This is a genomic window from Tepidiphilus sp. HLB4, assembly GCF_054823945.1.
Genome location: NZ_JSYB01000020.1, coordinates 1 through 56,817, shown reverse-complemented (window position 1 = coordinate 56,817; position 56,817 = coordinate 1). Strand labels below are relative to the sequence as shown.

52 protein-coding genes and 2 tRNA genes (1 of these 54 only partly in view) are annotated in these 56,817 nt (G+C 66.1%); 17 read left to right on the top strand and 37 right to left on the bottom strand.

Going from position 1 to position 56,817, the window contains the following annotated elements; translation table 11 throughout:
* From OA56_RS05675 to OA56_RS05625, 11 genes are all read right to left on the bottom strand, one after another.
* Nucleotides 1–420, bottom strand: the start of a protein-coding gene (locus OA56_RS05675) for an RNA-guided endonuclease InsQ/TnpB family protein (protein WP_461583979.1). Its footprint begins 804 nt before the window's first position; 420 of the gene's 1,224 nt are visible here — the first part of the coding sequence; the start codon lies at nt 418–420; the stop codon falls past the left edge of the window.
* Nucleotides 421–520: 100 nt separating this feature from the next.
* On the bottom strand, nt 521–1,405 hold the full coding sequence (gene ccmI, locus OA56_RS05670) for a c-type cytochrome biogenesis protein CcmI (RefSeq protein ID WP_461583969.1): 885 nt from the start codon (nt 1,403–1,405) through the stop codon (nt 521–523).
* Nucleotides 1,405–1,923, bottom strand: coding sequence for a cytochrome c-type biogenesis protein (locus tag OA56_RS05665; RefSeq protein WP_461583967.1), 519 nt, complete (start codon nt 1,921–1,923; stop codon nt 1,405–1,407). The genes ccmI and OA56_RS05665 overlap by 1 nt, the downstream gene beginning before the upstream one ends.
* Complete coding sequence (locus tag OA56_RS05660; protein WP_461583965.1) at nt 1,920–2,516, bottom strand: DsbE family thiol:disulfide interchange protein; 597 nt, start codon at nt 2,514–2,516, stop codon at nt 1,920–1,922. The genes OA56_RS05665 and OA56_RS05660 overlap by 4 nt, the downstream gene beginning before the upstream one ends.
* Entirely contained in the window at nt 2,513–4,510 is a 1,998-nt protein-coding gene (locus OA56_RS05655; protein WP_461583963.1) for a heme lyase CcmF/NrfE family subunit, read from the bottom strand. The genes OA56_RS05660 and OA56_RS05655 overlap by 4 nt, the downstream gene beginning before the upstream one ends.
* 10 nt (nt 4,511–4,520) lie before the next feature.
* Nucleotides 4,521–4,967, bottom strand: coding sequence for a cytochrome c maturation protein CcmE (gene ccmE, locus OA56_RS05650; RefSeq protein WP_141055220.1), 447 nt, complete (start codon nt 4,965–4,967; stop codon nt 4,521–4,523).
* Nucleotides 4,964–5,155, bottom strand: coding sequence for a heme exporter protein CcmD (gene ccmD / locus OA56_RS05645; RefSeq protein WP_461583960.1), 192 nt, complete (start codon nt 5,153–5,155; stop codon nt 4,964–4,966). The genes ccmE and ccmD overlap by 4 nt, the downstream gene beginning before the upstream one ends.
* A gap of 4 nt (nt 5,156–5,159) precedes the next feature.
* Complete coding sequence (gene ccmC, locus OA56_RS05640; protein ID WP_461583958.1) at nt 5,160–5,975, bottom strand: heme ABC transporter permease CcmC; 816 nt, start codon at nt 5,973–5,975, stop codon at nt 5,160–5,162.
* A gap of 16 nt (nt 5,976–5,991) precedes the next feature.
* On the bottom strand, nt 5,992–6,660 hold the full coding sequence (ccmB, locus tag OA56_RS05635; RefSeq protein ID WP_055424303.1) for a heme exporter protein CcmB: 669 nt from the start codon (nt 6,658–6,660) through the stop codon (nt 5,992–5,994).
* Entirely contained in the window at nt 6,660–7,301 is a 642-nt protein-coding gene (ccmA, locus tag OA56_RS05630) for a cytochrome c biogenesis heme-transporting ATPase CcmA (protein WP_055424302.1), read from the bottom strand. Before ccmA ends, ccmB begins: the two co-directional genes overlap by 1 nt.
* A gap of 62 nt (nt 7,302–7,363) precedes the next feature.
* Nucleotides 7,364–8,356 carry a ChbG/HpnK family deacetylase gene (locus OA56_RS05625; RefSeq protein WP_461583955.1) on the bottom strand — a complete coding sequence of 331 codons (993 nt, stop codon included), beginning with the start codon at nt 8,354–8,356 and terminating at the stop codon, nt 7,364–7,366.
* A 54-nt stretch (nt 8,357–8,410) separates the two neighbouring features.
* On the opposite strand from OA56_RS05625, the gene OA56_RS05620 reads away from it, so the two are divergent.
* From OA56_RS05620 to rpmG, 5 genes are all read left to right on the top strand, one after another.
* Nucleotides 8,411–9,406, top strand: coding sequence for a glycosyltransferase family 2 protein (locus OA56_RS05620; protein ID WP_198289085.1), 996 nt, complete (start codon nt 8,411–8,413; stop codon nt 9,404–9,406).
* A gap of 48 nt (nt 9,407–9,454) precedes the next feature.
* Nucleotides 9,455–11,038 (top strand): ArnT family glycosyltransferase, encoded by a 1,584-nt coding sequence (locus tag OA56_RS05615; protein WP_461583953.1) that lies wholly within the window; start codon nt 9,455–9,457, stop codon nt 11,036–11,038.
* Nucleotides 11,035–11,430 carry a GtrA family protein gene (locus OA56_RS05610; protein WP_461583951.1) on the top strand — a complete coding sequence of 132 codons (396 nt, stop codon included), beginning with the start codon at nt 11,035–11,037 and terminating at the stop codon, nt 11,428–11,430. The genes OA56_RS05615 and OA56_RS05610 overlap by 4 nt, the downstream gene beginning before the upstream one ends.
* Before the next feature lie 100 nt (nt 11,431–11,530).
* Nucleotides 11,531–11,767, top strand: coding sequence for a 50S ribosomal protein L28 (rpmB, locus tag OA56_RS05605; protein WP_055424300.1), 237 nt, complete (start codon nt 11,531–11,533; stop codon nt 11,765–11,767).
* Nucleotides 11,768–11,787: 20 nt separating this feature from the next.
* Nucleotides 11,788–11,955: a 50S ribosomal protein L33 gene (rpmG, locus tag OA56_RS05600; RefSeq protein WP_028874582.1), complete on the top strand. Its 168-nt coding sequence runs from the start codon at nt 11,788–11,790 to the stop codon at nt 11,953–11,955.
* Nucleotides 11,956–12,106: 151 nt separating this feature from the next.
* Here rpmG and acs read toward each other — a convergent pair whose 3' ends face one another.
* Entirely contained in the window at nt 12,107–14,059 is a 1,953-nt protein-coding gene (gene acs / locus OA56_RS05595; protein ID WP_461583948.1) for an acetate--CoA ligase, read from the bottom strand.
* Between the two features lie 174 nt (nt 14,060–14,233).
* Between acs and OA56_RS05590 the strand changes: the two genes are divergently transcribed.
* From OA56_RS05590 to OA56_RS05580, 3 genes are all read left to right on the top strand, one after another.
* Nucleotides 14,234–15,763, top strand: coding sequence for a fumarate hydratase (locus OA56_RS05590; RefSeq protein ID WP_141055200.1), 1,530 nt, complete (start codon nt 14,234–14,236; stop codon nt 15,761–15,763).
* Nucleotides 15,764–15,839: 76 nt separating this feature from the next.
* Nucleotides 15,840–15,912 (top strand) — tRNA-Thr (locus OA56_RS05585).
* Nucleotides 15,913–15,955: 43 nt separating this feature from the next.
* Nucleotides 15,956–19,207, top strand: a complete 3,252-nt coding sequence (locus OA56_RS05580; RefSeq protein WP_141055195.1) for a mechanosensitive ion channel domain-containing protein — start codon at nt 15,956–15,958, stop codon at nt 19,205–19,207.
* On the opposite strand, the gene rlmB is transcribed toward OA56_RS05580, so the two are convergent.
* Together rlmB and rnr are read right to left on the bottom strand one after the other, a co-directional pair.
* Nucleotides 19,189–19,959 (bottom strand): 23S rRNA (guanosine(2251)-2'-O)-methyltransferase RlmB, encoded by a 771-nt coding sequence (gene rlmB, locus OA56_RS05575; protein ID WP_055424296.1) that lies wholly within the window; start codon nt 19,957–19,959, stop codon nt 19,189–19,191. The two genes, OA56_RS05580 and rlmB, sit on opposite strands and share 19 nt — an antisense overlap.
* Nucleotides 19,956–22,337, bottom strand: a complete 2,382-nt coding sequence (rnr, locus tag OA56_RS05570; RefSeq protein WP_461583944.1) for a ribonuclease R — start codon at nt 22,335–22,337, stop codon at nt 19,956–19,958. Before rnr ends, rlmB begins: the two co-directional genes overlap by 4 nt.
* A gap of 93 nt (nt 22,338–22,430) precedes the next feature.
* Between rnr and OA56_RS05565 the strand changes: the two genes are divergently transcribed.
* Nucleotides 22,431–22,515 (top strand) — tRNA-Leu (locus tag OA56_RS05565).
* 80 nt (nt 22,516–22,595) lie between these two features.
* Here OA56_RS05565 and OA56_RS05560 read toward each other — a convergent pair.
* The 4 genes from OA56_RS05560 to OA56_RS05545 form a co-directional block, all read right to left on the bottom strand.
* On the bottom strand, nt 22,596–25,211 hold the full coding sequence (locus OA56_RS05560) for a TRAP transporter permease (RefSeq protein WP_461583942.1): 2,616 nt from the start codon (nt 25,209–25,211) through the stop codon (nt 22,596–22,598).
* Between the two features lie 16 nt (nt 25,212–25,227).
* A complete protein-coding gene (locus OA56_RS05555) occupies nt 25,228–26,184 on the bottom strand; it encodes a TAXI family TRAP transporter solute-binding subunit (RefSeq protein WP_461583977.1) in 957 nt (318 codons plus the stop codon).
* 129 nt (nt 26,185–26,313) lie between these two features.
* The gene (locus OA56_RS05550; RefSeq protein ID WP_461583940.1) at nt 26,314–28,521 is read right to left on the bottom strand and encodes an acetate--CoA ligase family protein; all 2,208 of its coding nucleotides are present in this window, start codon (nt 28,519–28,521) and stop codon (nt 26,314–26,316) included.
* A gap of 4 nt (nt 28,522–28,525) precedes the next feature.
* Nucleotides 28,526–29,335: an enoyl-CoA hydratase/isomerase family protein gene (locus OA56_RS05545; RefSeq protein ID WP_461583938.1), complete on the bottom strand. Its 810-nt coding sequence runs from the start codon at nt 29,333–29,335 to the stop codon at nt 28,526–28,528.
* A 183-nt stretch (nt 29,336–29,518) separates the two neighbouring features.
* Here OA56_RS05545 and OA56_RS05540 point away from each other — a divergent pair, with 183 nt between their 5' ends.
* The 6 genes from OA56_RS05540 (at nt 29,519) to OA56_RS05515 (ending at nt 35,600) form a co-directional block, all read left to right on the top strand.
* On the top strand, nt 29,519–30,892 hold the full coding sequence (locus OA56_RS05540; protein ID WP_461583935.1) for a chloride channel protein: 1,374 nt from the start codon (nt 29,519–29,521) through the stop codon (nt 30,890–30,892).
* 306 nt (nt 30,893–31,198) lie between these two features.
* Nucleotides 31,199–31,738 carry a diaminobutyrate acetyltransferase gene (gene ectA / locus OA56_RS05535; RefSeq protein ID WP_461583933.1) on the top strand — a complete coding sequence of 180 codons (540 nt, stop codon included), beginning with the start codon at nt 31,199–31,201 and terminating at the stop codon, nt 31,736–31,738.
* Nucleotides 31,725–33,035: a diaminobutyrate--2-oxoglutarate transaminase gene (gene ectB, locus OA56_RS05530; protein ID WP_461583929.1), complete on the top strand. Its 1,311-nt coding sequence runs from the start codon at nt 31,725–31,727 to the stop codon at nt 33,033–33,035. The genes ectA and ectB overlap by 14 nt, the downstream gene beginning before the upstream one ends.
* The gene (locus OA56_RS05525) at nt 33,032–33,433 is read left to right on the top strand and encodes an ectoine synthase (RefSeq protein ID WP_461583927.1); all 402 of its coding nucleotides are present in this window, start codon (nt 33,032–33,034) and stop codon (nt 33,431–33,433) included. Before ectB ends, OA56_RS05525 begins: the two co-directional genes overlap by 4 nt.
* 88 nt (nt 33,434–33,521) lie before the next feature.
* Nucleotides 33,522–34,439 carry an ectoine hydroxylase gene (gene thpD / locus OA56_RS05520; protein ID WP_461583925.1) on the top strand — a complete coding sequence of 306 codons (918 nt, stop codon included), beginning with the start codon at nt 33,522–33,524 and terminating at the stop codon, nt 34,437–34,439.
* Between the two features lie 75 nt (nt 34,440–34,514).
* Nucleotides 34,515–35,600, top strand: coding sequence for an alkene reductase (locus OA56_RS05515; RefSeq protein WP_461583923.1), 1,086 nt, complete (start codon nt 34,515–34,517; stop codon nt 35,598–35,600).
* Between the two features lie 82 nt (nt 35,601–35,682).
* Here the strand turns inward: OA56_RS05515 and OA56_RS05510 are convergent, their stop codons facing one another.
* The 19 genes from OA56_RS05510 to OA56_RS05420 form a co-directional block, all read right to left on the bottom strand.
* A complete protein-coding gene (locus OA56_RS05510) occupies nt 35,683–37,773 on the bottom strand; it encodes a c-type cytochrome (protein ID WP_461583975.1) in 2,091 nt (696 codons plus the stop codon).
* 426 nt (nt 37,774–38,199) lie between these two features.
* On the bottom strand, nt 38,200–38,805 hold the full coding sequence (gstA, locus tag OA56_RS05505) for a glutathione transferase GstA (protein ID WP_141055186.1): 606 nt from the start codon (nt 38,803–38,805) through the stop codon (nt 38,200–38,202).
* 92 nt (nt 38,806–38,897) lie between these two features.
* Nucleotides 38,898–40,208, bottom strand: coding sequence for an adenylosuccinate synthase (locus OA56_RS05500; RefSeq protein ID WP_461583921.1), 1,311 nt, complete (start codon nt 40,206–40,208; stop codon nt 38,898–38,900).
* An 18-nt stretch (nt 40,209–40,226) separates the two neighbouring features.
* Nucleotides 40,227–41,381 carry an ATP phosphoribosyltransferase regulatory subunit gene (locus OA56_RS05495; RefSeq protein WP_055424314.1) on the bottom strand — a complete coding sequence of 385 codons (1,155 nt, stop codon included), beginning with the start codon at nt 41,379–41,381 and terminating at the stop codon, nt 40,227–40,229.
* A gap of 8 nt (nt 41,382–41,389) precedes the next feature.
* On the bottom strand, nt 41,390–41,575 hold the full coding sequence (locus OA56_RS05490; RefSeq protein WP_055424315.1) for a DUF2065 domain-containing protein: 186 nt from the start codon (nt 41,573–41,575) through the stop codon (nt 41,390–41,392).
* Nucleotides 41,576–41,595: 20 nt separating this feature from the next.
* On the bottom strand, nt 41,596–42,477 hold the full coding sequence (gene hflC, locus OA56_RS05485) for a protease modulator HflC (protein ID WP_055424316.1): 882 nt from the start codon (nt 42,475–42,477) through the stop codon (nt 41,596–41,598).
* Entirely contained in the window at nt 42,477–43,745 is a 1,269-nt protein-coding gene (gene hflK, locus OA56_RS05480; protein ID WP_141055176.1) for an FtsH protease activity modulator HflK, read from the bottom strand. The genes hflC and hflK overlap by 1 nt, the downstream gene beginning before the upstream one ends.
* Complete coding sequence (hflX, locus tag OA56_RS05475; RefSeq protein WP_141055173.1) at nt 43,732–44,877, bottom strand: GTPase HflX; 1,146 nt, start codon at nt 44,875–44,877, stop codon at nt 43,732–43,734. The genes hflK and hflX overlap by 14 nt, the downstream gene beginning before the upstream one ends.
* A 68-nt stretch (nt 44,878–44,945) precedes the next feature.
* Nucleotides 44,946–45,194, bottom strand: coding sequence for an RNA chaperone Hfq (gene hfq / locus OA56_RS05470; protein ID WP_028874594.1), 249 nt, complete (start codon nt 45,192–45,194; stop codon nt 44,946–44,948).
* Between the two features lie 99 nt (nt 45,195–45,293).
* Complete coding sequence (gene der / locus OA56_RS05465; protein ID WP_461583916.1) at nt 45,294–46,634, bottom strand: ribosome biogenesis GTPase Der; 1,341 nt, start codon at nt 46,632–46,634, stop codon at nt 45,294–45,296.
* Nucleotides 46,634–47,788, bottom strand: a complete 1,155-nt coding sequence (gene bamB / locus OA56_RS05460; protein ID WP_461583914.1) for an outer membrane protein assembly factor BamB — start codon at nt 47,786–47,788, stop codon at nt 46,634–46,636. Before bamB ends, der begins: the two co-directional genes overlap by 1 nt.
* 2 nt (nt 47,789–47,790) lie before the next feature.
* Nucleotides 47,791–48,417 (bottom strand): YfgM family protein, encoded by a 627-nt coding sequence (locus tag OA56_RS05455; protein ID WP_141055163.1) that lies wholly within the window; start codon nt 48,415–48,417, stop codon nt 47,791–47,793.
* The gene (gene hisS / locus OA56_RS05450) at nt 48,407–49,702 is read right to left on the bottom strand and encodes a histidine--tRNA ligase (RefSeq protein ID WP_461583912.1); all 1,296 of its coding nucleotides are present in this window, start codon (nt 49,700–49,702) and stop codon (nt 48,407–48,409) included. The genes OA56_RS05455 and hisS overlap by 11 nt, the downstream gene beginning before the upstream one ends.
* A complete protein-coding gene (ispG, locus tag OA56_RS05445; RefSeq protein WP_461583910.1) occupies nt 49,699–50,988 on the bottom strand; it encodes a flavodoxin-dependent (E)-4-hydroxy-3-methylbut-2-enyl-diphosphate synthase in 1,290 nt (429 codons plus the stop codon). The genes hisS and ispG overlap by 4 nt, the downstream gene beginning before the upstream one ends.
* A 14-nt stretch (nt 50,989–51,002) precedes the next feature.
* A complete protein-coding gene (locus tag OA56_RS05440; protein ID WP_072248001.1) occupies nt 51,003–51,884 on the bottom strand; it encodes a helix-turn-helix domain-containing protein in 882 nt (293 codons plus the stop codon).
* Nucleotides 51,872–52,684, bottom strand: a complete 813-nt coding sequence (locus tag OA56_RS05435; protein WP_461583907.1) for a tetratricopeptide repeat protein — start codon at nt 52,682–52,684, stop codon at nt 51,872–51,874. The genes OA56_RS05440 and OA56_RS05435 overlap by 13 nt, the downstream gene beginning before the upstream one ends.
* The gene (gene rlmN, locus OA56_RS05430; RefSeq protein WP_055424326.1) at nt 52,681–53,814 is read right to left on the bottom strand and encodes a dual-specificity RNA methyltransferase RlmN; all 1,134 of its coding nucleotides are present in this window, start codon (nt 53,812–53,814) and stop codon (nt 52,681–52,683) included. Before rlmN ends, OA56_RS05435 begins: the two co-directional genes overlap by 4 nt.
* A 40-nt stretch (nt 53,815–53,854) precedes the next feature.
* A complete protein-coding gene (gene ndk / locus OA56_RS05425; RefSeq protein WP_055424327.1) occupies nt 53,855–54,280 on the bottom strand; it encodes a nucleoside-diphosphate kinase in 426 nt (141 codons plus the stop codon).
* Nucleotides 54,281–54,376: 96 nt separating this feature from the next.
* Nucleotides 54,377–54,787 carry an MliC family protein gene (locus OA56_RS05420; protein WP_170210775.1) on the bottom strand — a complete coding sequence of 137 codons (411 nt, stop codon included), beginning with the start codon at nt 54,785–54,787 and terminating at the stop codon, nt 54,377–54,379.
* A 188-nt stretch (nt 54,788–54,975) separates the two neighbouring features.
* Between OA56_RS05420 and earP the strand changes: the two genes are divergently transcribed.
* Together earP and efp are read left to right on the top strand one after the other, a co-directional pair.
* The gene (gene earP, locus OA56_RS05415) at nt 54,976–56,130 is read left to right on the top strand and encodes an elongation factor P maturation arginine rhamnosyltransferase EarP (RefSeq protein WP_461583904.1); all 1,155 of its coding nucleotides are present in this window, start codon (nt 54,976–54,978) and stop codon (nt 56,128–56,130) included.
* Nucleotides 56,131–56,170: 40 nt separating this feature from the next.
* A complete protein-coding gene (gene efp, locus OA56_RS05410) occupies nt 56,171–56,728 on the top strand; it encodes an elongation factor P (RefSeq protein WP_055424330.1) in 558 nt (185 codons plus the stop codon).
* The last annotated feature ends 89 nt before the right edge of the window (nt 56,729–56,817 follow it).

Below are 56,817 nucleotides of genomic sequence, written 5' to 3'. Positions count from 1 at the left end.
GCGGTAGCGCAGCCAGCCGAGCTTGGGCAAAAAGATGCGGCTGTTCTCCTGATCGAGCTTGATCTGTTTAGGGTCGGGGTAGCGGAAGCTGTCGTGCTGCCCTTTCTTCCTGAAGCGCGGGAAGCCTGCCCGCTTGGCGAAGAAGTGGGTGTAGGCTCGTTCCAAATCCTTGAGCGCCTGCTGTAGCGGGTGCACAGGCGCATCCTTGAGCCACGGCGTTTCAGACCCGTTGCGCCATGCAGTGAGTTCCTTGCACAGCCCGGTGTATCCAAGCTTCTTCTCGCCCTGCGCGTAGCGTTCCTTCTGTAACGCCAGCGCCTTGTTGAACACGAACCTGCACGCACCGGCGAAGCGGCGCATCTGCCGTTCCTGTTCGCCGGTTGGCATCAGAGCGAATTTGAAAGCCTGGAGACGTTGTATTCGAGAAATCCTACTCTTCATGAACAGCAAAGACAAGGACGCCAACGGCGTCCGCGCTATCCTTCCCCGGCCTGAAGGCCGAGGCTTGCCGCGCACCGGGTCAATTCCCCGAGGGTGGCAGCCCCGCCTTCTGCCGCTCCGCTTCGATCGCCGCGCGCAGCGTTTGGGCGAATTCCCCCTCGGCCGGCGCCTGGGCGAGCAGCCGCTCCCAGCGCTCCACCGCCTTGGCATGCTCGCCGGCGGCGGCCGCCGCCGCCCCGCCCATGGCGAGCGCCTTGGGTTCGTCGGGGGCAAGCGCCAAGGCCCGCTCCAGCAAGGCCGTCGACTCGGCATCGAACCCCCCGCGGGCGACGACCAAGAGTTCCGCCCACTCGACGAGCACCGCCGGTTCCTGGGGAATCTTCGCGCCCAGTCGCGCCCAGCCGGCAGCCACGAACGCCGGATCGCCCAGCACGCGATAGGAGCGCGCGAGCATCATCCAGGCTTGCGCGTCACCCTCCCCGCTTTCCAGCCGCGCTTCGAGCCGCGAGACCATCGCCCTGATCTGCTCGGGCGAGATGCCGGCGGCACTCGCCGCCTGCGCCACCTCGGCCTCGCGCGTGGCCGCGAGCACCGCCTCGTCGCTCGCCCAGCGCGGCGATCCCACCCACAGGTAACCCAAAGCGGCGAGCAAAGGCACCCCCAACGCGACGAGCGCAGCCGCCACGGGCGAGATCTCCCGACCCCGCACGCGCGCCTCGAGTGCCTGCGCCTCGGCCAAGGCCCGCGCCTCCAGCTCACGCCGGGCCTGCGCATGAGCCGCTTCGTCCAGCTCGCCGGCCGCCCGTGCCGCCTCGAGCGCGGCGAACTCCTCGCGCAGCACCGCGAGCGCCGCCCGTGCTTGGGTCGCCTCATCAGAAGCCCCCCCTTGGTGCCGCACGAGCGGCCAGACGACCCACCCCGTGGCCGCGAGCGCCAGGAGCGCCGCCACCGTCACGAATCCCATCACGACCGCTCCTCCTTGCCTTCCCCGCGCAACAGCGCCTGGGCGCGCGCCGCCTCCTCAGCCGAGAGCGCAGGCATTTCTTCCCGCGAACGGCGCCGCAACACCCGCCACAGGGCAAGCACCCCGGCGAGCGCCAGAACGAACGGCCCCGCCCACAGCGCCACCGTGCTCGCCTTCAAGGGCGGCTGATAGAGCACAAAGTCGCCGTAACGCGCCACCAGGTAGGCGCGGACCTCCTCCTCGCTCTTGCCGGCGGCGAGCTGCTCGCGTACCTGGTTCATCAGGTCGTGGGCGAGCTCGGCGTTGGATTCGGCGATCGACTGGTTCTGGCACACGAGGCAGCGCAGCTCGTGCCCGAGCTTCAGGGCGCGCGCCTCGATCGCCGGGTCGCCCACCGGCTGCGCCTTGGGCGGCTCCTCCGCCGCCCAAGCGAAACCGAAGCAGCACGCAGCCACGACGGCGGCGATGCCGCGCACGAGGCCGCCCAAGCCGCTTTCACGTTTCCCACCTCGCCTCATCGCTTTGCTCCCGCCAGCGCCGCCCACTTCGGCTGCAGCACTTCGCGCCAGGCCCGCTCGTCGATCGGGCCGACGTGCTTGTAACGGATGACGCCCTCGGCGTCGATGAGGAAAGTCTCCGGCACGCCATAGACGCCGTAGTCGATCGCCACGCGCCCATCCAGATCGAGCACGGAAAAGCGATAGGGATCGCCGTGTTGGGCAAGCCAGGTGCGCGCGCGCAGCAGCGCCGCCTCGCGCTCTTCCTGCGGCGAGAGACGGGAAGCGTCGAGCTCGGCGTCGCCGCGGATCTCCTTGTAATTGAGCCCCACGATGGGCACCCCCTCCTCGCGCGCGAGCCGCACCAGCATGGCGTGCTCCTCGCGGCAGGCCACGCACCACGTGGCCCAGACGTTGAGCAGCCACGGCTGCCCCCGCAGATCGGCCGGCCCGGCGAGCGTCCCGGGCGCGTCCACCCGCGGCAGGGCGAAGGCCGGCGCCGGCTTGCCGACGAGCGGCGAAGGCACCTCGCGCGGATCGAGGCGGAAGGCGTAGGCGAAGAGCGCGACCAACGTGACGAAAATGAGGAACGGAATCAGGTACTTCAGTTTCATCGCGCCGCCTCCGCCGCCGGTTCGGGCAACACCTCCGGCACAGGAACCGAATCCCGGCGCCGCGCCAGCCGCCGGTAGCGCCGGTCGAGCGCCGCGGCCACTCCGCCCAAGGCGATCAGGATCGCCCCGAACCAGATCCAGGAAATGAAGGGTTTGTAGAAGAGCAGCACCACCCAGCCGCCATCGCCGGTCGGGTCACCCAGCGACACATAGACGTCGCGGAACACCCCCCAGTCGATCGCCGATTCGGTCATCGGCATGGCCGAGCGGAAGTAGGCGCGCTTCTCCGGCACAAGCACGGTGCGCATTTGCCCTTCGCGCCACACTTCCACCTCGCCGCGCTGGGCCGTGTAGTTGGGCCCGGGTACCTCGCTCACGCCGCGCAGCACGAAGCGGTAACCGGCGAGTTCCGCCGCCTGTCCCGGCATCATCTTCACGTCGAGCCGCTGCTCCAGCGCCCCCACGAGCGTCACCCCGAGGATGAACACGCCCACCCCGAGATGCGACAGCCACATCCCCCACCACGACCCGGGAATGCCGCGCAGCCGTGCCGCCAATCCCGGCGCCGCGCCCTGGCGCAGACGCTCGACGAGCAGCCGCAGCGAGGCAAGCGCCACCCAGGCCGTCAGGGCAAGCCCAAGATAAGCCCCGGGCGTGGCATGTCCGGCGGCCCACACCCCCAGCGCCGCCAAGAGCAGCGCGCCGACGAGCTCCGGCCCCACCCGGCGCAGCACCCGCGCGAGCGCATCGCGCTTCCAGCGCAGGAACGGCGCCAGCGCCATCAGCACCACCGCCGGGGCCATGAGCGGCACGAACACGGTCTCGAAGTACGGCGGCCCCACCGAAATCTTGGCCCCTTGCAGCGCGTCGAGGATCAGCGGATAGACCGTGCCCAGCAGCACCGCCCCGGCGGCCGCAGCCATGAGCACGTTATTGACCAGCAGCGAGCCTTCGCGCGACACCGGCGCGAACACCCCCCCGCCGGAGAGCCGCGGCGCACGCCAGGCAAAGAGCAGCAGCGACACGCCCACGGTGAGCGCGAGCAAGCCCAGGATGAACACGCCGCGCGTCGGATCGGTGGCAAAGGCGTGCACCGAGGTGATCACACCCGAGCGCACGAGGAACGTCCCCAGGAGCGAGAGCGAGAACGCCCCGATCGCCAGCAGCACCGTCCAGCTGCGAAACGCCCCCCGCTTCTCGGTGACGATGAGCGAATGCAGCAAGGCGGTTCCCACGAGCCAAGGCATGAGCGAGGCGTTCTCCACCGGATCCCAGAACCACCAGCCGCCCCAGCCCAGCTCGTAATAGGCCCAGGCCGAACCGACGAGGATGCCCAGCGTGAGGAACACCCAGGCGGTGAGCGTCCACGGGCGCGACCAGCGCGCCCAGGCCGCGTCCATCCGCCCCGACAAGAGCGCCGCGATCGCGAAAGCAAAGGCCACCGCCATGCCCACGTAGCCCATGTACAGGAGCGGCGGATGGATGATCATGCCCGGATCCTGCAGCAAGGGATTGAGATCGCGCCCCTCGCCCGGCATCGGTACCAGGCGTTCGAACGGGTTGGAGGTGAGGATGAGGAAGGCGAGAAAGCCCACGCTCACCGTGCCCAGCACGCCGAGCACGCGCGCGCGAAAAGCCGCCGTGAGCGAACGCGAGAAACCGGCCACCGCCGCCTGCCAGAGGGAAAGCGACAGCGCCCACAGGAGCATCGAGCCCTCGTGGTTGCCCCATACGCCGGTGAGGCGATAGAACCACGGCGTACGCGTAGAGGAATTGGCCGCCACCAGGAGCACGGAAAAATCGATGCGCAGGAACGCCGCCGTCAGGCAAGCGTAGGCGAGCACGAGCGCGGCACATTGCGCGAGCGCCGCGCGCCGCGCCGCCGCCATCGCCCCAACCGAACCGCGCGCCGCCCCGGCAAGGCCCAGCACCGCCTGCACCAGCGCCAGCGCCCAGGCGAGCGCCAGCGCGAACTGTCCCATCTCGGGGATCATCACGCACTCCTCAGGGTTTCAAGGTGGCCGCCGCGCGCTGCGCCTGATCCACGGCGTGCTGCGCTTCCACCGGCATGTAGTTCTCGTCGTGCTTGGCGAGCACTTCGCTCGCGACGAACACCCCGTCCGACCCCAGCCTGCCCTGCACCACCGCCCCCTTGCCCTCGCTGAAGAGATCGGGCAACGCGCCGCGATAGACGACGGGGATGGTCTTGGCCGTATCGGTCACGGCGAAGCGCACCGTCACCCCGTCTGGCAGCCGCTCGAGCGAGCCGTCGACCACCATCCCGCCGATGCGAAAAGTCCGCCCGAACGGCGCCTTGCCTTCGGCCACTTCGGAGGGCGTATGAAAGAACACCAGGTTCTCGCGCATCGCCGAGAGCACCAGCGCCGTGGCGCCGCCGAGCAGGGCGAGCGCCGCCAGGATCAAAGTCAAACGCTTGCCGCGTGCCGTCATGCGTCTTCTCCCGTGTCTTCGAACCGTACCGCCCGCCAGCGCAGCAGACGGCGGATCACGGCCTTACGAGTGCGATGGAGGAAATAAAGTTCGAGGGCGATGAGGGCGAAGCTCACGCCGTAGCTCCCCCAGACGTAGAAGCCGCGCCCGCCCATGTCCCAGAATGCCGACCACGATTCCCACTGCATCCCTTCACTCCTTTTCCTTCGCCGCCAGGCGATCGAGCTCGGCGGCCACCCAGTCGGTGTGCCGTTCGCGTTCGAGGATGAGCGTGCGCACGCGCCACAGCGCCACGGCGATTGAATAGAACCAGGCGGCAAACGCCATGATCAGCATGGTCACCAGCATGACGGTGGCCATGGAAGGCGCACGCGTCAGGCTCACCGAAGCACCCTGGTGCAGCGTGTTCCACCATTTCACCGAGAAATAGATGATGGGTACGTTGATCGAACCGACGATGGCGAGCAAGGCCCCGGCGCGATCGGCACGACGCGGATCCTCGATGGCCCGTGTGAGCGCCAGATAACCCAGGTAGAGGAACATGAGGAGCAGCTGCGAGGTGAGCCGCGCATCCCACACCCAGTACGTCCCCCAGGTGGGCCTGCCCCACAGCGCCCCCGTCCACAGGGCGATGAAACACCAGATCGCCCCGGTGGGCGCGAGCGCGTGCGCCATCATGAAAGAGAGCCGCGTATTGAGCACCCAGCCGACGATGCCCCAGAACGCCATCACGAGATAGAGGAACATCGACATCCACGCCGCCGGCACATGGAGGAAGATGACGCGATAGACCTCACCCTGCTGCGCGTCGGTGGGCGCAACGAAAAACCCCAGATACAGCCCCGCCACGGCCAGCACGGCGGCCGCCGCGGCGAACCACGGCGCGAGCCGCCCGGCGAGCGGATAGAACTGCTGCGGCGCGGCAAACCGCCACAGGCTGCGCGGGGAACGCTGCCGCTCCTCGACCCCCTGCCGCCATCGTTGCCGTCTTTCCTGCGTCGCGTTCATCCCTTTCCTTTCTCCGTCATTGCACCGCCAGGCGCAGCGCCGCCACGCAGGCCCAAGGGGCGAGCGCCACCGCCGCGAGCATACCCGCCCCCAGCAGGGCCAGGTGCGCGGCGTAGGATACCCCACCCAGGGCCGCTTCCACCGCCCCTGCGCCGAAGATCAGCACCGGCACCGCCAGCGGCAGCACCAGCAGCGCAAGCAGCACCGCCCCGGAGCGCACCCCCAGCGTGAGCGCCGCCCCGATCGCCCCGATGAGCGTGAGCGTGGGCGTACCCAGAAGGAGCGTCCCGGCAAGCAGCGGCAGGACGTCCGGCTGCAGATCGTAGAGCCCGGCGAGCAGCGGCGCGAAGAGCGCCACCGGCACGCCGGTCACCAGCCAGTGCACGGCCACTTTGGCCAGCACCCACACCACCGCCGGCTCGGGCGAGAGCAGCAGCTGCTCCAGCGTGCCGTCGCGCAAGTCGTGCTCGAAGAGCCGCGGCAGCGCCAGAAGCGAAGCGAGCAGCGCCGTCACCCAGACCACGCCGGGGGCGATCGCGCGCAGCTGGTTCGCCTCCGGCCCGATGCCAAAGGGAAAGAGACACACCACCACGACGAAGAAGGAGAGCGCGAGCAGCACGTCGGTGCGGCCGCGCCAGGCAAGCGCCATCTCCCGCCGCAGCATGGCCAAAAATACCGCTCCCATCACGCCGCCTTGCGCCGCGGCGCAAACCGCCCCGGCTCCAGCGTGTCGCAGGGACAGGCAAATTCCACGTCCTGATGCGTCGTGAGCACCACGGTGGCCCCGTCGCGTACCCGCGCTTCGATGCGGCGCGCGAGCGCAGCCACCGCGGCGGCGTCGAGCGCCGTGAAAGGCTCGTCGAGGATCCACACCGGCCGCTCCTGCGCCAGAACGAGCCGCGCGAGCGCCACCCGCCGCCGCTGCCCCGCCGAGAGTACCCGCACGGGCAGATCGCGCTGCCGCGCAAGGCCAAGCTCCCCGAGCGCGGCGTCGATCGCCGCCCCGTCGTGCGGCAGCCCCTGCACCGCCGCCAGGCTGCGCAGATTCTCCCGCGGACTCAGGAGCTCATGCACCGCCGGCAGATGGCCGTGAAAGAACACCGCCCGATGCCAGGCATCCCTCTGCGCCGCCAGCGGCGTCCCTTGCCAGCGCACCTCCCCCTCGTCGGGCTGCGCCAGGCCGCACAGCAGCCGCAGCAGACTCGTCTTGCCCACCCCGTTGGGGCCGGCCACGCGCGTGAGCACGCCGGGGCGAAAGGCATGCGTCAGGTCGCGAAAGAGGATGCGATCGCCCTTGATGCAGGTGAGCGCCAAAGCTTCGAGCATGACTCGGACGGATTGAGAGGATCGAGGCCGTAAGTCTAGCAGAGCCGGCCGCGCCGCGCGCTTCAGGCCGTACAGAAGAGCGCGTATTCTTGGGCCTTGGACGGCGTGCCGTTCCACGCAGGCAAGCTCGGCCATACCCCCAGGCGCGCGCAGTCCTCGGCGAAAGCGTCACTTGCCAAATACCCGTATTCCCACTCACGAGGAGCCGTCAGCGTATCGACGGCCAAAAGCGCCGCGTCGACCCGGCCCGGGTGCACGTGCACCAAGGCCCTCGGCCCCAAGGCCGAGAGGAAACGGCCCATCTTCTCGCGAAAAGGCGGCGTTTCCTTGAAATCGTGCAGGCCGGAGAAGCCCTGGTTGTGGGCGATGCCGTGCGCGAGCAGCGCTGCCTTGAGCCCGCGCCCCAAGCGGCGCAGGAAGAGCGCCTTGCGCACCCCCACGCCGCGCGCCCGGATACGCTGTACCGTCTCACGGCAATCGCGCACCCACAGCGTTCCCGGCGCGTAACGGCGCAGGATCTCGGCGATGAGCGCCTCACGCACCGTCGGCAGGAGATGCACGTGCTGATGCCCGTCGACGAAGGCGGGCGGCGCCCCCCAGACGTCTTCGAAGGCATCGAACTGCGCCCGGATCTCCTCGGCCACTGCCGCCGCCGGCAGGCGTTTCGCCAATGCCCTCAAGAGCAAGGAACGCAGCGACGGCAGACGTCCGTCTTGCGCCAGACCACGCGCCGGGCTCGCCGAGCGCTGCTCGGTGAGCGTCAGGTGCAAGCCAACCTGGGCACCGGTTGCGCGCGCCAAGGCCGCCAAGCCTGGCGCATCGCGCTTCCAGCACGGCATGGTCACCATGGCGCTCGTGGCCGTCACGCGCCGCAGTTCGATCAGATGCTCGATGGCGCGATTCACGCCCGGTGCGATACCATAATCGTCGGCGCACAAAACGAAGGTTCGCCGTACCGACGCGGCCGTTTCCTGGGAGACATCGTCCGGTAATGACGCGAGTACGGGGGGCGGCGTCAGCGCCAAAACGCCGGATTTTTCGAAATGGACGTCCATGCGATCCTTGCCTTACATCCCGTTACGCTTCGCTGACGACAGGAGCCGACAGCCGTGATCCCCGCCTCCGCACCGACTGCGCCGACTTCCGTCGAATTGAGCGTGATTGTACCCGTCTATAACGAGGCGGCCTCGTTACCGGTTTTGTACGAACGGCTCAAGGCCGTGCTCGAATCGCTCGAGCTCTCCTGGGAGCTGATCCTCGTCGATGACGGCAGCCGCGACGAGAGTTTCGCCGTCATCGAGCGGCTCGGCAAGGCTGATGTCCGCGTCAAGGGCGTGCGCTTCGCACGCAACTTCGGCAAGGAAGCCGCCATGGCCGCGGGGCTGCACCGCGTCGCCGGGCGGGCCGCCGTCATCATGGATGCCGACCTGCAGCATCCGCCCGAACTCATCCCCCAGATGCTCGAGCGCTGGCGCGCCGGAGCGGCCATCGTCACGGCGGTGCGCACCGACCGCGACACCGACTCCCCCCTGCGCCGCTGGCTCTCGCTCGCCTTCTACCGCTTCTATCGCGGCATCTCCGAGATCGCGCTCACGCCGGGCGGAGGCGACTTCCGCCTCTTCGACCGGCGCGTGGTGGCGGCCCTCAACCTTCTGCCCGAACGCAAGCGGTTCCTCAAAGGGCTGGCGAACTGGGTGGGCTTCGATCAGGTCACCCTGCCCTACCGCCCGGCTGAGCGCCATGCCGGTACCTCGCGCTGGTCGCTGCGCAAGCTCTGGCGCTACGCCATCGACGGCATGGTCTCCTTCACCACGGTTCCGTTGCACGTCTGGTCCTCGATCGGAGCGCTCCTTGCGCTCGCCTCCGTCGTCTACGGTCTGTGGCTGGTGGTGCGCACGCTGCTTTTCGGGCGCGACGTGCCCGGCTACGCTTCGCTGATGGTCGCCACACTCTTTCTCTCGGGGGTGCAGCTCGTCAGCCTGGGCGTGCTCGGCGAATACCTCGGCCGCGTCTTCGAGGAAGTCAAGCGCCGGCCGCTCTACCTCATCGGGCGCACCGTGAACCTGCCCGACGAACTCGCCGACCCCCCTTCCCCTCTGCGCTGAACCTTTCGTCCGCGCGCCTTTCTGATTGCCGATTCCGTGCCGAGTTCCTTGCCGATGCGCCTCCTCTTCCAGCGCCTGCTCACTCCGCGCAGCCTCGCCATGCTGCTGTGGCTCGTCTTCGCCTGGTACGTGTTCGACGGCTACGACCGCCACGCCCCCAGCAACGACGAATGGGTACAGCACATCTATGGCGAACTGCTCGTGGCGTATTACACGAGCGGGCTTGCCGACAAGACCTTTCTCGATTTCAGCAACCTCTATCTCTACGGCGGCCTCTTCGACCTGCCCGCAGCCTGGATCACCATGGCTTTCGGCATCGACTGGTGGCCGCTGCGGCACCTCCTCACCGCCGCTTTCGGCGCCCTGGCCTTCTTGGGCGCGGCGCGTTTCGGGCGCTTCCTCGGCGGTGCCTGGCTCGGCACGGCGGCGCTCGCCGCCACGATGGGCAGCGGCGTCTTCTCCGGCGCCATCTTCACCCACACCAAGGACGTCCCTTTTGCCGCGGCCATGCTGTGGTCGCTCTACTACACGAGCCGCATCGCCGACGGGCTTCCTGCGCCGCGTTGGCGCCACGTCCTGTTGTGGGGGCTCGCCACCGGAGCGGCGCTGGGGCTGCGCGTAGGCGGCGTGCTCGCCTTCGGCTTCCTCGGCGCGGCCATTCTCCTCTCCTGGTGGCCCCGCCGCCGGGCCCTGCCCCCCTGGCCACGGCTCTTCACGGCGATCCTCCTGCGCCTCGCGCCGGGCATCGCCCTCGCGCTTGCCCTCATGGCCTTCTTCTGGCCGTGGTCGGTGATGGGCTGGGATCACGTCTGGCAGGCGCTCACCAAGTTCTCCCACTTCGCTTTCGATCTCTACACCTGGGAAGACGGGAAACGGGTGGAAAACGCCCAGGTCTCGCGCCTCTACCTTCCGAAATACCTCCTCGTACGCCTGCCCGAGTTCATCCTCCTCGGCACCGTGCTCGCGCTTGCCCACTGGCGGCGCATCAAGGAATCCCCCCGTCTGTGGCCGCTGCTGTTCGCGCTCACCTTCGTGCTCGCCTACGTCGTGATCGGCAAGCCCCCTCTCTACAACGGCCTGCGCCACTTCCTCTTCCTCGTGCCGTGGTTTGCGCTGCTCGCCTGCTGGGGCTGGCAAAGCACGCTCGCGGCACTCCACCGCCCCCTGACCGAAATCTCCCTTCGCCGCCGCCATGGAGCACTGCTGCTCAGCGCTTTGCTCGTACTCTCGGCCGCCGATGACTTCATCACCCTGGCGCGGCTGCATCCCTATCAACACCTCTACTACAACCATCTCGCCCGAGGACTTGCCGGCGCCAAGCATCATTGGGAACTGGACTACTGGAGCGACGCTACCCGGGCGCTGCTACCCGCGCTCGCCGACTGGGTCGCCAAACAACCCGCCGACAAGGAATGGGCGCTCGCCTACTGCGCGGAAGGATTCCAGATCGAACCTTGGCTCCCCCCCAACGTGTACATCACCGAGGCCTGGGACGATGCGGAACTGCTGCTCGCCACTACGCACGATGACTGCGACCAGGCGGTACCCGGCAAGGAAATCGCGCGCATCGAGCGGCTCGGCACGCCGCTCGCCGTCCTCAAGATCATCGACCACGAGGCCGCTGCTCCATGAGGCGTCCGCTGGCCGAACTCGTGCGCATGTCGCGCTTTGCCCTGGTGAGCGTTTCCGGCACCCTCGTGCATTACACCGTGCTGGTGGCCTTGGTCGAAACGGACACGCTCGGCCCGCTCCCCGCCTCGGCGCTGGGTTTTCTTGCCGGAGCCGTGACGAACTACCTCGGCTCGCGCCGCTGGGTCTTCGCCAGCGACGCGCGCCACATCGTCGCCTTACCCAAGTTTCTCGCCGTAGCCGCCACCGGGTTTGCCGGCAACGTCGCCGGCATGGCACTCGCACTCGATTGGCTACAGCTACCCTACCTGCTTGCCCAGATCCTCGTCACAGGGATCCTCTTCTTCTGGCACTACGGCGCAAACCGCCTGTGGACCTTCGCCCGCCGCGACTGAGGCCGGTGCGAGGCAGCCCCACGCTTGGCATCGACACCTTGCCGCCGCGGTGTTTTCATGCTATCGTTCCGCGCTTTGAAGAATTCCCAGGAGAGCCCTCATGGCCCGCGTCTGTCAAGTGACCGGCAAGCGTCCGATGACGGGAAACAACGTCTCGCACGCCAACAACAAAACCAAACGCCGCTTCCTCCCCAACCTGCACTATCGCCGTTTCTGGAGCGAGGCCGAAGAGCGTTGGGTGAAGCTGCGCATTTCCAACGCGGCGCTGCGCACGATCGACAAGAAAGGCATCGATGCCGTGCTCGCCGAGCTGCGCGCCCGCGGCGAGAAAATCTGAATCCCGGATAGGAGTGCATCATGGCCAAAGCCGCCCGCGAGAAGATCAAGCTCGAGTCCACCGCCGGAACCGGGCATTTCTACACCACCTCGAAGAACAAGCGCACCACCCCGGAAAAACTCGAGCTGATGAAGTACGACCCCAAAGCGCGCAAGCACGTGCTCTACAAGGAAACCAAGCTCAAGTAAGCTGCGCTGCAAAAAGATGAAAATAGGCCGCTCTATCTGGGTGGCCTTTTTCTTTTGCCTCAAGAAAAAGAAAAGCGCCTCTTACGGGCGCCGTAATTCGTCTCCTCCCACGAGGCGGGCGGTCTCGAGGCCGCCCGTCCTTCTTCTCCTCTTAGCCTTTCAACTGCTCCAGGATCGCCGGGTTCTCCAGCGTGGACGTATCCTGCGTGATCTCCTCGCCTTTGGCAAGCTGGCGCAGCAGCCGACGCATGATCTTGCCCGAGCGGGTCTTGGGCAGGTTTTCGCCGAAGCGGATCTCCTTGGGCTTGGCGATGGGGCCGATCTCCTTGGCCACCCAGTCCTGCAGTTCCTTGATGAGGCGCTTGGCCTCTTCGCCCTGAGGCCGCGAGCGTTTGAGCACCACGAAGGCCACGATCGCCTCGCCGGTAATATCATCGGGACGGCCGACCACGGCCGCTTCCGCCACCAGCTCGTGCGCCACGAGAGCCGATTCGATCTCCATCGTGCCCAGACGGTGGCCGGAGACGTTGAGCACGTCGTCGATGCGCCCGGTGATGGTGAAGTAGCCCGTCTCGGGATCGCGAATCGCCCCGTCGCCGGCCAGATAGAGTTTCCCTTTGAAATCTTCGGGGAAATAGGATTTCTTGAACCGCTCCGGATCGCCCCAGATCGTGCGAATCATCGACGGCCAGGGTTTTTTGATGACGAGGAACCCGCCATGCCCCCAGGGAAGCTCGGTACCGGTCTCATCGACCACCGCCGCCATGATGCCGGGGAAAGGCAGCGTACAGGAGCCGGGCACGAGCGGCGTGGCGCCGGGCAGCGGCGTGATCATGTGCGCCCCGGTCTCGGTCTGCCACCAGGTATCGACGATGGGGCAGCGTCCATGGCCCACTTCGTTGTAATACCACTCCCAGGCCGCCGGGTTGATCGGCTCGCCCACCGAGCCGAGGATACGCAGGCTGGAGAGGTCGAAATTGCGTGGATGCACTTCGGGCGTCGCCTCGCTCGCCTTGATGAGGGCGCGGATCGCCGTGGGCGCGGTATAGAAGATGCTGACCTTGTGCGCCTCGATCATGCGCCAGAAGCGGCTCGCGTCGGGATAAGTCGGTACGCCTTCGAACACCACCTGCGTCGCGCCCACCGCCAGCGGCCCATAGGCGACGTAGCTGTGCCCGGTGATCCAGCCGATGTCGGCCGTACACCAGAAGACGTCGGTCGGCTTGATGTCGAAGGTCCACTTCATGGTCAGCGCGACCTGGGTGAGATAGCCGCCGGTGGAGTGCTGCACGCCTTTGGGCTTGCCGGTGGAACCCGAGGTGTAGAGAAGGAAGAGCGGGTGCTCGGCTTCGACCCACTCCGGTTCGCACTCCTCGCTCTGGCTGGCGATCACCTCACTCCACCACAGGTCACGTTCCGGATGCCATTCGATGTCCATGCCGGTGCGCTTGTTGACGATCACGTGGCGCACCGATTCGCAACCGCCCATGGCAAACGCCTCTTCGACGATGGCCTTCAACGGCAAGGCCTTGCCACCGCGGAACTGACCGTCGGACGTGACCACCACCGTGGCGCCAGTGTCCTGGATGCGGTCGCGCAGCGCCAGAGCGGAAAAGCCGCCGAAGACCACCGAGTGCGTCGCCCCGATGCGCGCGCACGCCTGCATGGCCACCACGCCTTCGATGCCCATGGGCAGATAGATGAGGACCCGGTCGCCCTTCTTCACGCCGAGCGACTTGAGCGCATTGGCGAACTGGCCCACCCGCGCGAGCAGCTCGCGGTACGTGACTTTGGTGACCTTGCCGTCGTCGGCCTCGAAGATGATGGCCACCTTGTCGCCCAGCCCGGCGGCCACGTGCCGGTCGAGACAGTTGTAGGAGGCATTGAGCACCCCGTCGGCGAACCATTTGTAGAACGGAGCGTTGGACTCGTCGAGCACCTGGGTGAAGGGTTTCTTCCAGTCGAGGAGCGTGCGGGCGTGGTTCGCCCAGTAGCCTTCGTAATCTTTTTCCGCCTCGGCCACGAGCCGCTTATAGTGATCCATCCCCGAGACGGCGGCGTTCTTGACGAGTTCTTCTGGCGGATAGTACATTTTCTGAGCCATGGATGTTTCCTCCCTCTGCGTGATTTCGTCCGAACGGGCGGCGCAGCCGCCGACCTCTGACATTTTGAATTGAAACGCTTATATCTTACATCAGACTTACTACGGCACCGGTCTCGTACCCTCTGGCCGGCGATGCCCTCTGTTAGAATAGCGCCCTCTGCGAGGAATCCTGCGATGACTACCATCCGTGAAGAAGACCTGATCGAATCGATCGCCGACGCATTCCAGTACATCAGCTACTATCACCCGCTCGATTACATCAAGGCGCTCGCCAAGGCCTACGAGCGCGAGCAAAGCCCTGCGGCGAAAGACGCCATCGCCCAGATCCTCACCAACTCCCGCATGGCCGCCGAGGGGCACCGCCCGATCTGCCAGGACACGGGCATCGCCACGGTTTTCCTCGAGATCGGCCAGGACGTGCGTTTCGACACGCGCCGCAGCCTGCAGGAACTCATCGACGAGGGCGTGCGCCGCGCCTACACCAACCCGGACAACCCCCTGCGCGCTTCGGTCCTGCGCGACCCGGCCGGCAAGCGGCAGAATACCCGCGACAACACCCCGGCCGTGGTCCACGTCGAGCTCGTACCCGGCAACAAAGTGGAGGTGATCTGCGCGGCCAAGGGCGGCGGCTCGGAGAACAAGGCCAAGATGGCCATGCTCAACCCGTCGGACTCCCTCGTCGACTGGGTGCTCAAGACCGTGCCCACCATGGGAGCGGGCTGGTGTCCGCCCGGCATCCTCGGCATCGGCATCGGCGGCACCCCGGAAAAAGCCATGCTGCTCGCCAAGAAATCCCTCATGGCTCCCGTCGACATCCACGAGCTGCAGGCCCGCGCCGAGCGCGGCGAGGAGCTCAGTACCGCCGAACGGCTGCGGCTCGAACTCTACGACAAGGTCAACGCGCTCGGCATCGGCGCCCAGGGGCTGGGTGGCCTCACTACGGTGCTCGACGTGAAAGTGCTCGACTACCCCACCCACGCCGCGAGCCTGCCGGTGGCCATGATTCCCAACTGCGCCGCCACCCGCCACGTGCACTTCACCCTCGACGGCAGCGGCCCGGCCCGGCTCGAACCGCCGCGCCTCGAAGACTGGCCGCAGGTCACCTGGACGCCCGACACCGAGAAAGCCAAGCGGGTAAATCTCGACACCCTCACGCGCGAGGAAGTCGCCTCCTGGAAGGCCGGCGACATCCTGCTGCTGAACGGCAAGCTCCTCACCGGGCGGGATGCCGCGCACAAGCGCATCGCCGACATGATCGCCCGCGGCGAGCCGCTCCCCGTCGATTTCACCAACCGGGTCATCTACTACGTCGGCCCGGTCGATCCGGTGCGCGACGAAGTCGTCGGCCCCGCCGGCCCCACCACCGCCACGCGCATGGACAAATTCACCCGCCTCATGCTGGAAAAGACCGGACTCATCGCCATGGTCGGCAAGGCCGAGCGCGGCCCCGAAGCCGTGGCGGCGATCCGCGACCACCGCGCCGCCTACCTCATGGCCGTGGGCGGAGCCGCCTATCTGGTGGCCAAGGCGATCAAGGCAGCGCGCGTCGTCGCCTTCGAGGATCTGGGCATGGAGGCGATCTACGAATTCGAGGTGCGCGACATGCCGGTGACGGTGGCCGTCGATAGCCAAGGCAACAACGTGCATGAAACCGGCCCGCGCGAGTGGCGCATCAAGATCGGCAAGATCCCCGTCACCTCCTAAGCCCTCTCCTCCGCACGAGGGAACGGTATAATCTTTCCGTCCGCTCCGGAGCGATTCCGGAGCCGGACGCGGCAGCGCCGGCATAGCTCAGCTGGTAGAGCACCCGCCTTGTAAGCGGAAGGTCGTCCGTTCGAATCGGACTGCCGGCATTCTCCCCGCTCCCGATCTCGCGCCCATCCCAAGGAAGGCTCCATGCGTTTCGTCCGCCGGTTGTGCGGCCTCTTGATCTTCTGCCTCGTCGGTGCGCTCGTCCCCGCCTTTGCCGCCGAGACCAGCGACGACCCGATCCAGTCGGGCCTTGCCCTGATTCAAGATGCGCTGCAGCGCAATGCGCTACCGCCCGACACCTCCGCCGCGCTCAAGCAATTGCTCGACCGCATCCAGGAAGCGCAAAGCCGCCGACAGCAAGCCGAGATTCGCGCCGCGCTCGCCGAAAAGCTCATCGAGCAGACGCAGCGCGAACTGCAGCAGCTCGCCGCCAGCCGCCCCAGCGAGTTTGCCGATCTGCGGGTCAGCGACAGCCTGGCACCGAGCGAGCGCGCCGAGCGCCTGCGCCGCATCCTCGAGGAAGAACGGACGCGACGCCAGACGCAGGAAGCTTTGCGCGCCCAGCTCTCCGACCTCGAACAACCCAAGGAGCGCGGCGATGCTGCTGTCGCCCCCCCTCCGCCCGCCCCCCTGCCTACCCTTCCCAGCAACGATCCCCTGGTACAGCAAGCCCTCACACTCGCCACCTTGGTCACAAGCCAGGCTCAAGAAGCCGAACGGCGCGCCGCCTTGCTCGAGAGCCGTCTTGCCGCGAGCACGCGGGTGCTGCTGTCGCGCCGCATCGAGCGGCTCGACGTCGAACTGGCCCGCCTGCGGCAGCTGCGCGAAGCGGTGGAAAAGAGCACGACGGCCGAAGTCAGCCAGGAAACGAGCCAGGTCAATGCCGAAGCGATCGACCCGAGACTTGCCCGGGTGGAGGCGACCAACCGGGAATGGGAAGCGCGCTTGCAGACCCTGCGCCATCGCCTGCAGAGCGTGCGCGAACGCCAATCGCAGCTGCAGCGTGAAACGCAGGAGCGGTGGGAAACGCTCGAATCCCTGAAAAAGCGCATCGCCCAACAGGGCCTGAGTCCAGCCGTGGGCAACCTCCTCCTCGAATACCGCAGCCGCCTCCCTTCCCCGTCCGAATTGAGCCAGGAGCTCAACAAGGTCCGCGGCATGCTCGAAGAAGTCCAACTGCTCGAGCTCGAGCTACGCCAGGCCAAGCGCCTCATTGCCGATCCCCGCGAGCGGGCGCGCCAGGTCCTGGGGCAGTCCGACCCGGCCGGAGCCGACGGCAACCTGGAAAATGCCATCGTCGAAGCCCTGGCCGTGCGCTCCCTCACGCTGGAGACGATCGACGCCCTGCGCCCGGCCCTGCTCGCGGCGCTCAGCGACCTGGAATCGGTGCTCCTGCGCGATCTGGACGTCGTCGAAGAGTTCTCCTCCTTCATCGACCAGCACCTCATGTGGGTGGCCACCACCCGCACGCTGTGGCGCGACCCCATGCCCGAGCTCCTCGCCGTCGGCACGGGCACGCTCACCCTTTTCCAGAGCTTTGCCGATCCTGGCTCATGGCGCCTCGCCCTCACCCAGTCCCCGCCGATGACATGGTTGGCCGCCGTGCTGGGCGTCTGCCTGCTCCTCGCACGCCCCCGGCTGGCCCGGCTCATCGGTCGCCACCTCGCCGCCGGCGAGCGCGATCCGCACCACGCCGGCTTGCTCGATACCTTGCTGCTGCTTTTCCTGGAAGCCATCCAAGCCCTTCCCTTCCCGCTCATCGCCTACGGCTGCGGCACGATGATTCTCGCCGGGGATGCGTTCGCCGAAAATTTCCGCGCCATCGGCACCGCCTTGGTGCGCATCGCGCCTTTCGGCTGGAACGTCGCCTTCTGGCAGCGCGTCTTCGCGCCGGGCACGGGGATTGCCGCCACCCGGTTTCATTGGCCGCCCTCCATCCTCAAGCGCCTGAGGCACACGCTGCGGGGGTTCGCCTGGGGCGTGCTGCCCTTGGGCTTTCTCGCCGTCTATCTCAACGAGGCCCAGCTGGATGCCCCCTTTACCGACCTGGGGCGCACGCCTTTCGTCGTCTCCATGTTGCTGCTGGCCTTGCTCCTGTGGCGCATCTTCCGGCCGCGGAGAGGGCTCCTCGCCATCGCCCAGCAGCCGCCCTGGCTGCGCCTGACGGCGGCCATCGGCGGCCCCGGCCTGCCCCTGGTGAGCGCGCTGCTCGCCGGAGCCGGCTATTTCTACGCGGCGGCGGCCCTCGTCGGCCGGTTCATGTCCACTCTTTGGGTGCTGCTCGCCTTCGCCCTGCTGCAGCATGCCGCACGCGATTTCTTCCTGCACCGCTTCGACCGGCAGCGCGAAAGCCTCGAAGAAGGAAACACAGGCGAGGATGCGCGCATCGATTCTTCCGAACGCCAGACGCTGACCCTGCTCAACCTCGCGCTCATCCTTGGACTCGCCTTCGTGCTCTTCGAGCTTTGGTCGTCGCTGCTGCCCGCCACCCGCATCCTCGACGAATGGGTGCTGTGGCGCTACACGGAGACGCTGGGCAACGAGACGGTAACGCTGCAAGTCACCTTCGCCGACCTCCTCATCGCCATGATCGGCTTTGCGGTGATGTGGGTGGCGGCGCGCAACCTTCCCGGTCTGCTCGAATTGGCGCTGCAGCGCACCTCGCGGTTGGATGCGGGCAGCAAGTATGCCTTGGTGACGCTGCTGCGCTACGCCATCTTCACCATCGGCTCGGTGCTCATCCTGGGCGAACTCGGTATGCCGTGGTCGAAACTGCAGTGGCTGCTGGCCGCCCTGAGCGTGGGGTTGGGTTTCGGCCTGCAGGAGATCGTGGCCAACTTCGTCTCCGGCCTCATCATCCTCTTCGAGCGACCGGTGCGCGTGGGCGACCAGGTCACCATCGGCAACGAGACCGGCACCGTGCGGCGGCTTACCATCCGCGCCACGGTGATCGAGGATTTCGACCGGCGCGAGATCCTCGTACCGAACAAGAAACTCATCACCGAGCAGGTGACCAACTGGACGCTGAGCAACTCGCTGTCGCGCATCTTCGTCACTATCGGCGTGGCCTACGGCACCGACCCCGAGCACGTCGAAGCGCTATTGCTCGAAGCCGTCAAGGCCACGCCGGGCGTGCTCTCCGATCCGGCGCCCAGCGTGGTCTTCGCCCGTTTCGGCGAGAGTTCGCTGGATTTCGAGGTGCGGGCCATCGTGGCCGACGTCAATCAACGCCTGAGCATCCTCGGCCGCTTGAACCATGAAATCGACCGGATCTTCAAAGCGAACGGCATCGAGATCCCCTTCCCGCAGCGCGACCTGCACATCCGCGACATCGCCTGGCCGGCCGCGGCGGCTGTCCCTGCCGCGCAGGGTGCGCCTCAGCCGCCCGCGGCTTGAGCCAGACGCCGACGCACCGTCTCATAGAGGCACACGCCGGCAGCCACCGACACGTTCAGGCTCTCGACGGCGCCGAGCATGGGGATATGTACGAGCTCGTCGCACAGCTCGCGCGTGAGCCGCCGCAGGCCCTCCCCCTCGGCACCGAGCACCCAGGCTACGGATCCAGCAAGGTCGCACTCGTAGAGCGATTTCTGCGCCTCGCCCGCCGCGCCCACTACCCACACGCCCGCCTCCTTGAGCGTGCGTAGCGCCCGCGCCAGGTTCGTCACCGTCACGTAGGGGACGGTATCCGCCGCGCCGCTCGCGACCTTGACCGCTGCGGCACTCAAACCCGCGGCGCGGTCCTTGGGCGCGATCACCGCATCCACGCCGGCCCCATCGGCCACGCGCAGGCAGGCCCCCAGGTTGTGCGGATCCTGCACCCCGTCGAGCACGAGGAAGAGCGCCGGCCGGTTCGCATCGAGCGCATCGAGCACTTCTTCGAGCAAATGCGTCCGCGCCGCCGCGGCGACGAAGGCGACCACCCCCTGATGCCGCCCTGAGCCGGCGATCGCGTCGAGCCGGGCGGAGTCTGCAGGCACGACGCGCACGCCGGCCAACTGCGCGCGTTCGAGCAGCGAGCGCATGCGCGCATCCTGCCGCTGCCGATCGACGTAGAGCTCGGCGACGTCCTCGGGACGATGGCGCAGCAGCGCCGTGACCGCATGAAACCCCGGCACGGTGCGCCGTTGTCTGGTTTCTTCCTTCATCGCTTGCCCTTGGCGCGGCGCGTGCGCTCGGTCTTGCCCTCGCGCCGGGTCGGTGCCGGGCTGAGGTTCTCCAGGAGATGGAAATCGATCTTGCGCGTGGCCAGATCGACCCGCACCACCTGCACCTTCACCCGATCGGCCAGGCGGTGGCGCACGCCGCTACGCTCACCCACCAGGGCGTGCGCGCGCTCGTCGAAGTGGAAATAATCGTCGCCCAGATCCGAGATGTGCACCAGCCCTTCCACGAAGAGCTCGTCGAGCGTGACGAAGAGGCCGAAGGGCACCACCGCCGTGACCACGCCGGTGTAGACCTCGCCCACCTTGTCCTGCATGAAGTAGCACTTGAGCCAGCCGATGACTTCGCGCGTGGCCTCGTCGGCGCGCCGCTCCGTCATCGAGCAGTGCTCGCCGATCGCCTTCCAGTCGCCGGGCTCGTAGCGCGTACCGGCGAGCACCGCCTTGATGCAGCGGTGCACCAGCAGGTCGGGATAGCGGCGGATGGGGGAGGTGAAATGCGCGTACGCCTCGTAGGCGAGCCCGAAGTGGCCGCGATTTTCTGGCGTATACACGGCCTGCTTGAGCGAGCGCAGCATCACCATCTGCAGCAGGGGCGCATCGGGGCGCTGCTGGATCTGCTCCAGCACCTTGGCGTAATCCTTCGGGGAGGGCTCGTCGCCGCCGGGCAGCTCGATGCCGAACCCGGCGAGGAACTCGCGCAGCGCCGCGACTTTCTCCGGCGCCGGTGGCTCATGCACGCGGTAGAGCGTGGGATGTTCGTGTTCGGCAAGGAACTCGGAGGCGCAGACGTTGGCTGCCAGCATGCATTCTTCGATGAGGCGGTGCGCGTCGGTGCGCACCTCGGGCACGATGCGCGCGATCTTGCCGTTCTCGTCGAACTCAATGCGCGTCTCCACCGTCTCGAAGTCGATCGCCCCACGCTGGCGCCGCGCTTTCAAAAGCGCCCGGAAAACGGCGTCGAGATGCTGCAGGTGCGGCAGGAGCTCGGCAAGCTTCGTCCGGGCCTCTTCCTTGCCCTCATAGAGGGCGGCGGCGACCTCGGTGTAGGTGAGGCGGGCGTGGGAATTCATCACTGCCGGGTAGAAACGGTAGCGCTGCACCTTGCCCGAGGCGCTCACGATCATGTCGCAGGCCATGCACAGCCGATCTTCGTGCGGCACGAGCGAGCACAGGCCGTTGCTCAGCTTCTCCGGCAGCATGGGAATGACCCGGCGCGGAAAATAGACCGAGTTGCCGCGATTGAAGCCCTCGGCATCGAGCGCCGAGCCGGGGTGCACATAGTGGGACACGTCGGCGATCGCCACGATCAGCCGGAACCCTTTGCCCTGCGGTTCGCAATAGACGGCGTCGTCGAAATCCTTGGCCGTCTCGCCGTCGATGGTCACGAGAGGCAATTCGCGCAGGTCCACCCGCCCGGCGAGGTCCTTGCGCCGCACCGCGTCGGGCAGGCGGCGCGCTTCCTCTCGCACCTCGGACGGCCATTCGAACGGCAGGTCGAACTTGCGCAGCGCGATCTCGATCTCCATGCCGGGATCGTCGTAGTCGCCCAGCACCTCGACGATGCGCCCGATCGGCTGGGCGTACTTCGTGGGCTGCTCGACGAGCTCGACCACCACCACCTGCCCCGGTTTGACCTTCTTGCCGCCGGGGGCGACGAGGATGTCCTGGGCGATGCGCTTGTCCTCGGGCACCACCAGGGTGACGCCGTGCTCGACGAGTACGCGTCCGACCACTTTCTGGTTGGCGCGTTCGAGCACCTCCACGATCTTGCCTTCGGGCCGGCCGCGGCGGTCGGTGCCGGCGATGCGCACGATCACCCGGTCGCCGTGCAGTACCTGGCGCATTTCCTTGGGCCCGAGGAAGATGTCCTCGCCGCCGTCGTCGCGGATCACGAAACCGAAGCCGTCGGGATGCCCCTGCACACGGCCGCGGATGAGGTCGGCCTTCTCCGGCAGGAGATAGGCGCCGCGGCGGTTGCGCAGGATCTGGCCATCGCGCTCCATCGCCTTCAGGCGCCGCTCGAAGAGCTCGTACTCCTGCGGGGAGATGTCGAGCGCCTCCACGAGTTCGCTCCAAGGCATGGGACGGCCTGCCTCGGCAAGCACCTGGAGGACGTATTCCCGACTGGGCAAAGGATGCCCGTACTTGGCCGCCTCGCGGGCAAAGAAAGGATCCTGGCGGCGGCGCTCGCTCAGCTGCGCCGCTGCGGCGGACACCGTCTCCGGCGCTGGTTCCAAAGGCAGTGCCTGGGCCGGCGCCGGCGTATCCGGCACCCGCGCAGACAGCAAGGCCGACTTGCGGCGCCGTACGGAAGAAGAAGGCGTTTCAGAAGCGGAATTTTTCTTGGGGGTTTTCGTCATCGAGATTCAGTAGTCCTTGCATCGTAGCGACGCGCCATCGGCCGAAATGGCGTTGACAACGCGCGCCGCGTGCTTATAATAACGCATCTCGTCGCCCAGATGGCGGAATTGGTAGACGCGCTGGTTTCAGGTACCAGTGCCGCAAGGCGTGGAGGTTCGAGTCCTCTTCTGGGCACCACGAGAGCATATCCCCGCAAAGGGGTCAAGCGTTCGTCCCAGAACGCCGCTGTTCGCTCCAGCACGTTTCCCCCCCCTGCTTCAGCCTGATCGGGGCGCGCTTCGACGCCGCTGCCACCACGCCAAGGCCAGCATCGCCGCCCACGCCGGCAGGAAGAGCCACTCCTTGGCCGGCCGATCGGGGTTGGGCAGCTCCAGATGCGAAACGACCAACCCCGGCTCCAGGCCTAGTTTCGCGGCCACGGAAGCGAAATCCACCCCCACGATCTGCCACTCATCCCCCAGAGGCATCGCGTGCACCCCGGCCGCGCGCAGGCGCTCGCGGGCGTTGTCGGTCGGCTCGCCCAGCGGCAGGAGCACGCCGCGGCGCACCTCGTCGCCTTGCAGATTCGTCCCTTCCACGAACAGGCGCAGCGGCGCGCCGGCGGGCAGGGAGGCGAGCACCGTTTCGAGCTCGGCGGCAGGCACTTCGGTGTACGGCGGCACGATGCGGTCCATCCAGAACCCGGGGCGCAACAAGGTAAATGCCACCAGCAGGAGCACTCCGGCCTCCCACCAGCGATTGCGCGCGAAAAACCACCCTTGCAGCGCCGCCACGAAAGCCATCATCGCCGTCACGCCAGCCGCCACCGTCAGCACCAGCCCGCCCCATCCCTGCACGCCGATCAAGAGCAACTGCGTGTTGAAGAGGAACATGAACGGCAAAATGGCCGTGCGGATGGAATAGAAGAAAGCCTGCACCCCCACGGCGATGGGATCGGTGCGCGCGATGCCGGCCGCGGCATACGAGGCCAGTCCGACGGGCGGAGTCACGTCGGCCATCAATCCGAAATAGAACACGAACATGTGCACGGCGATGAGCGGCACCACCAGCCCGTTTTGCCCACCCACCTGCACCACCACCGGCGCCATCAGAGTCGACACCACGATGTAGTTAGCCGTGGTGGGCAGCCCCATCCCCAAGACCACGCAGATGAAGGCCACCAGCAGCAACAACAAGAGCAGGTTGCCGCCGGCGAGCATCTCGATCACCTCGGTGAGCACCAGACCGATGCCGGTGAGGGTCACCGTACCCACGATGATGCCGGCCGTGGCCGTGGCGATGGCGATCGGCACCATGTTGCGTGCCCCACCGACCAGCGCAGCCCAAAGATCGCGCAGCCCTTCGACTGCGGCCGCCCCCAGTCGGCCCTCGGCGCGAAAGAAGGCATAGAGCGGGCGCTGCGTCAGGAGGATGAAGACGAGGTAGGTGAGCGCCCAGAAGGCGGCCAGCCCTGGCGAGAGCCGCTCCACCATGAGGTTCCAGATGAGCACCGTCACCGGCAACAGGTAATGCAATCCGGCCGGGATGGTCTTGCGCGCCTCGGGCAGCTCGGTGATCTGCGCCTGCGGATCGTCGAAGGGCAGCGGCGGCATGCGGGCGGCCAGGCGCACCAGCGCGAGGTAGAGAAAGAACATCGCCCCCGAGACAATCCAGAAGGACGCCTGCGGCCACACCGCCTTGATCCAGCCCAGGCCCCACACCACCGCGCCGGCCAGGATCACGATTCCCGCAAAAGCCATGAGGGCACGCACCATGCGCTGCTGCCAGGGGGCGAGCGTGCGCGCCGGCAGCCCCTCGATGCCGTGGCGCACCGCCTCCAGGTGCACCATGTAGAAGAGGCCGAGGTAAGAGAGCACCGCCGGCAAGAAGGCATGCTTGAGCACTTCAGTGTAGGCAATGCCGACGTACTCAGTCATGAGGAAGACCGCCGCGCCCATCACCGGCGGCATGATCTGCCCATCGACCGAGGCGGCCACCTCCACCGCCGCGGCTTTCTTGGCCGGATAGCCCACCCGCTTCATCAGCGGGATGGTGAACGTGCCGGTGGTAACGACGTTGGCGATGGACGAGCCCGAGATGACCCCGGTGGCCGCCGAAGCCACCACCGCCGCCTTGGCCGGCCCGCCGCGGAATCGGCCCAACAGGGAGATGGCCGCGGCGATGAAGTAGCCTCCGGCGCCTGCCGTTTCCAGCATGGCGCCGAAGAGCACGAAGAGGAAGATGAAACTGGTCGACACCCCCAGGGCTACGCCGAACACCCCTTCGGTGGTGAGCCAGAAGTGGCTCATCCCCTTGGCAAGCGAAGCCCCCCGGTGCGCTATCGCATCCGGCATATAAGGTCCGAGAAAAACATAGCCGAGAAAGACGAGCGCGAGCACGGCCAATGGCCAACCCAGGGTGCGGCGCGTGGCCTCCAGCAACAACCCAAGGCCGACGAGGGCCGCGGCCAGATCCATCGACGTGGGCAAGCCCGGCCGCGTAGACAGCTCACGGTAGAAGAGCGCGATGTAGCCGGCGCAGGCCATGCCGGCCAGTCCCAAAGCCCAGTCGGGGAAGGAGATGCGATCGCGCGGCGAGCGCCTCGAGGCCGGATAGGCCAGAAAGGCCAGCGCCAGGGCGAAGGCGAGATGGATGGAGCGCGCCTCGGTGTCGTTGAAGATGCCGAACTCGAACCAAAAAGGCAGAGGCGAGGCATACCACAGCTGGAACAGCGACCATGCGAGCGCCAGCAAGGTGAGCACCCCGCCCTGCCAGCCCGCCGGCTGCCGCCGGCCGGTGTCGGCCTCGGCGACGAGCTCGCGCAGCGCCTCGTCCGGCAGCCCGGGCTCCTCCTTGCCGGGCCGCGGCCCACCCCCCTTGGTAGCCCGAGTCATGCTGCCGAGCTCCCGCTCAGAGCCAGCCTTTTTCGCGGTAGTACTTCAGCGCCCCCGGATGCAAAGGCGCCGACAGGCCATCCTTGACCATGTGCTGCGGATCGAGATGCCCGAAGGCCGGATGCAGTTTCTTGAACTCTTCGAAGTTATCGAACACCGTCTTCACCAGCGCATAGACCACCTCGTCGGGCACCTTGGCCGAGGTCACGAGCGTGGCGAGCACCCCGTACGTCGGCACGGGATCGGAGTGATTCGGATATACGCCGCCCGGAATTTCCACCTTGGCATAATAGGGCGACCCCGCCACGAGCTTGTCGACCGCCGGACCAGTGACGTGCGCCAGTTTCGCGCTGCAGGTGGCGATGGGATCCTGGATGTTGGCGCTGGGGTGCCCGACGACGAAGAAGAAGGCGTCGATCTTGTTGTCGCACAGCGCCGGGCCGTGCTCGTCCGGCTTGAGCTCCGAGACGAGGGAAAAATCGGAATACGACCACCCCAGGGTCTGGAGCAGCACGTCGACCGTGGCGCGCTGCCCCGAACCGGGGTTGCCGATGTTGACGCGCTTGCCCTTGATGGCCTCCAGCCCCTTCTTCGCATCGAGCTCGGGGCGTACCACCAGCGTGAGCGGCTCGGGGTGCAGCGAGAACACCGCGCGCAGCTCCTTGAATGGCCCGGCGTCCTTGAAGGAGCTCGTGCCGTTGTAGGCATGGTACTGCCAATCGGACTGTACCACCCCGAAATCGAGCTCGCCGGCCCGGATGGTGTTGACGTTATAGACCGAGCCGCCGGTGCTCTCGACCGAGCAGCGCAAGCCGTGTTGCGCCCGGTCCTTGTTCATCAAACGGCACACGGCGCCGCCGGCGGCATAGTACACCCCCGTGACCCCGCCAGTACCGATGGTGACGAACTTCTGCTGCGCCATGACCGTCGGCCCGGTCAGGGTGGCTAGACCCAGCGCCAGGACGGCGCCCATCGTCTTGATATATTTCATGGCGAACTCCTCCTGTATGGACGATCATCGTTTATCGAGTCTAGGGCAGGGGCGCGCGAAGCGCCAGTTCGGGAAAACCCGCATGGCCGCGCCTCGCCTCCATCCACCGGGTCAGCCGCCCTCCTCCCCTTCGAGCGGCAGCATGTTCGGATTGAGCAGGAAGCGCGCATCGGCAATGGTGTAATCCCGCTCGTGCACGATCACTGGATTGAGGTCGAGCTCGGAAATCTCGGGGTAGGCGCGCACGAAATCGGCCACCTGCAGCAGCAGATCCACCAGACGAGCCTCGTCGACGCGCGGCAGGCCCCGCACGCCGTGCAGCAGCTTGTGCCCGCGCAGCTGGCGCAGCATGGATTCGGCCTCGTCGCGCGTCAGCGGCACGGCGCGAAAGGCGACGTCGTTGAGCACCTCGACGAAGATTCCGCCCAGGCCGAACATCAGCACCGGCCCGAAGACCGGGTCGCGCACCATACCGATGATCACTTCCACCCCCCTGGCGGCCATGGGCGTGACGAGCACGCCGTAGAGATCCGCCTTGGGCGCATGGGCGCGGCAGGAGGCAAGCATGCCCTCATACGCCTCGAGCAGGGCCTCGCGTCCGCGCACGTCCAGGCGCACCCCGCCAGCCTCGCTCTTGTGCAGGATGTCGCGCGAGACGATCTTGAGCGCGAGCGGGCGATCCCCAAAGCGCGCGAGCACCGCGTCCACGTCCTCGGGCGAGCGCATGAGCAGCGTCTCATCCACCGCGATGCCATGCGCTGCCAAGGCCGCCCTGGCTTCGTGCTCATAAGGGTTGCGCCCCTCCTGGACTGCGCGCAGGAAGATCTCCCTCACCTCGGGCAGGGGATAAACCGCCCGCGCCGGCGGCGCGACGCAGCGGCGCAGATACTGCCCGCGCTCGGCCAGGGCCTGCAGCACCCGCACGGAATGCTCGATCGAGGTATATACCGGCACCCCCGCCTCGCGCAGCCGCCGCACCGCCGGCGGCTTGATGGGCGCGTAGAGGCTGTGCACCACCAAAGGCTTGCCCTGCCGTTTCAGCCGCCATTCGGCCAAGGTCTCGGCGCAACGCATCTCGTTGCCCATGAGCTGCTCGCCGAATCGAAAGGCATAACCACCAAACATGCCCACCAGCAGCAGTGCATCGACGTTGTCGTCCTGGGCGAGGATGGCCAGGCACTCGGCGAGGATGGAGGGATTGTCGTCGGATGCACCGGCCACGTCGATCGGGTTACGCAGCGAAGCCTGCGGCGGCAGGATGGCCGCCAGCCGCCGTAACGTGCCCTCTTGCAACGCGGCCAGCGACAGCCCGGCCTCCACCAGACGGTCGACGGCGATCGTGGCCTGCCCGCCGCCGTCGGAGAGCACCGCCACGCGCGCGCCCGGGGCGGCGTTCCACGCCGCCAGCCCCTCGGCCACGGGCAGGATCTCGTCGGATTGCTGCACCAGGCATACGCCGGCCTGGCGCAGCAGATCGACCGTCATGGCGTAGCTGCCCGCCAGCGCCCCGGTATGCGAGCGCGCCGCCACCTTGCCGGCCTCGGTGGCCCCGGACTTGTAGACCACCACCGGCTTGTGCCGCGACACGCCGCGGGCGATATCGAGGAAACGCTGCCCGGAGCGGAAGCCCTCGACGTACATCGTCACCACCCCGGTATGGGGCTCGCTGCCGAGGAAACGCAAGTAATCGTTGAACCCCAGGTCGGTCTGGTTGCCTGGCCCGACGTAGATGGAAAACCCCAGCTCCCCATGGTATTGCGCCTCCAGCACGAGCGAGAGCAGCATGTTGCCCGATTGCGAGATGAAGGCGACCTGCCCCGGACGAATGCCGCGCAAGCCCAGCAGATCGAGCCCGATGGTCAGGTTGAACATGCCCGAGGTGTTGGGGCCGATGACGCGCACCCCGTGGCGTTGCGCCGCTTCGAGCAAGGCCTCTTCCAGGCGCTCTCCTTCGGGGCCGCTTTCGCGAAACCCCCCGGCCACCACCACCACCCCTTTGATGCCCTTGCGCCCGCACTCGGCCACCAGGCCGGGAACGGTGGCCGCCGGGGTGCAGATCATCGCCAGATCGACCTCGCCCGGAATCTCGCTCACGCTGCGGTAGCAGCGCCGCCCCAGGATCATCTCCTCGCGCGGGTGAATGGGATGGATCGCCCCGCGATAGCCGGCCTCGATCAGCCCCTGCACGGCCTTGTAGCCGCGCTTGCCGGGCACGGCGGAGGCACCCACGATGGCCACCGCCCGGGGAAAGAACAGGGGAGCGAGCGGATCGGGGGAGATCTCGGCGGGAACGGCGGTCGGCATCTCCGGCTGATTCATCTATTCACCTTCCCCGAAACTTCGGCGCCCGTTTCTCGGCGAATGCCACCACCCCCTCGCGCCAATCCTCGGTGGTGGCCACGAACGTCATTCCTTCCAGCTCGGCGGCAAGCGCGGCCTCGAGCGAGTTGCCCGCGGCCAGCAACAGCGTGCGCTTGGCCAGTTCCATGGAGATGGGTGCCTTCTCGGCCAGGGTGCGCGCATACAGACGCGCGGCCTCGAGGAACCCCTCGTCGTCGAGGGCGCGGTTGGCCAGGCCCATGCGCTCGGCCTGCTCGCCGTCGATGCGCTCACCGAAGAAGAGCAGCTCGCGCGCCCGCGCCAGCCCCACCAGCCGCGGCAGCAGCCAGGTGACCCCACCGCCGAGGAAGTTGCCGATCGACAGCTCCGGGAAACCGATCTTGGCGCTTCTGCTCATCAAGAGGAAATCGGCCGCCAGCGCCATCTCGGCCCCGGCCCCGAGCGCGTAGCCATGCACCGCCGCCACCACGGGCTTGGACAGGTGCATGATGCGCCGGCACACCTCCTGCTCCCCTTCCAGATAGCGGCGCCGCTGATAGGGCGTGCGCTCGCCGCTGCCATGCGCTTTCAGGTCGGCCCCCACGCAAAACGCCCGCCCCTCGCCGCGCAGCAGCACCACCCGCACGGCCTCGTCTTCCTCGGCGCGGCGCAGCGCCTCGCGCAAAGCGGCATAGACCGCCTCATTGACCGCATTGAGCCGATGCGGGCGGTTGAAAGCGAGCTCGGCCAGCCCCGCCTGCACCGAGTAGCGGATCGGTGCCGCTTCTTGTCCGGATTCGCCCGTCTCTGCCATCTCGCCCTCCCCTTTGTATCGGGTTCAACGATCGCCGGGCACTCAGCCTGCAAACGTGACGATCAGTGACACTCCCGCCCAGCGATCGAGAATCATGATAGAACCAAACATCCGGCTCAGGCAAGCTTGAACTAAAATCTTTTTATGTCCGAAGACGAACGTCCCTCACCTCCACGCGCCGCGATGCCCCGGGGAGTGTCTTTCCCTCACCCCCACCATTGGCATCGCCTGCTGCGCCTGACGCTGTCTTTGCGCCGCTGGGAAGAGCAACTGCGCATGGTGCTTGCCGCCTGTCTCGTCGGCTTGCTCTCCGTCGGCTTCGCTCTGGCCGCGGAACGGGCCATCACCTATCATTCCTCCCTGCTCGCCGGCCGCCCCTGGCTTGGGCTGGTCCTCTCCCCCCTCGGGTTTGCGGCCATCGCCTGGATCACCCTGCGTTTCTTTCCCTTCGCCACCGGCAGCGGCATCCCCCAGTCGATCGCCGCCAGTCTGAGCACCGACGGACGGCTGCGCCGCACGCTGCTGTCGATCCCCATCGCCTTGGGCAAGATCGTGCTCACCACGCTCGGCCTGCTGTGCGGGGCTTCGATCGGCCGCGAAGGGCCCACGGTCCAGGTGGCCTCGTCGTTGATGTACGCCTTGGCCGGCAAACGCAAGCGGCGGCGTCTCGCCTCCAGCCAGGCCCTCATCGTCGCCGGCGGCGGCGCGGGAGTGGCGGCCGCGTTCAACACCCCCCTGGGGGGCATCCTCTTCGCGATCGAAGAGATGTCTCACCGCCGCGCCTTCCAGGCGAACGGGACGTTGCTGACCACCGTGATCTTCTCCGGCATCGTCTCCCTGCTCTTTCTTGGCAACTACACCTACTTCGGCCGCACCGACCTCGCCGTAGGCCTTGCCGACGGCTGGAAAGTCGTGCTCGCGACCGGCCTCGTCTGTGGCGTTCTCGGCAGCCTCTACGCCCGCGCGCTGGTGGCGCTGTCGCACCACGGACTTCCCGGGCGCGCCGGCCAGTTGGCTAGACGGCACCCGGTGGGCCTGGCGGCGCTGTGCGGCCTGGCCACCGCCGTGCTGGGGCTCGCCACCAGCGGGGACATCTACGGCACGGGCTACCAGCAGGTCAGATCGGCCCTGGAAGGCGAAGGCGTGCTGCCCTGGTATTTCTTCCTCGCCAAGATGGCGGCCATCACGCTGGCGTTCGTGAGCCGCATCCCGGGTGGCATGTTCGCACCGGCGCTCGCCGTGGGCGCCGGACTGGGCTCGCTCCTGGGTGCGGCGTTCCCGGGCCTGGCCCCGAACGTTTTCCTGGTTCTCGGCATGGTTGGCTTTCTTTCCGCCATGACCCAGACGCCGATCACCGCCTTCGTGATCGTGATGGAAATGACGGCGAACCACGAAGTGCTGCTGCCGCTCATGACCACCTCCCTCATCGCCTTCGCCGTCTCCCGCACCCTCGTGCGCACCCCGCTCTATCACGCCCTCGCGCGCGACGCGCTGCGCGCGGCGAGCGAACACCTCAAGCGGCAGAAACAAGCCCGCGGCGAGACGCCCGAAGCCTGAACCCGCCGCCCGCGCCCTTCGCCCTCGCCCATCGACGCAAGCAGGGCGAGAATACGCACAAATCGCAATAGATACTAATAACGCATATAGAAAACAGATCTTCGGGGAATGTCCTCGCCGGAAAAACCATGCCAAAAAAAGGTTGACCCCGCAGGGATCACGTGGTACGGTAAAAAAAACAAATATTACAAAAAGATCTATCGACACGTCTTCACATTGAAACATATCGTAATTCGTACCGTCGCAAAACGGATTAAATCCATTCATATTATGACTAAAACATCGACGTCGTTCGCCGATCCCCCCATGCAGGACGCGCTGACGTTCCGGGCGCCACGGCCGGAAGACGGGCCGCGCGTCACCCGGCTCATCGCCGATTGTCCACCGCTCGACCTCAACTCGGCCTATTGCAACCTGCTGCAATGCACGCATTTCGCTGGCACCTGCATCCTGGCCGAACGCCGGGGTGAGGCGGCGCTGCTCGGCTGGATCTCCGGTTACCTCATTCCCGAATCCCCCGACAAGCTATTCATCTGGCAGGTCGCCGTGGCCGAGTCGGCCAGAGGACAGGGGCTTGCCGGCAACATGCTCAAGCGGCTGCTCGCCAGGCCCAGCCTGCAGGGCGTGCGCTATCTCGTCACCACCATCACGCCAGACAACGACGCTTCCTGGGCGTTTTTTCGCGGCTTCGCCGCCCGGCACGGCTGCTCGATCGCCGAACGGCCGCTGTTCGAGAAAGAACGCCATTTCGCCGGCCGACACGAGACCGAATGGGAATTGACGATCGGCCCCCTGTCTGCCGTCCGCTCCATCCCTAAAGGAGAACAACGCCATGAGCAGACCTGAACCTTCCCGTACCCTGCCCGACCGCTCGATCTACGAGCGGCGCGAATCCCAGGTACGCAGTTACTGCCGCGCCATGCCGCGCCAGTTCGTCAAGGCCCTGGGGCCGTGGATGTACGACGAGCAGGGCGGCCGTTATCTCGACTTCCTGAGCGGCTGTTCCACGCTCAACTACGGCCACAACCATCCGGTGCTCAAGCAGGCGCTCATCGAGCACATTCAAAACGATGGCATCACCCACGGGCTCGATCTGCACACACGGGCCAAAGCCGAGTTCCTGCGCACCTTCGAAGAGCTGATTCTCGAACCGCGCGGGCTCGACTACGTGGTGATGTTTCCCGGGCCGACCGGCACCAATGCGGTCGAAGCCGCCCTCAAACTCGCGCGCAAGGTCACAGGACGCGACCTGGTGATCTCCTTCACCAACGGCTTCCACGGAATGACGTTGGGCTCGCTTGCTTGCACCGGCAACGCCGCCAAGCGCCATGGCGCCGGCGTGCCGCTCGACAATGTCGTGCACGAAGCCTACGACGGCTATTACGGCCCGGACGTCGATACCGCCGAGCTCCTCGAACGCCGCCTGTCCGACGGATCGAGCGGCCTCGACGCCCCGGCCGCCATCCTCGTGGAAACCGTGCAAGGCGAAGGCGGCTTGAACAGCGCCTCGGCTGCCTGGCTGCGCAAGATCGCCGACCTGGCCAAGCGTCACGGGGCACTGTTCATCGTCGATGACATCCAGGCCGGCTGCGGACGCACCGGCGGGTTCTTCAGTTTCGAAGAAGCCGGGGTCGAGCCCGACATCGTCACCCTGGCCAAATCGCTCTCCGGCCTGGGGCTGCCGCTGGCCGTCACGCTGATACGCCGCGAGCTCGACGTGTGGCAGCCGGGCGAGCACAATGGAACGTTCCGCGGCAACAACCACGCCTTCGTCACCGCCACGGCGGCGCTGCGCCACTTCTGGAGCGACGGGGAGTTCGTCGGCGAGCTCGCCCGGCGCGGCGAGTATCTGGCCGAGCGGCTCGAGCGCATGGCCGAGGCACACGGGCTCGAGACCCGCGGTCGCGGCATGATGCGCGGCATCGTCATGCCCAGCGGCGAGCTCGCGGTCAAAGTCACCGCGGCGTGCTTTGCGCGCGGGCTCATCATCGAGACGAGCGGGGCCGACGACGAAGTGGTCAAGGTGCTCGCCCCGCTCAACATCGACGACGAGATCTTCGCCCGCGGCCTGGATCTCGTCGAGGAATGCGTGGGCGAAGTCATGAGCAAGTCCGCCAAGACATCGATGGAGGTGGTCAAATGATCGTGCGTTCGCTCGACGAGCTGCGTGACGGCGAGCGTCACGTCAAATCCAAAGGCTGGGACAGCATCCGCCTGTTGTTGAAGAAAGATGGCATGGGATTTTCCTATCACGTCACCCGGCTCTACGCCGGGGAGACGCTGGAATTCCACTACCGCAACCATCTCGAGGCGGTGCTGGTGATCGAAGGCAGCGGCACCATCGAGGATCTGGCCACGGGACAGGTCCACGTGCTGCGCCCCGGCGTCATGTACGCCCTGAATGCGCACGACCGCCACCGCATTCACCCCACCACCGACATCGTCTGCGTGTGCGTCTTCAATCCGCCGGTCACCGGCACGGAAGTGCACGACGACACGGGCGCCTATCCGGCCGAACACGAGTACCTCGAGGCCCGCTGAGCGCCTCGCGTCACGCCCCTCGCGCTCCGCCCCCAAACGCGGGGCGCGAGACCGTTTGACGTCAGCAAACAACAGGAGGACGAAGCGCATGGAAGACCTCTACCCCTCTCGCCGTGCCGACACGGCCAGCATGACTCCGATCGAGGACCCCGTGCTGCATCGCCCCTGGTCGCCCCAGGCGCCGCTGACGGCCGGCCAGGCCGCCAGTTTCGAACACAACGGCTTCCTCGTCCTCGATAGGCTCTTCACCGAAGAAGAGGTGGCGCTGTTGCAGCAAGAGGCCAAGCGCCTGCGCAGCGAGCCGCAGGCGTTCGATCCCGAGACCCTCATCACCGAGCCGGGCAGCGACGAAGTGCGCTCCATTTTCGCCGTCCATCAGCAAGATCCCGTGCTGCAGCGCCTGGCCGCCGATCGGCGCCTGGCCGCAATCGCCGAGTTCCTGCTCGACGATCAGGTCTATATCCACCAATCGCGCCTCAACTACAAACCGGGTTTTCGCGGCAAGGAATTCTACTGGCACAGCGATTTCGAGACCTGGCACGTGGAAGACGGCATGCCGCGCATGCGAGCGGTATCGATCTCGGTCCTGCTCACCGAGAACGAGGCGATCAACGGAGCCCTCATGCTCATCCCCGGTTCGCACAAGACCTATGTCTCGTGCGTGGGCGAGACACCGCAGGAGCACTACCGCCAATCGCTGAAAAAACAGGAATACGGCGTGCCCGACGATGCCAACCTGAAGGCCCTGGTCGATCGCCACGGTATCGCCGTGGCCGCAGGTAAACCCGGCACGGTGCTGGTGTTTCACTGCAACGTGATGCACGGCTCGAACGGAAACATCACGCCGCAGCCGCGCTCCAACGTCTTCTTCGTATACAACGCCGTCTCGAACGCCTTGCGGGCGCCGTTTGGTCCGGAGCAGCCGCGCCCCTGGTTCCTCGGCACCAGGGAACCCCAGCCGATCCTGGCCCGAGTCGGGCTGCTGACCGAGACGTCGCGCCGCTGATTTTTGCCTTTTCCTGGCGGCCCGCCTATAGTGGTGATGGAGCCAAAACGACATCACCGAAGACAGGAGCCGTCGATGACCGAAAAAATCGATCTCTTCACCCCTATCGTCCTGGGGCCCTATACCCTGCCCAACCGCATCGCCATGGCGCCGATGACGCGCAACCGCGCCAGCGCCGATGGTGTTCCCACCGACATGATGGCGCGCTACTATGCCCAACGCGCCAGCGCCGGCCTCATCATCAGCGAAGGCGTGATCGTCTCCCCCGAGGGCTTCGCCTATCCCAACACCCCCGGTATCTTCACGCCGGCTCAGATCCAGGGATGGAAAGCAGTCACCGAGGCGGTGCACGCCCGCGGCGGGCGCATCTTCGCCCAGCTGTGGCACTGCGGCCGGGTGGCGCATCCCGAGGTCAACGGCGGCTTGCAGCCCATCGGCCCCTCCGCGATCGCCGCCCGCGGCGAGACCTACACCCCCAGCGGCAGCAAACCCTTCGTCACGCCGCATGCCATGAGCCTGCAAGAAATCGAAGAAACCGTCGAACGCTACGCCCAGGCGGCGCGAAACGCCAAGGCGGCCGGTTTCGACGGCGTGGAGATCCACGGCGCCAACGGGTACCTCATCGACCAGTTCCTGCGCGACGGCAGCAACCGTCGCACCGACGCCTACGGCGGCTCCATCGCCAACCGCGCCCGTTTCCTCATGGAGGTGACCGAGGCGGTGCTCGGCGTATGGGATCGCGGCTGCGTGGGCGTGCGCCTCTCGCCCCTGCAACCGTTCAACGACATGCGCGATTCCAACCCCGAAGCGACGTTTTCTTACGTCGTCAAGGCCTTGGGAGAATTCAAGCTCGGCTATCTGCATATCACCGAAATGGGTAAGGAGGCGCCAGGGGTGGCCGGCCCCGCCTTCGACCTGAAATTGCTACGCCCCCTGTGGCCGACCGTCTATATGACGAACGGTGGCTATACCTTCGAGACGGCCAATGCGGCGATCGCACGGGGCGAAGCCGACATGATCTCGTTCGGGCAACTCTTCATCGCCAATCCCGACCTGGTCGAGCGCTTGCGCCGCGGCGCACCGCTCAATACACCCGATCCTTCCACCTTCTATACGGGAGGCGAGAAGGGCTATCTCGACTATCCCGTACTCTATCCCTGACACGAAGAAGCCGCCCGCGGGCGGCTTCTTCATCGGGAAGTTCAACGCAGGGACACCCATTTCCCCGCGGACCTACCATATCTCAATACCGAGCGTCGAAAGGCTTTTTGTCCTTCGGCCAATCTTTTGCCTTGGCAGCGAAGTCCGGGCGCGGCATGTGGGAGAAATATTCAGCCACGTCGACGGCCTCCTGATCTGTCAGCCCGCCCTGTCCTAACGGGAAGTTGTCATGAAACGCAATGGGCATGTTGCGCTTGACGAAGGCAGCGGCCGTATAAGTGCGCGCCATTCCGGCGCCGATGTTGAAAGACTGATCGCCCCACAGCGGCGGATAGACCCATTGCCCCGCAGCGTTTTTGATCCCTTCGCCATCCTTACCGTGGCATAGCGCGCACTGATTTGCATAAATTTGCTCACCATTGGCCACATTGGGCACAAGCTTCGTGTCGATCTTGCCCACGCCACGGCCTTCTACCTTGTCTTCGGGTTTGGTCTCGCGTTTCATCCAGTCGAAGTAGGCGATCATGGCCTTCATTTCCTCGGAATCCACGGGCAAGGCTTTGCCGTTCATGGAGCGCAGGAAGCAACCGTTGATCCGATCAGCCAAGGTAATCACTCTGCCGGAACGCGGCGCATAGCTCGGGAAAAAGGCCGAGACGCCGACGTAGGGCGAACCGTCTGCCACCGTGCCAGCGTTCAGGTGGCAACTGGTGCAATTAAGCGCATTGCCCACATTGTGCGGCAGCAGATCGCGGGTTTCGAGGTTCAAGCGCGCACCCAGAATCAGTTGCTGCGCGTTGGGCTCCTTGAGCATGTCGGCCAGGCGCGGCGTTTCGAACTTGCGGTTGTCGATATTCTTGACTTCCAACTCCTTGCGCATCTCGGCCACCATGTCTGCCGTGATGGGCTTGGATTCGGGGTGCCCCCAGTGCTTGCGGACGAAGTTGCCAATCTCAGCAATTTCTGCGTCGCTCAAGCGCGAGAAAGAGGGCATGGTCAATACGCGCGCATAAGTTTTCGTCTGTGCCGTTTTCGCCCCCGTGAGCATGATGTGCATGAACGTCGCGGGATCATCTTGCTGTAGTGCCAGGTTGCCGTCAAGTGGCGGAAATACACCCGGCACGCCGGCGCCGTCGCTGCGATGGCAGTCGTTGCAGAACTGAAGATAACCCAGTCCTCCACGGCTCGTATAAAGATCAGCCGGCACCTTCGCTGCACTCGCTGTAGTGACCTGTTGGGCTGCAGGCGCAATGGTTAAAGCGGGGTTTTGCACCACTTGCATGGACTTGTCATATTCACTGGGTGGCAACGACTTGAGATAAATGCCGATGGCCAGCAGATCGTCGTCGGTGAGGTATTGTGTGCTGTGCTGCACCACGTCAACCATGTTGCCTGCGACGGCACCATGCCGATTTCGCCCGGTTTTGAGCATTTCGGCCGTTTCTTCCGGCGTCCACAAGCCGCGTAGGCTCAGGGCTCGCCAGTTTTCCACCGTTTCGCCAGCCAGGTAATAAACGCCCTTGGGGCCGGCTTCGGACATGGCTTTTTCTTGAAAACCTATACCCCGCGGCGTGTGACAGGCGCCGCAATGGCCCGCCCCTTGGACGATGTAAGCCCCGCGATTCCATTGGGCGCTTTGCTGCGGGTTGGGCTCGAAGGGCTTGTCTTCGAGAAATGCCCAGTTCCACAGGGTCAAGCCCCAGCGCTGGTTGAACGGAAACGACATGTCCGAAGGCAGATTGGCTTGTTCGATTGGCTTGACGCCTTTCATGAGGTAGGTGTAAAGCGCTTTGAGATCGTCCGTCGACATCTTGGCATACGACGGATAGGGCATTGCGGGATACAGGTTGTGGCCGTCTGCGGCAACGCCTTTGCGCATTACCCGCTCGAACTGCTCGAAGCTATAGCGCCCGATGCCGGTTTTTGGGTCGGGCGTGATGTTGGTCGAATACAGCTTTCCAAAAGGTGTGGTCAGTGCCAGTCCGCCCGCCAGAGGTTTGTTCTTGTCGCCCGTATGGCAAGCCACACAGTCGCCGAGGCGTGCGACGTAACGACCCTTATCGACCAAAGCCTTGGTTGCTTCATCAAGTCCATCTGCATAACTTGCAGGCAGGTCGTCGATCACCTGCGGAGCGGAAGCGTTGGGTGAGAGCGCTGTGCCGGGCAGCGGCATGGTCTGCGCTTGCTCCTGCGCGAACAGACTGCCATAACCGATAGCTCCCAATAACACGAGCGGGATGGCTCCGAGGTTTTTTTTCGAGGCAAAAGATATCAATAATTTAAGTATCTTTGTATTTCGAAGCACAGAGACGATATGCAGCACACCTGCATCCCTACTTGAGCCCTGGCGGATGGCTTTGGGTAGGATGATCTGTCCCTTGGATGTGACGGCAGCGACTTTGTGCAGGGTGGGCATACTGGCCTCCTGTAGATCTGTGTTGGTGGTTATGGCAAGGAATAATTTCGTCAAGGCGAGGTCCAGATACCCACAAGCGATGCCAATGCAGAGGCAAATTATACGCTTGGCGCACCCAGCTCGGCACACAAGCGAAAAACCCGCCTGAAGGCGGCTTTTTCGCTCATTCCGAAACGGGCAGAGCTACTGCTTGAGCCCCTCGGCCTTGATCGTCGCCTGCACGGCGGGGCGCTGCGCCATCTTCTCGACAAAGCGCGCCAAGGCTGGGAATTGCCCCAGATCGATCTGCACGAAGGCCGTCCAGCGCGCGCACACGTAGAGGTAGATATCGGCGACCGAAAATTCCTCTCCCAGCAGCCAGGGACGCTGCGCGAGCTGCCCATCCACCCACTGCAGGCGCTTGAGCAGGGTCTCTTTCGCCACCGCCTTCCACTCCTGGGGGCAGTTCGGCTTGAAGAGCGGCGAGAATCCTTTGTGGATCTCGGTGGAGATGAAGTTGAGCCATTCCACCAACCGCACCAGCCCCATCCCCTCTTTGGGACCAAGGGGCGTGCGCGCCAGATTCTGCACGATGTAGAGCAGGATCGCCGGCCCTTCGGTGAGGAGCGTCCCATCGTCGAGTTGCAGCGCCGGAACGTAGCCCTTGGGGTTGATGGCCAGATAATCGCTTCCGTCTGCAAGTTTCTTCGTGGCGAGATCCACCCGCACCAGCTCGGGCTCGATACCGGCCTCACGCAAGGCGATGTGGGGCGACAGGGAACAGGCACCGGGCGAGAAATACAGCTTCATCGAGTTCCTCCTTTTTCGTGGTTCGAACGGCAGAAAGCCCCTTGCGGGACTTTCTCACTGTAGCACGTCCGGCACGAGGCCGCAGCACAAGATCAGGCACCGAAGGGATGACGGCGCAGGATGGTTTCGTCCCGCTCGGGGCCAGTGGAGATCACGTCGATCGGAATCTCGCAGAATTCCTCGATGCGGTGCAGGTAGGCACGGGCCTCGTAGGGAAGGTCCTCCCAACGGCGCGCCCCGAAGGTGCTCTCCCGCCAGCCGGGCAAGGTTTCGTAGACGGGAATGCAGCGGGCGACCTCATCGGCCCCCATCGGCAGCAATTCCCGCCGCTCGCCGTCGAGTTCGTAACCGATGCACAGCTTGAGCTGCTCGAGGCCGTCGAGCACGTCGAGCTTGGTGATGCACAAGCCCGAGACGCCGTTGATGATGATGGAGCGCTTGAGCGCGGCCAGATCGAGCCAGCCGCAGCGCCGCTTTCGTCCGGTGACGGTGCCGAACTCACGGCCCTTGATCGACATCTGCCAGCCCGGTGTGCCCTCGGTGTCGATGTTCAGTTCCGTAGGGAAAGGACCGCCACCCACCCGGGTGCAATACGCCTTGGTGATGCCGAGCACGTAGTGCAGCCGCCCTGGCCCCAGGCCGGCACCGGCGGCGGCCTGACCGGCGACGCAGTTGCTGGAGGTGACGAAGGGGTAAGTGCCGTGGTCGATGTCGAGCAGCGTTCCCTGCGCCCCTTCGAAGAGAAGGTTGCCGCCCGCCTTGTTGATCTCGTAGAGCCGCTCCGAGACGTCGGTCACCAGCGGCAAGACTTCCTTCGCATCGGCGAGCGCCTGTTCGTAGATGGGCTCGAACTCGAGCGGCTCGGCGTGGAAAGCCTGGGTGAGCACGAAGTTGTACCAGGCGAGATTGCTCTCGAGCTTGGCGCGGAATTGGTCGGGGCGAAAGAGATCATAGAGGCGGATCGCGCGGCGAGCCACCTTGTCCTCGTAGGCCGGACCGATGCCCTTGCCCGTGGTACCGATCTTGTCGCCGGCGCTGCGCGCCGCCTCGCGCGCCCGGTCGAGCGCGACGTGATAAGGCAGGATCAGGGGACAGCCGGGGCTAACGCGCAGGCGCGAGCGCACTTCGATGCCCCCTGTCTCCAGCACCCGGATCTCGGACAGCAGATGATGCACGTCGAGCACCACCCCATTGCCGATGAAACAGGCCACCCCCTCGCGCACGATGCCGGAAGGCACGAGGTTGAGTTTGTACTCGCGCTCGCCCACCACCAAGGTATGCCCGGCGTTGTGTCCGCCCTGAAAGCGCACCACGCCCTGAGCGTTGTCGGTGAGCCAGTCGACGATCTTGCCCTTGCCTTCGTCGCCCCACTGTGTCCCGACGACGACCACGTTCTTAGCCATCAGCCCTTCCTTTTGCGATCACAACGGTTCTACCACCCAATGTCCGGCGCGGCACACGAGGCGCCGGTCACAACCCGCTTCACGCCACTCCTCGAGCGGATGTCCCGGCAGCTCACGGACCACCGCCTGCCCTGCCTCACGCAGCTGCGCCACCACCGCCTCCAGCGCCTCGTCACCGCAGGACGGCGCGAGGATGGCGCCCGGCAAAGGGGCAAGCGGCAGGCGGGCGATGAGTTCGCGCAAATCGATCGAAAAACCCGTGGCCGGCCGCGCCCGGCCAAACGCCGCCCCCAGCCCGTCGTAGCGTCCGCCCAGAGCGAGTGCCGAGGGATGATCGGCGCCGTAGGCGGCGAACATCACGCCGGTGTGGTAGTGATAGCCGCGCAGGTCAGCCAGATCGAACCCGAGCGGCAGATCGGCGAGCGCCGCGGCGAGCGCTTCGAGCTCGTCGAGGGCCCGCACCACTGCCGGCAGCGGCGCAAGCCGCGCCCGCGCCGCGGCGAGCACTTCGACACCGCCGTAGAGCCCGGGCAGGGCGCGCAGGGAAGCGGCACGCTCGGCGTCGAGCTCGTCACCGCTTTGGGCGAGCATCTCTTCGAGCCCGGCGGAATCTTTCGCCTGCAGCAGTTCGAAGAGGGTCTCGGCGCGCTCGGCATCCAGCCCCTCGGTGAGGGCGCGAAACAGCCCCATGTGGCCAACGTCGATGCGCACCGCCGGCAGGCGCGCCCGTTCGAGCGCCGTGGCCAACAAACGGATGATCTCGATGTCGGCCTCCACCCCGGCATGGCCATAGAGCTCGGCGCCGAGCTGCAATGGCTCGCGCGTCGCGGTGAGCGAAGCCGGCAGCGTGTGCAGCACCGGGCCGCAATAGCACAAGCGGGTGACACCGCGCCGGTTGAGCAAATGCGCGTCGATACGCGCCGCCTGCGGCGTGATGTCGGCACGCACGCCCAGGGTTCGTCCGCTCAGCTGGTCGGTGAGCTCGAAAGTCCGCAGCCGCAGATCTTCCCCGCCGCCGACGATGAGGGAAGAGAGGAATTCGATGAGCGGCGGGGCGACGAGCTGGTAGCCATGCAGGCGGAAGAGATCGAGCAGCTCGCGGCGCAGGCGTTCGAGGTGCTCGGCCGCCGGCGGCAGTTCGTCACGCAGATAGTCGGGCAGGACCCAACGCATGAATGGCCTCACAGAATGTCGTTCACGATGAGTAGCCCCAGCACGACGGCCGCGCCGCCGAACCAGCGCAGCCGCTGCGGCGGCAGTTCGGACAGCCGCCGCAGGGTCTGCTGCCAGGACTCGGGCGCGAGGAAAGGCATCAGCCCCTCGAAGACGAGCATCAAGCCGAGCGCTTTCCACAAGACTTCGGGCATGTGGCCTCGCCGTGCGATGCTCAGCGACCGCCAGCCGGCTGGGGCGCCTTGAAGTACTTGAAGAAGGACGAGCTCGGATCGAGGACGAGCACGTCGTCGCGCCGGGCGAAGCTCTCGCGGTAGGCTTCCAGGCTACGGTAGTAGCTGAAGAAATCGGGATCGCGCCCATAGGCTTCGTTGAAGATGCGCGTTGCTTCCGCATCCCCTTCGCCCTTGATGCGCTGCGACTCGCGGTAGGCTTCGGCGATGATCAGCTCGCTTTGCCGGTCGGCGTCGGCGCGAATGCGCTCGGCGATTGCCGCCCCTTCGGAACGAAGGTTGTTGGCCACGCGCTTGCGCTCGGCCTCCATGCGGCGGTAGACCGACTCGGACACCTCCGCCGGCAGATCGACGCGCTTCAGGCGCAGATCGACGATCTCGACGCCGAACGTGCGCGCGTCGCGGTCGGTCTTGGTGCGCACGATCTCCATGACCTTGTCGCGCTCACCGGAGACGACGTCGTGCACCGTGCGCTGGCCGAATTCCTCGCGCAGCGTGGCGTTGACCGTCTGCAGCAGCCGCGTGCGGGCGCGCGTCTCGTCCCCGCCCATGGTGATGTAATACTGCTGCGGGTCGACGATGCGCCATTTGATGAAGTGATCCACCAGCACGTTCTTCTTCTCGGAGGTGATGAAGCGCTCCGGTTCGGGCGTGTCGATGGTCAGGAGCCGCCGGTCGAACTGGCGCACGTTCTGCACCAGCGGCAGCTTCACGTGCAGGCCCGGCTCGGTGACGACGGCCTTCACTTCGCCGAACTGCAGCACCATGGCGTAGCGGCGCTGATCGACGGTGAAGAGCGACATCGAGGCGACGGCGGCGAGGAGCAACACGGCTCCGACTATCGTAGCGATCCTTGCCTGCATCATCGGCTCCCCCGCTCACGGTCGCGCAGCTCGTCGCGCGGAACATCCCGCTGCTCCTTGCGCCCGCCCGATTCGGCCGCGGCCTCGGCACTGCCGTCGCCGCTGCTGGGACCCTGGCGGGTAACCGTCGGCGCCACCGCCGGGCCGGAGCGGGACAGCAAGCGATCCAGCGGCAACAGCATGAGGTTGTTGTGCGCCGGCGCGTCGACCAGCACCTTGCTCGTATTGGTGAAGATCTGCTGCATCGTTTCGAGATAGAGACGTTCGCGCGTGATCGCCGGGGCTTGGCGGTATTGCTGCTGGATCTGGGTGAAGCGCGAGGCATCGCCCGTAGCCTGGGCCACGACCTTGCCTTTGTAGGCGTTGGCCTCTTCCAGCAGGCGCGCGGCGGTACCGCGGGCCCGCGGGATCACCGCGTTGGCGTAGGCCTCGCCCTCGTTGCGCAGCCGCTCGCGGTCCTGCCCGGCCTTGACCGCATCGTCGAACGCGGCCTGCACCTGCTCGGGCGGCTGGGCGTTTTGCAGGGTCACGCGCACCACCTGCACCCCTGTGCGGTAGCGATCGAGCATGGCCTGCATCAGCTCCTGTGTGCGCACGGCGATGTCCTCGCGCCCTTCGTAGAGGACGTAGTCCATCTTGGATTTGCCGACAATCTCGCGCATGGCGCTTTCGGCGGCCTGCTTGACGCTCTCGTCGGGCGCGCGGTCGCGGAAGAGATAGTCTTCGGGAGATTTGAGCACGTATTGCACCGCGAACTGGATGGAGACGATGTTCTCGTCGTCGGTGAGCATGAGCGATTCGCGCAGCACCTTGTTGCGGTCCGTGCCGCGGTAGCCGACCTCCACCGTGCGCACGCCGGTGAGATCGACGATCTCGTGGCGCTCGATGGGATAGGGCAGACGCCAGCGCAAGCCAGGTTCGGTCGTCTCGACGTAGCGGCCGAAGCGCAGCACCACCGCCCGCTCGTTGGCATCGACCTTGTAGAAGCCGGAGAGCAGCCACAGCGCGAGTACGATGGCGACGAGCAGGACGATTCCGCCCCCCACTTGCTTGCCGCCCCACGGTTGACGTCCGTCAGAGCCGGCAGGGCGTCCGCCACGGCCACCGCCAAAGAGCACCGAGAGCCGCTCGTTGAACTGACGCCACACTTCCTCGAGATCGGGCGGTCCTTCGCCTTGGGGCGAACGCCCGGCCCGCGGTTCGCGTCGTCGCGCCTCCTCGCCGGATTCGTCGTCGCGATCGCCCCAGCGGGGATCATTCAGTGACATGGAGTTCCTCGTCTCGTGATTCGGCAGCAAAGGTCGACGGCAGCAGAGCGCGCAGGCGGGAAGCGAGCGCCGAACGCAAGGCGTCGAGCCCCTCGCCGGTGCGCGCGCTGACGCACACCCGGCGAATGCTACCACACTCGTCGCTCAGCTCGGCCGGAACCTCGGTAAGCAGGTCGATCTTGTTGAGCACCTCGAGCCGCGGCACGTCTTGGGCCCCGATCTCGGCGAGCACCGCCTCCACCGTGGCGCGCTGCGCCTCACGGTCCTCGCTCGCGCCATCGACCACGTGCAGCAGCAGGTCGGCCTCGGCCACCTCTTCGAGAGTGGCATGGAAGGCCGCTACCAGGTCGTGCGGCAGATCACGGATGAAACCGACGGTGTCCGAGAGCACGACGTCGCCCACTTCCGGCAGCCAGATGCGGCGCGATGTGGTGTCGAGCGTGGCGAAGAGCTGGTCGGCGGCGTAAGCGCCAGCCTTGGTGAGTGCGTTGAAGAGCGTCGATTTGCCCGCGTTGGTGTAACCCACCAGCGAGACCTGCGGTACGCCGCGACGGTTGCGCGCGCGCCGGCGCGTGGTGCGCTGGCGCTCGAGCCGCTCGAGCCGGCTCTTCAGCTGCTTGACGCGGATGCCCAAGAGCCGCCGGTCGGTTTCGAGCTGGGTCTCACCCGGGCCGCGCAGACCGATGCCGCCGCGCTGGCGCTCGAGGTGGGTCCAGCCGCGCACGAGCCGGGTGGAGAGGTATTCGAGCTGGGCGAGCTCCACCTGGAGTTTTCCTTCATGGCTGCGGGCACGCTGCGCGAAGATGTCGAGGATGAGGGCATTGCGATCGATCACCCGACACTGCAGCTCGCGTTCGAGGTTGCGCTGCTGCGCCGGCGAGAGCGTATGATCGAAGACAACCAAGTCGCCCTGCCCCTGCACGAGGGCGCTGCGTACCTCTTCGAGTTTGCCGCGGCCGACGAAGAAGGCCGGATCAGGCCGGGGACGACGACCGCGCACCACGCCGACCACGTCGGCCCCGGCGCTTTCTACCAGGAGCTGCAATTCGGAGAGGCGCTCGGCGAGCGCCCCTTGACCGAGATCGAGTTGGACGAGCACGGCTTGCTCGCCGCGTTGCGGACGTTCGAACAATGGGGGATTCCTTCAGAAAAGCAACGTCGGTGAGACGTCCGAAACGTACCGGCGTTCCCCAAGATCCGTCATTGTTCCGGCTGCTCGTCCTCGTGGACTTCGCGCAGCGTCACCGGACGCGAAGGCACGACGGTGGAAATGGCGTGCTTATACACCATCTGCGTGACGGTGTTCTTGAGCAGGACGACGTACTGGTCGAAAGACTCGATGTGCCCCTGCAGCTTGATGCCGTTGACGAGGTAGATCGCCACCGGAACGTGCTCGCGGCGCAGCAGGTTGAGGAAGGGGTCTTGCAGTTGCAAGGCTTTGTTGCTCATGTCGTGGCCTTTCGTGTTGTGGATTTGATCGAAGGAAAAAAGTGGTGCGGAACCGCGGACAACGATAGCACAGTCGCGCCGGCTTTGCGCAGCAGCCGTTCAATCGCTGCGTTTCACGTAGGGGTTTTCCGAAGTGCGCCATTCGAGCTTGAGCGGCGTGCCGCGCAAACGAAAGGCTTCGAGGAATCCATGCTCGAGATAGCGGCGGTAGGATTTGGACAGATGCTCGAGCGCGTTGCCGTGAATGACGATCACTGGCGGGTTGCTCCCCCCCTGGTGCGCATAGCGCGGCTTGGGGCGAAACAGCCCGTGGCGCGGCGGCGCCTGGCGTTTGACCAGTTCCTGCAGCACGCGCGTGAGCTGCGGCGTGGGCAACTTGGCAAAGGCAGCCGCATAGGCTTCGTCTACGGCCTTGAGCAGCGGCGCCAGCCCCTGTCCTTTCGCGGCCGAGAGAAACACGGTGCGCGCGAACGAGAGAAACCCCAGCTTGCTGCCAAGCTGCGTCTTCACCAGGCTGCGGCGGTAGTCGTCGACGGCATCCCATTTGTTCACCGCGACCACCAGGGCACGCCCGGCCTCCAGGATGAACCCGCCCAGGTGTGCGTCCTGATCGGCGATCTCCTGGGTCGCGTCAAGCACGAGCACGGCGACGTTGGCCCGCTCCACCGCCTGCATGGTCTTGATCACCGAGAATTTCTCCACCACCTCGGTGACGCGCCCCTTGCGGCGCACGCCGGCCGTGTCGACGAGCACGTAGCGGCGCGTGCCTTGCGCGAACGGCACTTCGATCGCGTCGCGCGTGGTGCCGGGCTGGTCATAGGCGATGAGGCGCTCTTCGCCGAGAAGCGCGTTGATGAGGGTCGACTTGCCCACGTTGGGGCGGCCGACCACCGCCACGCGCGGCACATCCTCGTCCTGCGGCGGTGCGGCTTCTTCGTCCTCGGGGAAATCGGCCAGGACTTCGGCGATCATCTGGCGCACGCCCTCGCCGTGCGCCGCCGAGATGGCCATGGGCTCGCCCAGCCCCAGGGCGTGGAATTCGGCCGTGGCCATCACCTGGCGCATCCCCTCGGTTTTATTGACCACCAGCCGCACGGGGCGACCGAGCCGTCTCAGGTAGTCGGCGATATCCCGATCGTGCGCGGTGAGGCCGGCGCGCCCATCGACGAGGAAGAGGACGACGTCGGCCTCGCGGATCGCCTGCTCGGCCTGGCGCGCCATCTCGCGCGTGATTCCTTCCTTGCTCGTCGGATCGAACCCGGCGGTGTCGACCACCAGATAGGGCCGCGGACCGAGCCGGCCCTGGCCGTAGCGTCGGTCGCGCGTCAGCCCCGGCACGTCGGCCACCAGCGCGTCGCGGCTCTGCGTGAGCCGGTTGAACAGGGTGGACTTGCCGACGTTGGGCCGCCCGACGAGCACCACGGTGGGCAGTGCCGCCATCAATGCACCTCCACGATGACCACCGTCCCGTCGGTATTCTGCACCACCGCCCGGTTGGGGCCGATGGATTTCGGCTCGACGAGGATGGGTCCGGAGCCGACGCGCACCCGGCCGCGGATGCGGCCGTCGTTGCGATCGAGCGCATGGACATAGCCTTCGCGATCGCCCACGAGCACCCAGTCTCCGAGAATGAGGGGGCGCGTCAAGAGGCGCCAGGAGAATCCGCCCGTGCGCCACTGTTCCTTGCCGGAGTAGGCATCGAGCGCGACCACGTCGTCGTTGTCGGCAGTGACCACGACGTAGCGGTAGTCACGGTCGATCCCGGTGCGGCTGGAAAGATCCTTGGCCCAGAGGGTCTCGGCGGTGCGTCCGTCGAAACAGGCCACGCGCCCCTGATAGGCAGCGGCGCACACTTCCTGGCGCGCCACCAGCGGCGGGCCGACCACGTCGGTGAGCCGCTCGATCTCGGTCGCGCCCTTGGGCGAGGCCACCGTCAGCTCGAAGAGCGGCGCGCCGCTGCGCGGATCGAGCACGGCGATGATCCCTCCGGGATAACCCGCGACGATGGCATTGCCCGCGCTCACGAGCGGCGCCGACTGACGCAGGGACAAGGGCGGCAGGTTGCGCTGATAGACCCAGCGCTCCTTGCCGTCGCGCGCATCGAGGGCGATGAGGCGATGATCGGCCGTACGCACCACGACGAGGCCGCCAGCCACCAAAGGCGGCGTGATCACATCGGCCTTGAGCGGATGGCGCCAACGCACCGCGCCATCGCCGACGGCAAGCGCCACGGCATCTCCTTTGCGTGTGACGACCACGGCGAGGCGCTCGTCCGCGCCCACGCCGGCGATGATGCCCTCTTCGAGCTTCGCCTCCCAGCGCACGCCGCCATTCCAGCGCAGCACGCGCCCGTCCCCGCCAGCGACGATGGCCTCGTCGTCGAGCACGACGGGAGTGAGGAAGAGTCCCTCGCTGGATCCGACCTTGGTCTGCGCGGCGATCGTCACCTCCACGGGACTGACGAGCGGCGGCAAAGGCGCGATCTGCGGCCCTTTGCGCGAAAACGGATTGAGCGAAGAGCAGCCGGCGACGAGCGCAGAGGCGGCCAAAAGTGCCAGCAGGCGCGCAGCGGCACGGAGGGAACGATCTTTCATGCTCAGCTCCCCAACCCGTCGCGCTTGAGTTCGACGAGTTCGCGCCAGGCGGGATCCGCCCCCTGGTCGAGGGCACGCTGATAGGCCGCGCGCGCCTCTTCGATCCGTCCGAGCGCCGCGAGCGCATCTCCCCGGGCTTCTTCATAGCGTGCGGCCAGCTCCGACACCGGCGCAGCGGCGAGTCGCTCGAACGCCTCCTGAGCCGAACCCGAATCGAGCAACACCGCCGCCTCGCGCAGCCGCGCCAGATCGCGCAGGTAGGGTTCAGAACCCTCGTCTGCCACGCGCCTCAGCTCTTCCCTGGCCGCGGCACGATCCCCCTTCTGCCACAACTCATGGCCGAGTTTCAAGCCGGAGAGATCGGCAAGCGTGGGATTGGCGCGCGATTGACGCAGACGCTCTCCCGCGGCCCGCGCCTGCGGCAGTTCGCCGCGCGCGAGCGCCGCTTCCAGTTCCGCCTCGATGCGCGCCGCCTCCTGCGCCTGGTGCTGGCGCCACCAGCGCCATCCGTTCCAGCCCAGAGAGACGATCGCCGCCACGAGAATGGCGATCGTCACCCAGCGGCCATACATCTGCCACCAGGTCTTGAGTTCGTCGATCTGTTCCTGTTCCTGCAAGTCAAGCGCCATCGCCTTCCTCCTGGCCGTAGAGCCATTGCATCACCGCGTCTTCGCAGGCTTCGATCGCCACCCGCTGCTGCGGTGCCTCCTGGCGCAGGGGCTTGAGCCCCACCGTGCCGCTGTCGACCTCGTCCTCTCCCAGGATCAAGGCCAGCGCCGCGCCGCTCGCGTCCGCTTTTTTCATCTGGCTCTTGAAGCTGCCGCCGCCGCAGTGCAGCACCACGTCGAGCCCCAGATCGCGCAGACGCTCGGCGAGCTGGAATGCCACGGCCTCGGCTCGCTCGCCCTGATGCACGACATAGACGTCGGGCACTTTGGGCGTCACATTGCCGCCGCTCATCTGCCACAGCAACAGCAAGCGCTCCACGCCGATGGCAAACCCGGCCGCGGGCGCCGGCCTGCCGCCGAGCTGCTCGATGAGACCGTCGTAGCGGCCACCCGCGCAGATGGTCGCCTGCGCCCCGAGCCGCGGGGTCACCCATTCGAAGACGGTGCGGTTGTAGTAATCCAGCCCCCGCACCAGCCGCGGGTTGATACGATATGGCACGCCTGCCGCTTCGATGAGGGAGAGTACCCGCTCGAAGTGCGCCCTCGACTCCTCACCGAGGAAATCCAACAGACGCGGCGCCCCCTCGATGAGTTCCTGCATCGCCGGATTCTTCGAATCCAGGATACGCAGCGGATTGCGCTCGAGGCGCCGTTTACCGTCCTCGTCGAGTTCGTCGTAGCGGGCGCGGAAGTACTCGACCAAGGCCCGGTGGTGCGCGGCGCGCTCCTCGCTGGAACCCAGTGAGTTGATCTCGAGCCGCACGTCCTGCAATCCCAGCTCGTCCCACAGGCGCGCGCCCATGAGGATGAGCTCGGCGTCGATGTCGGGACCGGCAAAGCCGAGCGCCTCGATGCCGACCTGGTGGAACTGCCGGTAACGCCCTTTCTGCGGCCGCTCGTGGCGGAACATCGGGCCCAGGTAATAGAGCCGCTGCGGCCCTTGGAAGAGGAGGTTGTGCTCGATCACCGCCCGAACACAGCCTGCCGTCCCCTCGGGACGCAAGGTCAGGTGTTCACCGTTCAGCACGTCCTCGAAGGAATACATCTCCTTCTCGACGATGTCGGTCACCTCGCCGATGGCACGCTTGAAGAGCGCCGTCGGCTCGACGATGGGCGTACGAATGGGGCGATAGCCATAGGCGCGCGCCCAGGTACGCACCCGTTCCTCGAATTCTTCCCACCAATCGGATTCGGGCGGCAGGATGTCGTTCATCCCGCGCACCGCCTGCAGTTTCGTTGCGCTCATGCTTCCTCGTCGTGTTGCGTAAGCTTCGGCGGAAAACGCCGCGCCACGTAGGCTTCGATCATGGCGTGGAACTGCGCGACAAGGTTCGGACCGCGCAGGGTGGCCACCTTCTGCCCGTCGACGAACACGGGCGCGGCCGGTGCCTCGCCCGTGCCCGGCAGCGAGATGCCGATGTGGGCATGCTTGGATTCACCCGGGCCATTGACGACGCAGCCCATCACGGCCAGCGTCAGCTGCTCCACCCCGTCATAGCGCTCGCGCCACTCGGGCATGCGCGCGCGCACGTAGTTCTGGGTCGATTCGGCCAACTCCTGAAAAAAAGAGGAAGTCGTACGCCCACATCCCGGGCAGGCCGTCACCATCGGCGTGAACGCCCGCAGCCCCATGGTCTGCAGGATCTGCTGCGCCACCACCACTTCTTCGGTGCGATCACCCCCCGGCGCAGGCGTGAGGGAGACGCGGATGGTGTCGCCGATCCCTTCTTGCAGCAGCACGGCGAGCGCCGCGGTCGAGGCGACGATGCCCTTGCTACCCATGCCCGCCTCGGTAAGGCCCAGGTGCAGCGGATAATCGCAGCGCTGCGCGAGCGCGCGATAGACGGCGATGAGATCCTGCACGCTCGAGACCTTGGCCGAGAGCACGATGCGATCGGCCGGCAGGCCGTAGCGCTCGGCGAGCGCTGCCGATTCGAGGGCGGACGTCACGAGCGCCTCGCGCATCACCGCCCCGGCCGACCAGGGCTGGGCGCGCCGGGCATTCTCGTCCATGAGGCGCGCGAGCACGGCCGGGTCGAGGCTGCCCCAATTCACTCCGATGCGCACGGGTTTGTCGTAACGGCAGGCGAGTTCGACGATCTCGGCGAAACGCCGGTCGCGTTTCTCTCCCTGTCCGACGTTGCCCGGGTTGATGCGCCATTTGTCCAGCGCCTCGGCGCAGGCCGGATACTCGCGCAGCAGCTGGTGGCCGTTGTAATGGAAGTCGCCCACCAGCGGTACGGTGCAACCGGCGCGCAACAGGCGTTCGCGAATCTCGGGCACCGCGCGCGCGGCCGCCTCGTCATTGACCGTGAGCCGCACCAGCTCGGAACCGGCACGCGCGAGTGCCAGCACCTGACGCACCGTGGCCTCGACCTCGCTCGTCGCGGTATTGGTCATGGACTGCACGACGATGGGCGCGTTCGAACCGATCGTCACGTTCCCTACCTGCACCTGGCGCGTCGGTCGGCGTGGCGCAGGTCCACTACGAGGTTCGTCGTCCTCCGGCAGCCGAGTTTCCTGCCCCGTCATGTCCTTCCCCGTTCTCATTGCAGACGCAGCTTGGCCACACCGTTCTTGGCTGCGTGTTTCACGTCCACAGGATGTCCCTGGAACTCGACCTCGACCGCCGGGGCGTTGCCCACCACCACGTTCAAGGGCGGCTCGCCGGGCACCTCCGCTCGCTCCCCAGCCGAGAGTATGCGAGAGAAAAGCACCGTACCTTTGGCGTCCCGCACTTCGATCCATGAGCGTCCCGAAGCGGAAAAGCGCAAGGTCGGCACGGCAGGCTCCGCCTTTTCCTCTTCTGCAGCGGGCATAGGCGCGGCCGACGGGACAACGGGAGCCGGCGCAGGAACTGCGGCCCCGCCCGTTTCTCCGTTACCGCCGACTGAAGTCCCCGGTTCGTTCGTTTCTTCCGATGCCGCCTTTTCGGCTTTTTCAGCCGCGTCGGCTTCGGGCTCACCCGGCGGCAGCAATACCGCCGCCGCGTTTTCCTGATCCACGGGCTCAGGCATGCGAAACCAGTCGAAATACGCCGCCACGACCAAGGAAAGGACGAGGGCGGGGAGCACATAGCGCCAGAGTACCCGCCACGGCCGGAAACGGCGCACCCTGATCTCCCCTCGAGCATTGGAGACGGGCGTGAGCACCACTTCCTTGTCGGGGTCCTGCTCACCGAGCATTTCGAGCAAGGGCTCAGGATCCAGACCAAGCGCGCGGGCATAATTGCGCACGAAGCCGCGCACGAACACCGGGCCCGGCAGCGCCTCGAAACGCCCCTCTTCGAGCGCCTCGACCTGCCGTGGCAGCAATTTCAGCTGCTGCGCCATCTCGGCGATCGTCCGCCCTTGCTGCATCCTCGCGTGCGCCAGCTGCACGCCGACCGCGCGAGGGTCTCCCGGCTGCTGGTTCGTCACGGCTCCCACGCCCCCTGCTGCAACCGTTCGGCCTCGGGGCTGTCGGGAAACTCCGTTCTAAGCCTCTTGGCATACTGCTCGAAAGCCGCGGTATCCCCGCGCTTGCGCTCGACGTTGAGCGCCATCCACAGCACGGCGGGATCGGGATCGATCTCGCGCATCAAGCGCTGCAGATAATCGGAAGCCTTGTCCCATTCACCCCAACGCTGGGCCAATCGGGCAGCCTGATAGAGGACGACGGTGTTGCGGGGTTCGAGCCGGATCGCCTCCTGGATGCTGCGGCGGGCGGTCTCCCGGTTCCCGGTCATGTCCTGACACCAGGCCAGATTGGCATAGGCACGCGCCTTGCCCCCATAATAGGGATTGGTCACGACCTGCTCGATGTAAGGCAGGCCACTTGCCGGATCCGGCCCCGTACACAGGAACCAGCCGTAGGCGTAGTTGAAATCGGGATCGCGCGGCGCTGCCGCCAGAGCGCGCTTCAAGCCGCTCTCGGCCTGGACCCGATCGCCGATCGCCAGATGCGTCACGCCCCAGGCATAGTGCAGCGGTGGATAATCGGGAGCCTCGGCAGCAGCGGCACGCAATTCGTCCAAAGCCACATCGACGCGGCCGATCTCGATGTAGGCGAGCGCCAGATCGATGTGCGCCTTCGCCCGCACCTCTTCCGGCCGATCGGGCTTGCGCTCCAACAGCGGCCGGACATAGCTCGAATCCATGAGGTTGGATTCAGAATGCAAGGTCTGGCTCACACACCCCGACAGGGCGAACGCGAGCAGCAGCAAGCTCGATCGTCTCGGAAGCTTCATGCCACCTCTCCTTGGTCAACGCCTGCCGCCTCACGCGAACGGCGCGTGCGGTCGCGCACCTGGCCGGCGAGCTGACCGCAGGCAGCAGCCACGTCGTCACCGCGCGTCTTGCGCGTCGTCGTCACCAATCCCGACTCCATCAAAATGGAAGCGAAACGACGGATGCGATCTTCCTCGGGCCGCGCGAACGGCGCGCCGGGGAAGGGATTGAATGGGATCAAGTTGAATTTGCAGGGCACGTCGCGCACCAAGGCCACCAGCTCACGCGCGTGCTCCGGTTCGTCGTTGACCCCGGCGAGCAACACATATTCGAACGTGATGAAGTCGCGCGGCGCGCGCTCGAGATAGCGCTGGCAAGCTGCGAGCAGCTCGCGCAGGGGATACTTGCGATTGATCGGCACGAGCCGATCGCGCAGCGCATCGTTGGGCGCATGCAGCGACACCGCCAGCGCCACCGGGCACTGCTCGCGCAGGCGGTCGATGGCCGGCACGATTCCGGAAGTCGATACCGTGACCCGACGCCGCGACAGGCCATAGCCGTGATCGTCGAGCATCACGCGCAGGGCACGCACCACCGCCTCGAAATTGGCCAGCGGTTCGCCCATGCCCATGAGCACGACGTTGGTCACCACCCGACCGTTGTCCGGCCCTTCGGCCGCGTCCCAATCGCCCTCGGCCTTGGCCGCACCCAGCAGCCGGTTGGCGAGCCACAGCTGCCCCAGGATCTCGGCGGTGCTGAGATTGCGGTTGAATCCCTGCTTACCCGTGGAGCAGAAGGCACACTCGAGCGCGCAGCCGGCCTGAGTAGAAACACACAGCGTGCCGCGCGAGCGTTCGGGAATGAACACCGTCTCCACGGCGTTGCCCCCACCCACGTCGAGCAGCCACTTGCGCGTACCGTCGCGCGAGACGCTGTCGCGCAGCACGCGCGGCGCAGCGATGATCGCCTGTTCCTCGAGCTTGGCGCGCAGGCTCTTCGCCACGTCGCTCATCGCTGCAAAGTCCTCGCAGCCCTCACGATGGATCCAGCGAAAGATCTGACGTGCACGGAAAGGACGCTCACCGAGGGACTGAACCCAGTCGGTGAGTTGCGGCAGGTCGAAATCGAGCAGGTTCGTCAGAGTTGTCATCGTACGGCCGCCAGGGGCATCTCCTGACGGCATGGACCCTTCAACGCGAATAAATGTTCATTTCCGGGAAGAAAAAGGCGATCTCCGCCTTGGCGGTTTCGGGCGCATCAGAACCGTGCACCGCGTTGGCGTCGATCGAGTCGGCGAAATCGGCGCGGATGGTGCCCGGAGCAGCCTTTTTCGGATCGGTCGCGCCCATCAGCTCGCGATTCTTGGCGATGGCGTTCTCGCCTTCTAGCACCTGCACCATCACCGGACCGGAGGTCATGAAGGCCACCAGATCCTTGTAGAAGGGGCGGTCCTTATGCACCGCATAGAAAGCGCCGGCCTCTTTTTCCGACATCCATACCATCTTCGCGGCGACGATCTTGAGACCGGCATCTTCGAAGCGCTGGTAGATCTTGCCGATCACGTTCTTGGCGACGGCATCGGGTTTGATGATGGACAGCGTACGCTCTACGGCCATGGATCACTCCTCGAGAAATAAAAAAAAGAGATTTTATCAAACCGACGGCGGGCGGACGTCATCGCGACGCCACGCCCGCCGTGCGCGGAGATCGTTTCAGTTGGAGGACGAAGCCGTCGTCACCTTGGCCGTTTTCTGCGGCGCCGGCTTGGACGGTTTCGCGGCAGTTTTTTTCTTCGTCTTGGCTGCAGCCACTTTCACCGGCGCATCGAGCACGGAAGGATCGACCCCTTGGGCATAGACGCAATCGGCCGCCATCGGGCGCTCGGTCTTAGTGTTGAGCAGCACGCTCTTCCACGGCAGGTCGACCCACAGCAGGCCGTTTTGCCGATCCTCGTAGCGCGGCAAGCCCGAGAAAGAGACGTCGCGCGCCAAGGTGTAGCGCTTGCCCTCCCAGCGCACCACAACCTTATCGCTATCCTGGCGCACCCGTTCCACGCCCAGCTGCTTGGTTCCTTCTTCGCACCGATAGACGCCGCTGGGCAAATCGAGATCAAGCTGAGGCAACGCCTCCTCCTCGGCCCACGCTGCCGCACACGACATTCCCATCGCCGCCGACAGCACCAAAGTCCTCATTCCTTTGCGCATCTTTGCACCCTCACCACAAGGCCATCGGAAAAATCCCTGAAAAAACATTATACACCTGCCCAGGAACCTGCAAGAGCGGCTAGACTCCCATTTTTTCTCGGACCGCCATGCAGTTCGGCATCTTCTGCTCCGTCATCGACAACTACGGCGACGCCGGCGTCGCCTGGCGCCTCGCCCGCCAGCTGCGCGACGACTTCGGCAAGGACGTCATCCTCTGGATCGACGACCCCGGCACCCTCGCCGCCTTCGCCCCCGAAGTCCGCGCCGACGCAGAGATCCAGCGGCTCGGCCGGCTCATCCTGCGCCGCTGGCATCGTCCACAACCGGATGCGCACGATCGCGAAGCCCTGGCGCACATCGACGTCGCCATCGAAGCCTTTGGCTGCGGCCTGGGCGAACCCTGGCTCGAGGCGCTTGCCAGCCGCCACCCCACCCCCTGCTGGATCCACCTCGAGCACCTCACACCGGAATCCTGGGCCGAAGAAGTCCATGGCCTCTCCTCCCCCCACCCCCGCTTGCCGCTCACCGCCAGGTTCTTCGTCCCCGGATTCACCCGCCGCACCGGCGGCCTACTGCGCGAACGCACGCTCCTCGAGCAGCGCGACCGCTTTCAAGGTGATCCGGAGCAGATCGCCCGCTTCCTGGCGCGCATCGGACAGGTCGAAACGGTCGAAACGCAGCGGATCACCCTGTTTTGCTATGCCGACGCCGAGCTGGACGCATTCCGCGCCTGGCTCGCCAGCGCCCCCCGAGCGACGAGTGTCTTCGTCCCTCCGGGGCAGCCGCGTCAAGCGCTCGCTCGCTCCGGCCTCGAACTCGGTACCCGAGCCCTCGCCCTTCCGGGAACGCCACACGTGCGCTTCGTCCCTTTGCCCATGCTGGCGCAGGACGATTTCGACCGATTGCTATGGAGCTGTGATTTCAATTGGGTACGAGGCGAAGACTCTTTCGTCCGCGCCCAGTGGAGTGGACGCCCCTTTCTCTGGCACCCCTATCGCCAGGAAAGAAATGCCCATCTGCTCAAGCTCGACGCGTTTCTCGACCACTACCTCGCCGATGCGCCGGCGGCACTCGGCGATTCGATAAGCCGCCTGTTCCAGCGCAGCAACCGCGGCGAGGAAACCGCTCAAGACTGGGATGGTCTATGGCAACAACGCGATCTCTGGCAAGCGCATTGCCGCCGCTGGTGCCACCACCTTGCTCGCCAGGAAGACCTCTGCACCCGGCTGCTCGACTTCATTGCCAGAAACGCGATAAAATGATCGTTTATTTTCAACGGAACTGCGGGAAACCACACCCATGATGAAGCAAGCCCAGGAACTGCGCGCCGGCAACGTCGTCCTCATCAAGGACGAGCCTTTCATCGTCCAGAAGGCCGAGTACAACAAATCCGGCCGCAACGCCGCCGTCGTAAAGATGAAACTGAAGAACCTCTTCACGGGCAACGTCACCGAAGCAGTCTACAAGGCCGACGAGAAATTCGACACCGTGATCCTCGAGCGCAAGGAATGCACGTACAGCTACTTTGCCGATCCGATGTACGTGTTCATGGACGAGGAATTCAACCAGTACGAGGTGGAAAAGGACAACATGGAAAACGTCCTTCCCTACCTCGAAGACGGCATGAGCTGCGAAGTCGTGCTCTATCAGGGCAAGGCGATCGCGGTCGAACTTCCCTCCTCCGTGGTCCGGGAAGTCGAATATACCGAGCCGGCCGTGCGTGGTGACACCTCCGGCAAGGTAATGAAACCGGCCCGCATCAAGCCGACTGGCCACGAGCTCATGGTCCCGGCATTCGTCGAGATCGGCGACAAGATCGAAATCGATACGGCCACCGGTGAATACAAGCGCCGAGTGTGACGTTTCGGCAAGCCCATGCATGAAGCCCGCCTGAAGCGGGCTTCTTTTTTGGCGTAAACAGCGCACTCGTAGACGCAAAAACCCCCGCC

Coding starts and splice junctions, on each gene's coding strand:
- OA56_RS05510 (WP_461583975.1), bottom strand. CDS start 37,773: ATGCCGCTGCCCGGCACAGCGCTCTCACCCAACGCTTCCGCTCCGCAG.
- hfq (WP_028874594.1), bottom strand. CDS start 45,194: ATGAGCAACAAAGCCTTGCAACTGCAAGACCCCTTCCTCAACCTGCTG.
- OA56_RS05525 (WP_461583927.1), top strand. CDS start 33,032: ATGATCGTGCGTTCGCTCGACGAGCTGCGTGACGGCGAGCGTCACGTC.
- OA56_RS05455 (WP_141055163.1), bottom strand. CDS start 48,417: ATGGCGCTTGACTTGCAGGAACAGGAACAGATCGACGAACTCAAGACC.
- rpmG (WP_028874582.1), top strand. CDS start 11,788: ATGGCCAAAGCCGCCCGCGAGAAGATCAAGCTCGAGTCCACCGCCGGA.
- OA56_RS05560 (WP_461583942.1), bottom strand. CDS start 25,211: ATGACTCGGGCTACCAAGGGGGGTGGGCCGCGGCCCGGCAAGGAGGAG.
- OA56_RS05500 (WP_461583921.1), bottom strand. CDS start 40,208: ATGGCTAAGAACGTGGTCGTCGTCGGGACACAGTGGGGCGACGAAGGC.
- OA56_RS05610 (WP_461583951.1), top strand. CDS start 11,035: ATGAGGCGTCCGCTGGCCGAACTCGTGCGCATGTCGCGCTTTGCCCTG.
- OA56_RS05555 (WP_461583977.1), bottom strand. CDS start 26,184: ATGGGCGCCGTCCTGGCGCTGGGTCTAGCCACCCTGACCGGGCCGACG.
- ccmB (WP_055424303.1), bottom strand. CDS start 6,660: ATGGGAGCGGTATTTTTGGCCATGCTGCGGCGGGAGATGGCGCTTGCC.
- OA56_RS05545 (WP_461583938.1), bottom strand. CDS start 29,335: ATGGCAGAGACGGGCGAATCCGGACAAGAAGCGGCACCGATCCGCTAC.
- OA56_RS05495 (WP_055424314.1), bottom strand. CDS start 41,381: ATGCGTTGGGTCCTGCCCGACTATCTGCGTGACGAACTGCCGCCGGCG.
- OA56_RS05435 (WP_461583907.1), bottom strand. CDS start 52,684: ATGAAGCTTCCGAGACGATCGAGCTTGCTGCTGCTCGCGTTCGCCCTG.
- OA56_RS05580 (WP_141055195.1), top strand. CDS start 15,956: ATGCGTTTCGTCCGCCGGTTGTGCGGCCTCTTGATCTTCTGCCTCGTC.
- bamB (WP_461583914.1), bottom strand. CDS start 47,788: ATGAAAGATCGTTCCCTCCGTGCCGCTGCGCGCCTGCTGGCACTTTTG.
- gstA (WP_141055186.1), bottom strand. CDS start 38,805: ATGAAGCTGTATTTCTCGCCCGGTGCCTGTTCCCTGTCGCCCCACATC.
- ectB (WP_461583929.1), top strand. CDS start 31,725: ATGAGCAGACCTGAACCTTCCCGTACCCTGCCCGACCGCTCGATCTAC.
- rpmB (WP_055424300.1), top strand. CDS start 11,531: ATGGCCCGCGTCTGTCAAGTGACCGGCAAGCGTCCGATGACGGGAAAC.
- ccmC (WP_461583958.1), bottom strand. CDS start 5,975: ATGAACGCGACGCAGGAAAGACGGCAACGATGGCGGCAGGGGGTCGAG.
- hflC (WP_055424316.1), bottom strand. CDS start 42,477: ATGCAGGCAAGGATCGCTACGATAGTCGGAGCCGTGTTGCTCCTCGCC.
- earP (WP_461583904.1), top strand. CDS start 54,976: ATGCAGTTCGGCATCTTCTGCTCCGTCATCGACAACTACGGCGACGCC.
- ccmD (WP_461583960.1), bottom strand. CDS start 5,155: ATGCAGTGGGAATCGTGGTCGGCATTCTGGGACATGGGCGGGCGCGGC.
- ccmA (WP_055424302.1), bottom strand. CDS start 7,301: ATGCTCGAAGCTTTGGCGCTCACCTGCATCAAGGGCGATCGCATCCTC.
- OA56_RS05625 (WP_461583955.1), bottom strand. CDS start 8,356: ATGGACGTCCATTTCGAAAAATCCGGCGTTTTGGCGCTGACGCCGCCC.
- ispG (WP_461583910.1), bottom strand. CDS start 50,988: ATGACGGGGCAGGAAACTCGGCTGCCGGAGGACGACGAACCTCGTAGT.
- OA56_RS05660 (WP_461583965.1), bottom strand. CDS start 2,516: ATGAAACTGAAGTACCTGATTCCGTTCCTCATTTTCGTCACGTTGGTC.
- OA56_RS05515 (WP_461583923.1), top strand. CDS start 34,515: ATGACCGAAAAAATCGATCTCTTCACCCCTATCGTCCTGGGGCCCTAT.
- acs (WP_461583948.1), bottom strand. CDS start 14,059: ATGGCTCAGAAAATGTACTATCCGCCAGAAGAACTCGTCAAGAACGCC.
- der (WP_461583916.1), bottom strand. CDS start 46,634: ATGGCGGCACTGCCCACCGTGGTGCTCGTCGGGCGGCCCAACGTCGGC.
- rnr (WP_461583944.1), bottom strand. CDS start 22,337: ATGACGAAAACCCCCAAGAAAAATTCCGCTTCTGAAACGCCTTCTTCT.
- rlmB (WP_055424296.1), bottom strand. CDS start 19,959: ATGAAGGAAGAAACCAGACAACGGCGCACCGTGCCGGGGTTTCATGCG.
- efp (WP_055424330.1), top strand. CDS start 56,171: ATGAAGCAAGCCCAGGAACTGCGCGCCGGCAACGTCGTCCTCATCAAG.
- OA56_RS05540 (WP_461583935.1), top strand. CDS start 29,519: ATGCCCCGGGGAGTGTCTTTCCCTCACCCCCACCATTGGCATCGCCTG.
- ccmE (WP_141055220.1), bottom strand. CDS start 4,967: ATGACGGCACGCGGCAAGCGTTTGACTTTGATCCTGGCGGCGCTCGCC.
- rlmN (WP_055424326.1), bottom strand. CDS start 53,814: ATGACAACTCTGACGAACCTGCTCGATTTCGACCTGCCGCAACTCACC.
- OA56_RS05490 (WP_055424315.1), bottom strand. CDS start 41,575: ATGCCCGAAGTCTTGTGGAAAGCGCTCGGCTTGATGCTCGTCTTCGAG.
- OA56_RS05550 (WP_461583940.1), bottom strand. CDS start 28,521: ATGAATCAGCCGGAGATGCCGACCGCCGTTCCCGCCGAGATCTCCCCC.
- ectA (WP_461583933.1), top strand. CDS start 31,199: ATGCAGGACGCGCTGACGTTCCGGGCGCCACGGCCGGAAGACGGGCCG.
- OA56_RS05655 (WP_461583963.1), bottom strand. CDS start 4,510: ATGATCCCCGAGATGGGACAGTTCGCGCTGGCGCTCGCCTGGGCGCTG.
- ndk (WP_055424327.1), bottom strand. CDS start 54,280: ATGGCCGTAGAGCGTACGCTGTCCATCATCAAACCCGATGCCGTCGCC.
- OA56_RS05665 (WP_461583967.1), bottom strand. CDS start 1,923: ATGAGGCGAGGTGGGAAACGTGAAAGCGGCTTGGGCGGCCTCGTGCGC.
- ccmI (WP_461583969.1), bottom strand. CDS start 1,405: ATGGGATTCGTGACGGTGGCGGCGCTCCTGGCGCTCGCGGCCACGGGG.
- thpD (WP_461583925.1), top strand. CDS start 33,522: ATGGAAGACCTCTACCCCTCTCGCCGTGCCGACACGGCCAGCATGACT.
- hisS (WP_461583912.1), bottom strand. CDS start 49,702: ATGAGCGCAACGAAACTGCAGGCGGTGCGCGGGATGAACGACATCCTG.
- OA56_RS05590 (WP_141055200.1), top strand. CDS start 14,234: ATGACTACCATCCGTGAAGAAGACCTGATCGAATCGATCGCCGACGCA.
- hflK (WP_141055176.1), bottom strand. CDS start 43,745: ATGTCACTGAATGATCCCCGCTGGGGCGATCGCGACGACGAATCCGGC.